Genomic DNA, 56,034 nt, shown 5'->3' on the forward strand with positions numbered 1-56,034 from the left:
ATGGTACTGCATGGGAGACCGTGTGGGAGAGTAGGACGCCGCCGGACACATATTGCAGGAAGGCCCCGCCGTTTTCGGCGGGGCCTTTCTCATTTCTGTCCCAGCAGATCGAGGACTCTCGTCGCCTGGGAGGCCAGGACGGGCGATCCGTCCGGCGAGCGGCCTTGGCCGCTGCCCAGGATCCGGAGCAGCCAGAAGAGCGCGTGCAGCCGCCGGCAGTCGGTGAACCTCGAAGACCCCGGCTCCTCCGATGCCACCTCCTTCAATACTCGAACGAGGGCGGCTCCGCCGCGCTGCCGTACCGAGATGTGCTCGGTCATCTCCGCCAACTCGTACGCGCGGTCGCTGAGGCCGGAGTACTCGAAATCGACCAGGCGCGCCTCCGAGCCGTCCCACAGGTAATTGGCGAGATTCCCGTCCCCGGTCCCGAACACCGGCGTTCCCGGCTGAACGAGCCGGTCGGCCAGATCCGGGCGTTGGAGCCATTGCGAGCCCTCAGCCAGTGCCTTGACGGCCAGTGGGGAAGCATCGACGCTCGATACTTCCGCACACCATCCCCTCACCTGCTGCAGCAGTTCGGCGGGCCGGCCCGCGCGAGGTGGAAGTGAGGCCAGGGCCGTCCGCGGAATCGCCTCCTGGACCTGGACGACGGTGCGCGCGACCGCAGCGGCCTGCTCCGTCCCGACGGGGTCGGAGAGAGGTAACCCAGGCAGACGGGACATCACGACCGTTGGTGGGGCGGCGGTGAGGTCGGCGGAGACTGGCGTTGGTGCTGTTCCGGGGACAAGCTCGTCGAGCAGCGTCAGAGCGGTCCACTCCCGCTCCGGTTGCCCGTACTCCCATGACCGGTAGCGCTTGACCACCACCTCGGCTCCGATTTCGAGCAGATGCGTGCTCGACCGGTCGCTCATGCCATCCCCTTCTAGGCCGGGCCGACGCTCCTCGCCCACGATCATCGTGACCAAGCGGTCATACCATTGATCGACTTCAGGACGTCCTAAACCCCCACTTCTGAATGGTTTGTTTAATGAGGGTAGGGGTCCGGCAACCAGGGAGGGTCAATGGATCGGGTTCGTGCGGCGCGCGATGGCGCCACGTGGCGCAAGAGCTCCCGGAGCAACGGTTCGAGCAACTGTGTCGAGGTCGCCCGCCTGCGGCCCGGCATCGGGATCCGGGACAGCAAGGCACCGTCCGGAGCCGTGCTCGTCCTCGATGCGGAGCACTGGGCGACGTTCCTTGAGGCGGTCAAGGCGCGGGTGAACGAGATCTGAGCCGACTGGAAAGGCGGTAAGCCGAGCCGTTGGACGGACGGGCCTGGGCATCGGCCGGGATGAACGAATCCGGCCCTCCTTGCGGTGGTCATCGGTCGATGCCCCTTGGCCCGGTGCTGATGCGCCGCAGCGGAGACGGCTAGGCCCCGCCGAGCATCGCATCGGCACGACGGAGCTGAGGCCGCCGGCCCACAGCAGCCCCCCGGTTCCGCGCTCCAACATTCCGGGGAGGACGGCACCCGCCGCGTCGATGGCCGTGGCCGGATAGATCCACTTCATCGAATCCTTCACTGCCGCCGTGTGCGTGTGCGTGATGGGAGTCGGCTGGCTTGACCGAACTCGCCGCCGGGCCGAGGGCATGCGGCTGATGGGTGACGGGATGCGGGAGGGCGGGGTGGAGGGGGTCAGGCTTCCAGAGCTGTCAGGTGGGCCTGGACGGCTTCCAGGTCGTCCTCGCTGAAGACCTCGATGCCGGCGCGCTGGAGCAGGGCGGTCGTGACGCCCGTGCCGGCGTGGTGCGCGCCCGTGAAGGTGCCGTCGTAGATCCGGTGGCTGCCGCAGGAGGGGCTGCCCTCCTTGAGCAGGGCGATGCGGGCGCCGGAGCGGCGGGCGGTCTCCAGGGCGAGGCGGGCGCCGCGGAGGAACTCCTCGGTCACGTCCTTACCGCCGCCGGTGAGGATGCGGGCCGTGCCGTCGAGGACGTCGGCTCCGTCGCCGCCGACGATCTCGGCGGGCGGGCGGGGCACGGGCAATCCGCCCGATACTTCGGGGCAGAATGGGATGAGGCGGCCTTCCGTCCGCCACTGGTGGAAGAGGTCGTCCCCGACCGGCTTGGCCGCGCCGTCGTAGCGGACGCGCCGCCCCGCCAGACACGAGCTGACCAGGATGCGTTCCATGGCGTCCAGCCTATGTCGGCCGTTTCGCGAAGGGCACCGCCGTGTTCTGCGTCACCTAGTGGATCGGTCCGCAGAGCTCGGGTAATAGTTGCAGAACATCAACTAACGAACATATGGGTGGAATGTTGGAGAACTCAGCGGGCACCGGGGACCGGGCCGCCCGCGAGCTGGAGCGGATCCGGGCGATCACCGATGAGGCGTTCGCCCATATGGACGTGGACGAGTTCCTCGACACGCTGCTCGACCGGCTGCGCCGGATCCTGAACGTCGACACCGCCGTCGTGCTGCTGCTCGACCGGCAGCGGCGCTTTCTCGTGGCGACGGCCGCGAAGGGCATAGAGGAGGAGGTCAGCCAGGCGGCGCACGTCCCGGTCGGGCAGGGGTTCGCCGGGCGCGTCGCCGCGGAGCGGCAGGCCGTCTACATCGCGGACGTGCCGACCGCGGGCGTGTTCAATCCGCTGCTCGTGCAGCGGGGGCTGCGGTCGCTGCTCGGCGTGCCGCTCATCGGCGGCGGCTCGCTCGTCGGCGTCCTGCACGTCGGAACGCTCGTCCCGCGCCGGTTCACCGAGGACGAGATCGAGCTCCTGCGGCTCGCGGCCTCGCGCGTCGCGATGGCCGTGCAGTCGCTCACGAGCCGCGCCGAGCGCGCCGGCGCGCGGGAGCTGCAGCGCAGCCTCGTGCCGGCCGCGCTCCCCGACATCCCCGGCGCCGAGCTGACCGCGCGCTACCGGCCCGGCAAGGCCAGCGTCGGCGGCGACTGGTACGACGTGTTCACGCTCCCGTCCGGCGAGATCGGCATCGTGATGGGGGACGTCGCGGGGCACGGGCTCGGCGCCGCCGTCGTGATGGGGCGGATGCGCAGCGCGCTGCGGGCGTACGCGCTGGAGAGCACCGACCCCTCCGAGGTGCTGCGCAGGCTCGACCGGAAGATGCAGCATTTCGAGCCCGACGCGACGGCGACCGTGCTGTACGCCGTGTTCGACCCCGGCCTGCGGCGGGTGCGGCTGTCGTCGGCCGGGCACTGCCCGCCCATCCTCGCGCTGCCCGGCGAGCCCGCGCAGCCCGTCGAGGCGAAGCCGGACGTCCTCATCGGCCTCGGGGACGACATGCCCCGCGAGACCATGACGCTCGCGCTCCCGCCGGGCGCGCTGCTGTGCTTCTACACCGACGGGCTGATCGAGCGGCGGGACGCGTCGCTGAACGCCGGCATCGAGCGGCTGCGCCGCGCGGTGTCGGCGGGCCCGCCCGAGGACGTCGGCGCCGCGGTGATGGCGGCGCTGATCGGCCGCGAGCAGGCCGAGGACGACGTCGCGCTGCTGATCATCCGCCGGCTGCCCGGCTGACCGTCACTTCCCGGCGCGGATCCGGCCGACGGCGAGCTGGGCGACGCGGACGGCGGCGCCCGGGTTGAGGCGGACGCCGCGCCAGGCGAGCCGGCCGTGCGCGGGCGCGACGATGAGCGCCTGGTTCTTCGCGACGCCGCGCATGATGTCGCGGGCCAGCTTCTCCGCCGTGTAGAGGCGCGGGGACGCCTTGGCGATGTCGCCGGTCGCGTCGCCGCTGAGCGCCGTCTCGGGCAGGTCCGGGTTGACGTTGTGCAGCAGCGGGGTGTCGACGAAGGACGGGCAGACGACGCTGACCTTGACGCCGCGTCCGGCGGCCTCGGCGCGCAGGCCGAGGGAGAGGCCGACGACGGCGTGCTTGGTGGCGGTGTAGGGGATGCCGATCGGCATCGGGACGAGGCCCGCCAGCGACGCGGTGTTCACGATGTGGCCGGAGCCCTGCTCCAGCATGATCGGGTAGGCGGCGTGGACGCCGTGGACGACGCCCTTGAGGTTGATGTCGATCGCGCGGTTCCAGTGGTCGAGGGTGAGCTCCTCGGCCAGCCCGCCGATCGCGATGCCGGCGTTGTTGAACACGAGGTCCAGCCGGCCGTGCTCGGCCTTGACGCCTTTGTAGAGGTCGGCGACGGCGTCGGCGTCGGTGACGTCGAGGGCGGCGGAGGACGCCTTGCCCCTGCCGAGGGTGTTCAGCTTCTCGGCGACCTTCGCCGCGCCGTCGGCGTTGACGTCGCTGACGACGACGGTGTCGCCGCGCGCCACCAGGGACGTGGCGATCGCACGGCCGATGCCGGATGCGCCTCCGGTCACGATCGCGATGCTCATTGCGCGCTCCGCTCGATGAACCGCGGGCCCGGGCCGCATGGGGGCGACCCGGTTCGCGGTGGCTAATTGGATGAGATGTTCAATTACGGGGGATTGTAGGGGGCGGGCGGTGCCCGCCGATACTCGCGCCGCTACAAGGCGGAGGCGGCCGGCTCGTCCCGGCGCCCGGTGTCCCGCTCGATCTGGAAGTCGCCGGGGTCCAGCCGGCGGGTCCGCAGCCAGAAGTTCAGCGTGGACGCCGGCCACGCGGCCCGGTTGACGCCGGCGCGGTCGAGGTACCAGCTGTCGCAGCCGCCGGCGACCCAGACGGCCCCCTCCGACTTGCGCTGCACCCACTGGTTGAACCGGTCCTGGACGGACGGCTTCACCGAGATCCGCGCGCCGCCCGCCGCGTCCAGCATCGCCAGGGCCTGCAGGACGTAGCGGACCTGCGCCTCGATGATGAAGATCATCGAGTTGTGGCCGAGCCCGGAGTTGGGCCCGAGCAGCAGGAACAGGTTCGGGAAGCCCGCGACCGCGACGCCGAGGTGCGCCTCGATGCCGTCCTTCCAGGCGTCCTGGATCTTCAGCCCGCCGCGGCCGACGATGTGCGCGCCCTCCATCGCGTCGGTGACGTGGAAGCCGGTGCCGAAGATGATCGCGTCGACCTCGTGCTCGCGGCCGTCCCGCGTGACGATCGAGTGCTCGCGGACCTCGGCGATGCCCTCGGTGGTCAGCTCCACGTTGGGCCGCATCAGCGCCGGGTAGTAGTCGCTCGACACCAGCGTCCGCTTGCAGCCCATCGTGTAGTCGGGGGTGAGCTTGCGGCGCAGGTCCCGGTCGGGGACCTGCCGGGCGAGGTGCCACCGGGCGAGGGAACTGGCCGCCTTGAGCAGCCGCGGGTTCTTGAACCCGAGGACGAAGCTCTCCTGCATCAGGTAGATGCCGTTGCGGTAGCCGCGCTGGACGAGCGGGACGCGCCGGAACAGCGCCCGCTCCACCGCGGTGACCGGCCGGTCGGGCTTCGGGAGGATCCACGGCGGCGTCCGCTGGAACACCGTCAGGTGCCGGACCCGCTTCGCGATCTGCGGGACGAACTGGATCGCGGACGCGCCCGTCCCGATCACCGCGACCCGCTTGCCGGTCAGGTCGTAGGAGTGGTCCCACTGCGCGGAGTGGAACGTCGCCCCCTCGAAGGAGGCGAGCCCCGGCAGGTCGGGGATGCTCGGATGGTGCAGCGGGCCCATGCCCGCGACCAGCGCCCGCCCCCGGACGACCTCGTCGCCGTTGACGGTCACCTGCCAGGTGTCGGTGGCGTCGTCGTACTCCGCCCCGGTCGCCTCGGCGTTGAACCGGATGTGCTGCGCCAGCTCGTACTTGTCGACGATGTCCTTGATGTACTGCAGCAGCTCCGCCTGCTTCGGGAACATCCGCGACCAGTCGGCCTTGGGCTCGAAGGAGTAGGAGTACAGCAGCGACATGATGTCGCACGCGCAGCCGGGGTAGGTGTTCTCCCGCCACGTCCCGCCGACCTCGTCCGCCTTCTCCAGGATGACGAAGTCGTGCACGCCGGCCTTCTTCAGCCCGATCGCCATGCCGAGGCCGGAGAAGCCCGTCCCGACGATGACGACCTTGTACGGGCCGCCCGGCCCCGCCGCCGGCGTCACCACGGCGGGGTGCTGAACCGCCGCCATGCTCAGGCGGCCTTGGCGGATTCGACGGTGCGGCGCTGCTTGGGCTCGTCCCAGATGCCGAACGCCTTCCACACCCGCTTGTTCACCGGGTCGATCACGTTCAGCTCGGCCATCAGGTCGCGGATCTTGCCGACCGAGTTCGAGATCTCCGCCTGCGACGCGTCGTTGCGGTAGGCGGCGCGGACGACGTCCTTCGGGATGTTGAAGTGCCGCACCATCGGCCCGGGCGGGGACAGCATGATCCGCGCCATCACGCCGAGCACGACGGGGGTGGCCAGGCCGAGGATCCGGCGGCGCATCGGGTGCATGTTCGGCACCCGGTGCTTGAGGTAGTGCCGGGCGAACGAGATGTGCCGGGCCTCCTCCGCGATGTGGATCTTCATGATGGTCTCTTCGAGCGGGTGCTTGATGTGCCCGCCCTTGAGGGACTTGCGCTGGACGTAGTCGATCGGGTCCTCGCCGCCGAGCACGAACACGAAGAACATCTCGGTGCTGACCAGCGGGATCCACGGCGCGGCCTGCGCGATGAGGCTGAGCGAGCGCGGCATGCCGCGGATCGGCATCTTCGTCCGGTTCACGAACTCCTGGAACATCATCCCGTGGTGACATTCCTCGGTCGTCTCGTGGTAGACGTACCGGAACTCGGGCCGGCCGTTCGGCAGCCGGTAGGCGTAGTTGAGCAGCCCGCGCTTCAGCAGGTTCTCGAACTGCAGCCCGATCTTCATCGCGGTGGCGACGCGCCACAGCCCGATCTGCGCCTGGATCTCCGGCGGCTGCGCCTGGTACCAGGCCGTCTCGCCGAGCCGGTCGAACGGCGGCAGGACCCAGCGCGGGTCGTTCTTGTCGACCGTGAACTCGGGGTCGTCCCAGGGGATGTCGGCGTAGGCCTCCCAGTGCTTGTCCACCGACGCCTTGTTCAGGCGGTCGATGACGCCGAGGTACGACTTCTTGTCCTTGACCTGCTCGCGGACCTCGTCGGCGAGTTCGGTGGGGGCTTTCGGCATGTGAGGCGCTCCCTCGGGGTGATGCGGCCGGCGCGTACCGATCGCGGGCCGGCGGTGGTGCGGGGGGTGGAGTCGTCGGAGTGGGTCACACGGATTGCCGCGCGGGCGCGTCCGGCGCGGCCGGCTCGGGTGCGTCCGGTGCGGACGCCTGTGCGGGGGTGTCGGGCATGGGCGCGCCCGACGGCGCCCCCGGCTGCGGGACGATCAGCTGCGCGACGTCCTTGACCTGGCGCAGCACCGCGGCCTGGTGGCCTTCGGCATCGTCGTCCAGTGCGTTCTGTATGGAGAGCCCGACGAACATCGCGAACAGGGCGCGCAGCATCGTCGGGGCGAAGTCGGGGGGCAGCGTGTTCTGGGGGAACAGCCGCTCGAAGGTCTCCAGGATCACCTGGAGGATCCGCTCGTTCAGGTCGATGCACAGCGGCCGCAGCTCGTCGTCGGTGCGGGCCGCCACGGCCAGCTCCATGAGGGCCTTGGCGGGACGGCCGCGGAACACCTCCCACAGCAGGTCGAGGGCGCCCGAGACGTTGCGGCGCTCCGCCGGGAGTACGGCGAACGCCGTCTCGTACGCCAGGCGCTGCGCCTCCAGGAGGTGCTCCAGCGCCGCCGCGACGAGGACCATCTTCGTCGGGTAGTGGTGCTGCTGCGCGCCGCGCGACACGCCCGCGCGGCGGGCCACTTCCGTGGTGGACGTCCCGGACCAGCCGAGGTCGACCAGGCATTCCATGGTCGCCTCCAGGAGCCGGGCCTGGGTGCGCGACCGGCGTTCCTCCTGCGTGCGGCGGCTGGAGGAGCCGTGCCGGTGTCGTCGGCGGCTGCTTACTGCCATGGCTCGAAGGTACGAGCGCGGATACAAGCAAGCAAGCCTGCATGTATGTTGCCCGCATCACAATTGGACATCGCGTCTTATTGATCTTCGCGGCGGGACCGGGCGGACGCCGCGGGCGGATACCGCGGCGGAGGTAGCCGGGGCGGGGCCGGGTGCGTCCGGGGGAGCAGCGCGGGTGCCTCTCCTCGCCCGACGACGGGCGGCATGGCGCGCGGCCACGATCCCGGCATGGGAAACGCAGCAGAGGCAAGACGAACGGTCGGCGAAGTCGACGGCGGCGCCCGGACCGAGCACCTCGGCAAGGTGTACGGGTCCGGTGACATGGCGGTGCGCGCGCTCGACGACGTCACCATCGAGTTCCCGGACGGGCGGTTCACCGCCATCATGGGCCCGTCCGGCGCCGGCAAGTCCACGCTCATGCATTGCGTGGCGGGGCTGGAGGACGCGACGTCCGGCAAGGTCTACGTGGGCGGCCAGGAGCTCGGGGCGCTGTCGGACCGGCGGCTCACCAAGCTCCGCCGCGAGCGCATCGGGTTCGTGTTCCAGGCGTTCAACCTGATCCCGACCCTCACGGCGCGCGACAACATCCTGCTCCCGCTCACGCTGGCGGGGACGAGCCCGGACGGGGAGTGGCTGGACACCGTCGTCCGCGTCCTGAAGCTGGGGGACAGGCTGTCGCACCGGCCTTCGGAGATGTCGGGCGGGCAGCAGCAGCGCGTCGCGCTGGCGCGCGCGCTCGTCACCCGTCCGCAGATCGTGTTCGCGGACGAGCCGACCGGCAACCTCGACTCCCGCACCGGCGCCGAGGTCCTGGCGCTGCTCCGCAACGCCGTGGACGACCTCGGCCAGACCGTCGCGATGGTCACGCACGATCCGGTCGCCGCAGGGCACGCCGACGCGGTCGTGTTCCTCGCCGACGGCCGCATCGTCGACGTCATGGACGCCCCCACGCCCGACCGGGTGCTGGACCGCATGCGAGGGCTGGGAGACCACTCATGACCGGGCTCGTCTTCAAAGAACTGTGGGGACGCAAACGCCGACTGGTCGGCTCCCTGGTGGCGGTCTTCCTCGGCGTGACGTTCCTTACCGGGACGCTCGTCCTCGGCGACACGCTCGCGGCGAGCATCGACGGCTACTTCTCCAAGGCGTACGGCAGCACAGACGTGACCGTGCGGAACGCGACCAAGGTGAGCGACGCGCCGTGGGGCGCGCGCGGGGAGATCGACGCGTCCCTTGTGGACACGGTGCGCCAGGTGGACGGCGTCGCCAACGCCGAGCCCACCATCCAGGGGTCGGGTCAGCTGCTCGCCAAGGACGGCACCACGATCCAGTCGCGCGGCCCGCGGACGGCCGGCAACTGGGTGACCGACCCCGAACTCAACCCGTACCACCTCGTTTCCGGACGTGCCCCACGCGCGCCCAACGAGGTTGTCGTCAACAAGATGTTCGCCGACCAGGGAGACCTCAAGGTCGGCGACCGCACGGCGGTGCTCACGCCGCAGAAGGTCCCGGTGACCGTCGTCGGCATCAGCAAGTTCGGTGACGAGGACGCGTTCGGCGAGACGTCGTTCACGGCGTTCTCACTGGAGGGCGCCCGCCAGTACGTAGCGAAGGGGACCGACCGCGTCGGCGGCGTCGCCGTCCGCGCCGAGGACGGCGTCAGCCAGGCGGAACTGGCGTCCCGCATCAAGCCGGTCCTGCCCGCCGGGGTGGAGGCCGTCACCAACAAGGCGCAGGTCGAGGAGGGCATGAGCCTCGTCGAGAGCGGCTTCCTGCGGGTGTTCCGGATCGTGCTGGCCGCGTTCGGCGGGGTCGCGCTGCTTGTCGCCGCGTTCTCCATCCACAACACGTTCGCGATCACGATGGCGCAGCGGACCCGCGAGTCGGCGCTGCTGCGCGCCCTCGGCGCCGGGCGCCGGCAGGTCGTCGCGATCGTCGGGTTCGAGGCGCTCGTCGTCGGCGGCGCCGCCACCCTCGCCGGGCTCGTCGGCGGGCTCGGCTTCGCCGCCCTGCTCCGGTGGCTGTTCATGCAGTTCCGGATCGGGATCGCGATGGAGGGCCTCTCCGTCGCCGCCACCTCGATCCTCATCGCGGTGCCGGTCGGCCTGGTGGTGACCCTGGTCGCGGCGCTCGGGCCCGCGCTGAAGGCGTCCCGGACGCCGCCGCTGGCGGCGCTGCGCGAGGTCGCGGCCGAGGCGTCCCGGCCGACCGACACCCGGATCATCGTCGGCGGCGTCTTCGCCGCCGTCGCCGCCGGGACCGTCGTGTTCGGCGCGGTCACCGAGCAGATGGCGATGGCGGCCGCGGGCGCGGTGGTCACCGTCGCGGCGATGGTCGTGCTCGGGCCGGTCGCCGCCCGCCCGGTGGCGGCCCTCATCGGCGGCCCCGCGGCGCGGCTGCGCGGCGTCCCGGGCCGGCTCGCCCGCGACAACGCGTCCCGCAGCCCGGCCCGCACCGCCGGCGCCGCGACCGCGCTGATGATCGGCGTCGGCGTCGTCTCGCTGATGACGGTGTTCATCGGGTCGCTGGGCGCGTCCCTGGAGAACAGCGTCGCCGGGTCGTTCAAGGGATCGCTCGTCGTCAACGCCGGCAACAACGAGACCGGCGGGTTCAGCACCCGGCTCGTGCAGGACGCCGCGCGGCTGCCCGAGGTCCGGGAGATCGCCGGGGCCGGGACCGGCAGCATGCGAGTGGACGGCGACCCGTCGACCGTCAGCGTCGCCGACCCGTCCGCCCTCGGCCGCGTCCTCGACCTGGACGTCACCCAGGGCGCCATGAAGGACGCCGGTACGTTCGCGGTGTCGAAGAGCGTCGCCGACGACAAGGGCTGGCGCGCGGGGTCGCAGGTGGGCGTGACGTTCGCCGACGGCACGTCCCAGCGGCTCACCGTAGGCGCCGTCTACGAGAACACCGACCTGACCGGCGACTACCTCGTGCCGCGCACCGTATGGGACGCCCACACCAGGCAGCCCTTGGACACGAGGGCGTTCGTCGAGCTGCGCCCAGGAGCGTCGGCCGCCGCCGCTACCCGCGCCCTGACCCGGCTGAGCGCGGCGTACGGCGCCCCAGAGGTCCAGACGCGGGACGACTTCGTCGCCTCGCAGACGGAGGAGCAGCAGGGGTTCATCACCGTCGTCTACGGGATGCTGATCCTCGCCATCGTCGTCGCGCTGCTCGGCATCGCCAACACGCTGTCGCTCGCCGTCCACGAACGGACCCGCGAACTCGGGCTGCTGCGCGCGGTCGGCGCGACCCGGCCGCAGATCAGGTCGATGGTCCGCTGGGAGTCGCTGATCGTCGCACTGTTCGGCACCGCCGGCGGGATCGGGCTCGGGCTGTTCCTCGGCTGGGGGCTGGGCAGCGCCCTCGGCAACCCGTTCGCCCCGCCCGCCGTCCAGCTGGCGGTCATCGCGCTGGTCGGCGCGGTGGCGGGGGCGCTCGCCGCGATCCGCCCCGCGCGGCGCGCGGCGCGGCTGGCGATCCTGTCCGCGATCTCCGCGCCGTGACGCGCGCCGTCCCCGTTCCTCCCGCCACGCCGGGGGGAACGGGGATTGCGGGCGCGGGCCGCGGATAAGGTAAATCCATGCAGGTCAACCAGTCGGGGAAGCTCACCAACGTCTGCTACGACATCCGCGGGCCCGTGCTCAAGCGCGCCAAGCAGCTGGAGGCCCAGGGCAACAACATCCTCAAGCTGCACATCGGCAACCCGGCCCCGTTCGGATTCGAGGCCCCGCCCGAGCTGCTCCAGGACATGGTCCGCAACCTGCCGGACGCGCACGGCTACAGCGACTCCAAGGGCATCCTCCCCGCGCGCCGCGCCATCGTGCAGCGCTTCGAGGACAACGGCGTCACCGACATCGACGTCGAGGACGTCTACCTCGGCAACGGCGTGTCCGAGCTGATCGTCATGACCCTGCAGGCGCTGCTCAACGACGGCGACGAGGTCCTCATCCCCACGCCCGACTACCCGCTGTGGACGGCCGCGGTCTCCCTCTGCGGAGGCACGCCCGTCCACTACCTGTGCGACGAGGACGACGGCTGGCAGCCGAGCCTGGACGACATCGAGGCCAAGATCGGCGACCGCACCCGCGCGATCGTCATCATCAACCCGAACAACCCGACCGGGGCCGTCTACTCGCGCGAGGTCCTCACCCGCGTCGTCGAGGTCGCCCGCCGCCGCAACCTGCTGGTCTTCGCCGACGAGATCTACGACCGGATCCTCTACGACGAGGCCGAGCACGTCCCGATCGCCTCGCTCGCCCCCGACCTGCTGTGCCTCACCTTCGGCGGGCTGTCGAAGAACTACCGGGTCGCCGGGTTCCGGTCCGGCTGGGTCGTGCTGTCCGGGCCGAAGGAGCACGCCGAGTCCTACATCGAGGGCCTGGACATCCTCGCCAACATGCGGCTGTGCCCGAACGTCCCCGGCCAGCACGCCATCCAGGCCGCGCTCGGCGGCTACCAGAGCATCGACGACCTCGTCCTGCCGACCGGCCGCCTCGGCGAGCAGCGCGACCGCGCCTGGAAGCTGCTGAACGACCTGCCCGGCGTGTCCTGCGTCAAGCCGCAGGGCGCCCTCTACGTCTTCCCCCGCCTGGACCCCGAGATGTACCCGATCGAGGACGACATGCGCTTCGCCCTCGACCTGCTCGAACAGCAGAAGCTGCTCATCGTCCAGGGCACGGGCTTCAACTGGCCGGCCACCGACCACTTCCGCGTCGTCACGCTCCAGTACGCCGACGACCTGGAGGACGCCGTCGGCCGCATCGGCGACTTCCTCGCCGGCTACCGCCGCTGAGTCACTCTGCGGCGGCCGCGTCGAGGCGGCGCAGCGCACCGCGGACCACGTCCGGGTCGGTCGTCGCCCAGAACGGCGGCAGCGAGTTCTTCAGGAAGCCGCCGTACCTGGCCGTGGCCAGCCGCGGGTCGAGGACGGCGACGACGCCGCGGTCGTCCATCGACCGCAGCAGCCGGCCCGCGCCCTGCGCCAGCAGCAGCGCGGCGTGCGTCGCGGCGACCGCCATGAACCCGTTGCCGCCGCGCGCCGCGACCGCCCGCGACCGCGCCGACGACACCGGGTCGTCCGGGCGCGGGAACGGGATGCGGTCCATGATGACGAGCTGCAGCGACGGGCCCGGGACGTCCACGCCCTGCCAGAGCGACAGGGTGCCGAACAGGCACGTCCGCTCGTCCTCGGCGAACTGCTTCACCAGCAGGGAGGTCGAGTCCTCGCCCTGGCACAGCAGGGGGTGGGACAGGTGGTCCTTCAGCTCGTCGGCGGCCTGCCGCGCCGCCCGCATCGAGGAGAACAGGCCCAGCGTGCGCCCGCCCGCCGCCTCGATCAGCTCGGTGATCTCCGTCAGGTAGGCGTCGGCGAGGCCGTCCCGCCCCGGCTGCGGCAGGTGCCGCGCGACGTACAGGATGCCGGCCTTCCGGTGGTCGAACGGCGAACCCGCGTCTAGCCCGGACCACACGACCTCGGTCTGCTCGCCCTTCTCCGTCGCGGTCTGGGCGAGCCCTTCCGCGGCCGTCTTGGCGTCTTTCGGCGCCTTCTCGTCCAGCGGCGGCAGGCCCCACTGCCTGGCGAGCGGCTCGAACGACCCGCCGAGCGTCAGCGTCGCCGACGTCAGGATCGCGGTGCGCTGCTCGAACAGCGTCGCCCGCAGCAGGCCGCCGACCCCGATCGGCGCGACGTGCAGCGCCGGCGGGCGCTTCGGGCGCCCGTCCGGGACGAACGGCTTGTCCACCCACACCACGTCGAAGCGCTCGGCCATCTCGGGCTGGAACGCCTCCAGCATCCGCACGGCCGTGTCGTGCAGGTCTTCCAGCGACGACCGGGCGGCCTTGCGCGCGGCCATGTCACCCGGATCCGACTCCTTCTTGTCGGGGCCGAGCGCCGTGATGCAGGCGTGCGCTGCGTCCCGCACGACCACGAGGGTGTTGCCCAGGGCGCTCGGTAGGACGTCCATACGCCCTTGAGGCAGATCCTCCAGAAGGATGCCGAGCCCCTCCGCGGCTTCTTTCAACCGGTCGGCGACGGCCTCCTCGATGAGACGCCCGCACCGCCGCGCGGCCGTCTCGACGCCGACCCCGCTCAGGTCGCCCGTGGCGACCGACGTCACCCGGTCGACGAGCTCGTGCGCCTCGTCCACCACCACCACGTCGTGCTCGGGCAGGACCTGGAACTCCTCCAGGGCGTCGATGGCCAGCAGCGCGTGGTTGGTCACCACGATGTGCGCCTCACCGGCCTCAGCCTTCGCCAACTCGGCGAAGCACTCCGTCCCCTGCGGGCAGCGCTGGGCGCCCAGGCACTCCTTCGCCGTGACGGCCACCTGCCGCCACGCCTGCTCGCTCACCCCCGGGACCAGCTCGTCCCGGTCGCCGGTGCGGGTCTCGTCCGCCCACTCGTTCAGCCGCTTGACCTGGCGGCCCAGCGTCGACAGCTGCTGCGGGTCGAACAGGCTCGGCCCGTCGTCCTCCTCGGGCACGCCCGTCTGCACCCGGTGCAGGCACAGGTAGTTGCGGCGCCCCTTCAGGATCGCGAACTTCAGCTCCGTGCCCAGCATGGGGCCGAGAGCCTCTGCCAGCCGGGGCAGGTCGCGGTCGACGAGCTGCCGCTGCAGCGCGATCGTCGCGGTCGACACCACGACCGTCGTCTGCTTCTCCACCGCGTACCGGATCGCGGGCACGAGGTACGCGAGCGACTTGCCGGTGCCGGTGCCCGCCTGCGCGGCGAGATGCTCCCCGGACTCGATCGCCCTCTCCACCGCCCGCGCCATCTCCACCTGGCCGGGGCGCTCGGCACCCCCGATGGACGCGACCGCCGCGGCGAGCAGGGTCGGCATGTCCGGAATCTGGGTATCGCTGGCGTTCAGCAGATCAGGGGCGGGCACGCCGCCCAACGCTACCGCCCCCGGCGGACACCCACGTCCGCCCCGAGGTTATCCACAGTGCACGGAATTCTCACCGGGCACTTCCGTGCCCTGCGACCGTCGATGGCATGGCACCTCTCGTGATCCGCACCGCCCATGACGCCATCGCCGCCGTCCCCTACCTGCTCGGCTTCCACCCGTCCCGCAGCCTCGTCGTGATCGGCTTCGACGGCGGTAGCGGCATATGCGCGGTACGGCTCGACTTACCGGCCGCCGACGGCGGCAGGGCGGCCGCCGTCCTCGCCGCCAACGGCTACGCCCGCTCCCTCCTCCTCGGCTACGGCCCCGCCGCCGAGGTCGAGGCGGCCGCCACCCCGATGCGGGAAGCCCTCGCCGCGTCCGGCGTCCCCGTCGCCGAGGCGATCCGCGTCGCCGCCGGCCGCTGGTGGTCGCTCACCTGCCACGACGCCTGCTGCCCGCCCGAGGGCACCCCGTACGACATCTCCGCCAGCGCCGTCGCCGCCCAGGCGACCTACGCCGGCCACGTCGCGCTGGCCGACCGCGACGAACTCGTCCGCTCCGTCCAGCCCTTCGACGGCCCCGCCCGCGCCGCCATGCGCGCCGCCACCGCCCGGGCCGAGCGGCACCGTGCCCGCACCCCCTCGGTGGAGGAGGACCTCGCCCGCCTGCGCGCCCTGCTCGACCACGCCCGCGCCAGCCCCACCGACGACGAGGCCGCCTGGCTCGGCCTCCTGCTCACCGACCTGCGCTTCCGGGACGAGGCATGGATCCGCATCGACGAGGACGCCCCCGCCGCCGACATCGCCTTCTGGCGCGACATCCTCCGCCGCGTCGAGGAGCGGTACGCCCCCGCCCCCGCGTCCCTCCTGGCGTTCGCCGCCTACACCGCCGGCGACGGCGGCCTCGCCAACGTCGCCCTCCAACGCGCCCTGGACGCCGACCCCACCTACTCGATGGCCGTCATCCTCCGCGAAGTCATCAACGCCGGCATCCCGCCCTCCCAACTCCCCCTACGCATGACGCCGGCCGAACTAGCCGCCGCCTACAACAACAGAAAGGCCGGCTAACACCATGCCCCCAGCTCCAACCCAACGGACGCCTCGACTGCCCGCGTCACCGCACACGTGCAGCGAGCGCCATGCGCCTGTGCGACGTACGGGCTGGCGCCGTGGTCTGGCTCCTGCCCACTAGCGATAGCGCGGGCGGGCGCCGGGTGTTTGTGCTGTGAGTGGGGGAGAGGTGGCTTTGTTGTGCGGTGGGGGGTTAGGGGGCTACGGCTTGGCCGGGGGTGCCGGGGTCTATGCGGCGGTCGGGGTTGCGGGCGTTCCAGGCGCGCATGCGGGGCGGGTAGCCGACGATCTGGACGTCGTAGATGGGCAGGCCCAGGTCGCGGGCCACCTTGCCGATGACCTTCGGGGAGCCGACGCGGCGGCGGGTCCACTCGCCGTCGTGGGCGACGGCGACGGCGGTGGTGTCGGTGGCGAAGGTCTCCGGCTCGACGAAGAACTCGACGCCGCGGCGCGAGCGCGCGAAGGCGATCAGCGCCTCGATGTCGGTGTCGGTCGCCTCGCGGTCCAGCCGCGTCACCGTGGACCCGCGGTGCCTGCGGATCCCGAACCGGTCCCGGAACCTCATCGCCCACCCCGTCCTCTGCTCGCGGATGCGGTGTACGACGATAACGACATACCGGGTGTGCGGGTTCCCGACACAGCGGCGGAATGCCCGGCGGGCAAGGGCCTGAGCCCTAGACTGGCTGATCTTGGGGGAACGTCAGCGGGGGTGTTGATGGGCGGGCTGCAGCTTGTCCGGCGTGGGGCGGCGGCCGTGCTCGCGGCGGCGGTGTGCGGGTGGCTCAGCTCGCTCGGCGGGGCCCCGGCGGAGGTCCGGCTCACCGCCGCGCACAGCGAAACCCCGGCCGCGAAGCCGAAACCGAAGCCCAAGCCGAAACCACCGCCGCCGCCTCCGGACTGCTCGCGGGTCAAGTGCGTGGCGCTGACGTTCGACGACGGGCCGGCCGCCAGTACGGCGGAGCTGCTCGACATCCTCGCCGCCCGCAAGGTGCGGGTGACGTTCTTCGTGGTGGGGGAGAACGTCGTCCAGCATCCGGAGCTGGTGCGGCGCGAGCACGAGGCCGGGCACGAGATCGGCGACCACAGCTACACGCACGCCGACCTCGGGACGGCGTCCGGCAAGAAGGTCGTGTCGGAGCTGACGCGGACGCAGGAGGCCGTCCGGCGGGCGTCGGGGGTCACGCCGGTGCTGCTCCGGCCGCCGTACGGGTCGATGTCGAAGCGGCTCGCGAAGGCCGCGCGGGAGCAGGGGCTCGCGCAGGTGCTGTGGACGGTCGACCCGCTCGACTGGCAGCACCGCGACAGCGCGTACGTCGAGAAGCGGGTGCTGAAGGCGGTCAAGCCCGGCTACGTGGTGCTGATGCACGACATCCACCCGACGACGGTGAAGGCCGTCCCGCGCATCATCGACCGGCTGGCCGCGCAGGGGTACGTGTTCGTGACCGTGTCGGAGCTGTACGGCGGGCGGCTCGTCCCGGGGAAGGAGTACGGCCAGACCGGTCGGCCGATGGCCGATTCAGGGGCGGCTCAGGGTCATCCCTGATGGTCCGCTGGCGCCGCTGCGCCCAGCATGGAGGGTATGGACAGCAGCTACGCGGTGGGGGACCTGCGGGTCTCGGACGCCGAGCGCGAGTCGGCCATCCAGCGGCTCCAGGACGCCTACGCCGAGGGACGGCTCGACGAGGACGAGTTCGACATGCGCGTCCAGCTGGCGATCACGTCGAAGACGCGCAGCCAGCTGGGCGGCGTCACCCGCGACCTGGAGCCGGTCCGGGCGGCGCCGGTCGCCGAGGCCGTCACGGGGGAGGACCGGATGCTCGCGGCGGCGGCCCACGCCGTGGCGGTGCCGACGCTGTTCGTCGGGCCGCTCGTGCTGATGCTGCTGAGCGGCAAGCGGTCGGAGTACGTCCGGCGGCAGGCGGCGGAGGCGGTCAACTTCCAGGTGACGCTGCTGCTGCTCACGATCGTCACGTTCGGCGTCGGCGGGATCGTGTACGCGGTCGCGTGGGTACTGTCGGCGATCGCGGCGGTGTACGCGCTGACCGGCGGCACGTTCCGCTATCCGTGGATCCTGCGCCTGGTCAAGTGACCGGGGTTTGTCGGCATGCGCCTCAGGGGAAAGGTTGACGTGGCCGCCCTGTAGCGGTTTCTGTCGCCTCCAGGAGACGAAACGACCGATGTGTACGCCGACGGGGTTATTCCCCTCTCGACCTGTGACACCTGCAACGTCCGAATTATGTGGACGATGCATGGGATGATCGATTTACTAGGTCAGGGAGGGGCTAGATGACGGAGCTTGCGGTCAAGGGCGACCACCAGCGGGCGGTGGACGCGCTCAAGAGGTCCTACGAGGCGATCCCGAAGGGCACGCCGGTACGGCTGGCGAAGCGGACCTCGAACCTGTTCCGGTGGCGCGACCCCTCGGCGGCGCCCGGCCTGGACGTGTCCGGGTTCGACAAGGTGCTGAGCGTCGACGCGCGGGAGCGCACGGCGCAGGTCCAGGGGATGACGACCTACGAGGACCTCGTCGACGCGACGCTGCCGCACGGGCTGATGCCGACGGTCGTCCCGCAGCTGAAGACCATCACGCTGGGCGGGGCGGTGACGGGGCTCGGCATCGAGTCGACGTCGTTCCGCGACGGGCTGCCGCACGAGGGCGTCCTGGAGATGGAGGTCCTCACCGGGGACGGCGAGATCGTCACGGCGACGCGCGACAACGAGCACTCCGACCTGTTCTTCGGGTTCCCGAACTCCTACGGGACGCTCGGCTACACGCTGCGGCTGAAGATCGAGCTGCGGCCGGTCAGCCCGTACGTCCGGCTCCGGCACCTGCGGTTCACCGACGCGGGCGAGCTGGCCAAGGCGATGGGCGAGATCACCGAGTCGGGGACGTTCGAGGGCGAATCCGTCGACTTCATGGACGGGACGTACTTCAGCCCCGGCGAGCAGTACATCACGCTCGGCTTCTTCGCCGACTCGGCGCCGTACACCTCCGACTACACCGGCCAGCAGATCTACTACCGGTCCATCCAGGAGCGGTCGGTCGACTTCCTGACGGTCCGCGACTACATCTGGCGCTGGGACACCGACTGGTTCTGGTGCTCGGGCGCGTTCGGCGTGCAGAACCCGACGGTCCGGCGGCTGTGGCCCGACAAGTACAAGCGCTCCGACGTGTACCGCAAGCTGGTCGCCTACGACCGCCGGTACCACATCATCGCGCGCGCGGAGCGCTGGCGGGGGCTGCGTCCGCGCGAGGACGTCATCCAGGACATCGAGGTGCCGGTGGAGCGGCTGCCCGAGTTCCTGGAGTTCTTCCACGACAAGGTCGGCATGAGCCCCGTCTGGCTGTGCCCGCTGCGTGCGAAGGAGCGGTGGCCGCTGTACCCGCTGGAGACCGGCCGCCCGTACGTGAACGTCGGCTTCTGGGGGACGGTCCGCATCCCGCCCGGCCAGATCCCCGAGTACCACAACCGGCTCATCGAGCGGAAGGTCGCTGCCCTCGACGGGCACAAGTCCCTCTACTCGACGGCCTTCTACGGCCGGGACGAGTTCTGGCGGTACTACGACGGGGAGACCTACCGGCGGCTCAAGGGGCGCTACGACCCCGCCGAGCGGCTGCTGGACCTCTACGACAAGTGCGTGCGCGGACGCTGACATGCGCCCGCCGTATCGGGGGAGCCCACGGGGCCGAGGGCCGGCAGGCCGGGTCCGGGCGGAGAGACAGGAGGGATCACCATGACGCTGGCCAGGGTCTTCGAGCGGCTCGCCGGGGCTGAGGCGCCAGTGGAGTTCACGGCGTACGACGGATCGCGGGCGGGGGTGCCCGGCGCCGACATCAGGTTCGACGTCCGTTCGCCGTACGCGGTGTCGTACCTGCTGCGCTCACCGGGCGCGCTGGGCCTCGCCCGCGCCTACGTCACCGGGATGATCGACGTCGACGGGGACATGATCGAGGCGCTGACGACGATGCAGCAGGTGCTGAGCGAGGTGACGCCGCGCGACAAGGCGCGGATCGCCGGCTCGGTCTTCCGCGACCCGCTGCTGCGCGGCGCGGTCTCGCGCCGGCTGGACCCGCCGCCGCAGGAGGCGCCGTTCAGCCGGATCCCGTCGTGGCTGCGGCACTCCAAGCGGCGGGATGCGAAGGCCATCTCGCACCACTACGACGTCTCCAACACCTTCTACGAGTGGGTGCTCGGCCCCTCCATGGCGTACACGTGCGCGTGCTATCCGCACGAGAACGCGACGCTGGAGGAGGCCCAGTTCAACAAGCACGACCTGGTCGCGAAGAAGATCGCGCTGAAGCCGGGGATGCGGCTGCTGGACGTGGGCTGCGGCTGGGGCGGCATGGTGATGCACGCCGCGAAGGAGTACGGGGTCAAGGCGCTCGGCGTCACGCTGTCCAAGCAGCAGGCCGAGTGGGCGCAGAAGGCGATCGCCGACCGGGGGCTGTCCGACCTCGCCGAGGTCCGGCACATGGACTACCGGGACGTGACGGAGACCGGCTTCGACGCGATCAGCTCCATCGGCCTCACCGAGCACATCGGCAAGGCGAACCTGCCGTCCTACTTCTCGTTCCTTTACGGGAAGCTGCGCAAGGGCGGCCGGATGCTGAACCACACCATCACGCGTCCGGACAACACGGCCCCGTCCCGCAAGGAGAACGGGTTCATCAACCGGTACGTGTTCCCGGACGGTGAGCTGGAGGGGCCCGGCTACGTCCAGATGCAGATGAACGACGCGGGTTTCGAGATCCGGCACCAGGAGAATCTGCGCGAGCACTATGCCCGCACGCTGACCGGCTGGTGCCGGAACCTGGACGAGCACTGGGACGAGGCCGTCGCCGAGGTGGGCGAGGGGACCGCCCGGGTGTGGCGCGTCTACATGGCGGGCTGCGTGCTCGGCTTCAACCAGAACTGGATCCAGCTGCACCAGACGCTCGGCGTCAAGGTGCACGACGACGGCGCGAGCAACATGCCGCTGCGTCCCGACTGGGGATCGTGACGGGCGACCCGCTCCCGCCAGTGTGACGAGCCGACCGGGCGTTCTCGGTCGGCTCGTCGGCGTCCGGGCCGGGTCACGCGCGGGCGGCGTCCCAGGCGGCGCTGCCGAGGAAGTAGGTGTCGTAGAGCTCCTGGACGTCCAGGAGGCTCTCGGGCGGCACCTTGCCGTAGGCGATGCGCTCCAGGTGCCGGAAGTACTCGAACCGCTCGACGCCGGGCGTGATGACGATGAGGATGTCGGCGTCCTCGCCGGGCGCGGCGGCGAAGGCGTGCGCGAGGCCGGGCGGGACGACGACGAGGTCGCCGCGTTCGGCGGTGACGACCTGCTCGCCGGACAGCAGCTGCGCGGTGCCGTCCAGCATGTAGAACAGTTCGGCGGAGCCGTCGTGGCGGTGCGGCTTGGCGCCGTCGGCGCCGCCGGTGAGCGTGACCCGCTGGGTGGACAGGGCGCCGCCGGTCGAGCTGCTGTCGGCGAGCAGCCGGATGGTGGTGGGGGCCCGGCCGACGACCTCGGCCTCGGCGGAGCGGACGATCACGGACGAGTCGAAGTCCGGCGAGATCAGCGACATGGTGCCTCCTGGGTTCGGAATGGTTCGTAACGGTCGGTCGGGCCTGCGGTGGTCTTGCCCGCCGCCGCCGCCGCGGCGGCGCCGACGGCGCGCCGCGGCCGGGACGGGTTGCCCGCGCGGACGGGCGATGCGGTTGTCATATCAGCCGGCGAGGACAGCGCCGGCTCTCTCCGGATCCGGGACGGCTCCCGTTCGGAGACCGGAGGTCGGTCAAAGCGGAGCAGACCTGGCAGGCGAGCGCTCACCTGCAACGCCCGTGTCAGAGGGCGAAGAGCAGGGCGGCGCTGACGAGCACGATCACGGCGGTCGCGAAGTGGATGCCGAACGCGGTGGCCTTGGTGCCGCCGTGGCGCAGCACGATCAGGGTGTCGCCGAGGGGTGCGAGGGCGACGACCAGCATGTACCAGCCGGCGGCGTGGGCGCTCGCGAAGGCGATGAGGGCGAGGCCGAGGACGCCGAAGGTGAGGTCGCGCACCCCCTTGATCGCCAGGTAGGCGTCGGCGCCGCTGCCGGGCTCGGCGGGGACGCCGTACCCGGCGGCGGCCGCGTGCGGTGCGTAGAGGAAGCGCGCGCCGATGAAGACGACGAACAGGGCGAGGACGATCGCGAGGCCGTAGGCGAAGGGGGCGAGCATCAGGCATCTCCGAGTGCTAGCAGTGCTAGGAACGGGATCGACGCTAACACAAGCGTTGGCAGAATGGCTAGCGCTGCTAGAATCGCTGCCATGTCAATCCAGACGCGCCGGGAGCGCGAGCGGGCGGAGCGGGAGCGGCTGATCGTCACGGCCGCGCGGGAGCTGGCCGAGGCCGAGGGCTGGGACGCGGTGACCACGCGGCGGCTCGCCGCCGAGATCGAGTACAGCCAGCCCGTCCTCTACAGCCACTTCAAGGGCAAGGACGCCATCATGGCGGCCGTCGCGGTCGAGGGGTGCGCCGAACTGGCCGCCGACCTGCGCGAGGTCCGCGAGGCGGCCGCGGACCCCGCCGCCGCCCTCGCGGGCGTCGCCCGCGCCTACGCGGGGTTCGCCGACCGCAGGCCCGCCCTCTACGACGCGATGTTCGTCCTCGCCGTCGACCTGCCGTTCGCGACCCCCGAGGCGCCGGCGCCGCTGAAGGAGGCGTTCGGCGAGCTGCGCGAGACCGTCCGGCCGTTCGCCGGCGAGGACGAGCTGGAGACGCTCACCGAGACGTTCTGGAGCGCGCTGCACGGCCTCGTCTCCCTGATGCGCAACGGCCGCATGCGCCGCGCGCACCACGACCAGCGCCTCGCCGTCCTGATCCGGCGCTTCTCGAACTGACCTGCCGCCGGTCAACATTCGTCCTGCTTCGATATCGGCGCAGTTCGGTGCGGGTAGGGCGTGGTCAAAGGACCAGCGAACTCGGGGGACGGGAGGCCATGCACATCCGGTCCCCGGTGAAGCCGATGCTGACCGTGACGGTCGACCGCGTCCCGCCGCCGCAGGCGTGCCCGGGCGGCTGCCGCTACGAGCCGAAGTTCGACGGGTTCCGCGCGGTCGCGATGGTGGACGAGGACGGCGACGTCCAGCTGTGGTCGCGCCGCCGGGTGCGGTTCAACGAGGCGTTCCCCGAGATCGTGGTGGCGGTCGGCACGGCGTTCCCGCCCGGCACCGTGGTGGACGGCGAGATCGTCCGCTGGGGGCCGGACGGCCGCCTCGACTTCGGCGCGCTGCAGCGCCGGCACGTCGCCGGCCGCCGCCGGGCCGAACTCGCCCGCGACGAGCCCTGCCACTACGTCGTGTTCGACGTCCTCGAATCGGGCGGCGCCGACCTGCGCCCGCGGCCGCTGCGCGAGCGGCGGGACGTCCTGGAGGCGCTGCTCGGCGACACTCCGCCCGGCGCGCGCGTGATCGGCACGCCGCAGACCGCCGACGTCGAGGAGGCCCTGCTGTGGTTCGACGCGCTGGCCGAGCAGGGCATCGAGGGCCTGGTCGTGAAGGACGCCGACGCCCCCTACGAGGAGGGGCGGCGCCGCTGGTGGAAGGTGAAGCGGCGGATCACCGCCGAGGCGGTCGTCGGCGGGGTGACCGGCACCCGGCAGGCGCCCGAGTCGCTGATCCTCGGCCGCTACGACGCCGAGGGCCGGCTCCGCGTCGTGGCGCGGACGACGCCGCTGGCGCCCGCCGCCCGGACCGTCCTCGGCGGCGTGCTGCGGCACGCCGGGCCGGACCATCCGTGGCCTCCCGAGCTGCCCGCCGGGTTCGCCGGCGGGCTGTACGGCGCCCATCCGCCGATCCGCTACGTGCGGACCGAGCCGGAGGTCGTGGTGGAGTTCAGCGGGGACGCCGCGGTGGAGGGCGGCCGGTGGCGGCACGCCGTCCGCTACCACCGGATCCGGACCGACCTGCCGCCCTCCGAGGTGCCGGAGTTCGGCGCCCCCGCCTGACCGGGGCGGCGACGCCGACGCGCTTACCAGCGGTATCCGGAACATGGTTCCGGCATGATCCGGAACCGCAGGTCCGTGCGGCGCCTCAGCGGCGGCGCAGGGAGGCGTCGAGCAGGGCGGGCGGGGTGTCGAACTTCTCGTGCGCCGCGAGGTCGGTGCCGGGGGCGACGATCGCGTCGATCGCGTCCAGGACGTCGGCGGGCAGTACGGTGTCGGCGGCGGCGAGCTGCGCGTGCAGGTGGTCCAGCGTGCGGGGGCCGATGAGCGCGCTGGTCACGGCCGGATGCGCGGTCACGAAGCCGAGCGCGAGCTGGATCATCGTCAGCCCGGCCTCGTCGGCGACCGCCGCGAGCCGCTCGACCGCGTCCAGCCTGGCCTGGTTGGCGGGGAGGGACAGGTCGAACCGCTCGGGCATCAGCGCCGAGCGGCGGGTGCCGGCCTCCCGCCCCGCGCGGACCGCGCCGGTCAGCCACCCCGAGGCCAGCGGGCTCCACGCCAGCACACCGAGGCCGTACTGCTCGGTCACGGGCAGCACGTCCGCCTCGATCCCGCGCTGCAGGATCGAGTAGCTGGGCTGCTCGGTCGCGTAGCGGCTCAGGCCGCCGGCGCGGGCCGCCCACTCCGCCTGGACGATCCGGTACGCGGGGTACGTCGAGGAGCCGAAGTAGCGGATCTTCCCCGCGCGCTGCAGGTCGGTCAGGGCCGACAGCGTCTCCTCGTCGCTGGTCGACGGGTCCCACCGGTGGATCTGGTAGAGGTCCACATGGTCGACGCCGAGGCGGCGCAGGCTGTTGTCCAGCGCGGTCACCAGCCAGCGGCGCGAGGCGCCGCGGTGGTTGCGCTCCTCGCTCATCGGCATCCCCGCCTTCGTGGCGAGCACGATGTCGTCGCGGCGCCCGGCGATGGCCTTGCCGACCATCTCCTCCGACTCGCCGCGGCCGTACATGTCGGCGGTGTCGATGAGGTTGACGCCCGCCTCCAGCGCGGCGTCGACGATGGCGGTGGCCTCGTCCTGCGGGGTGTCGCCGATCGCCCCGAAGTTCATCGCGCCGAGCGCCAGCGAACTGACCTGCACGCCGGTGCGGCCCAAGGTGCGGTACTGCATGGACGGTCTCCTTCATAGGCGAATGCGTTCATGGGCGTATGCGCATGACCGGTGCTCCGCTCTGGCATCATGGAGCCAAAGCGGAACCGTGTTCCTGAACGATACGGAACACGGTTCCGCATTGCAAGCGCGCGCAGTGGAGCAGTGGAGGGACGCACGGTGAACGACGGCGGCGAGGGCGGCGAGGGCGCGCGGGGCGCGGCCCCGTCCAAGCGCAAGGACGCGCGGCGCAACCGGGAGGCCCTGCTCAACGCGGCCGCGGCGGTCTTCGTCGCGTCCGGGGTGGACGCGCCGGTGCGCGACATCGCGGCCAGGGCGGGCGTCGGCGTGGGGACCATCTACCGCCACTTCCCGACGCGGGCGGACCTCATCATCGCCGTCTACCGGCACCAGGTCGAGGCCTGCGCCGAAGCGGGGCCCGAACTGCTCGGAAGCTGCCCGACCCCGTACGCCGCGCTGGGCCGCTGGATCAACCTGTTCGTCGACTTCCTGGTCACCAAGCACGGGCTCGCCGCCGTGCTGCGGGCCGACGACCCCGGCTTCGGCGCCCTGCACGACTACTTCCTCGACCGGCTCGTCCCCGTGTGCGGCCAACTGCTGCGAGCCGCGGCCGACGCGGGCGAGATCCGCTCCGACGTGGACGCCCTCGAACTCATGCGCGGCGTCGGGAACCTGTGCATCGGCGCCGACTCCGATCCCCGCTACGACGCGCGCCGGCTGGTCGGGTTCCTCGTCGCGGGCCTGCGCCGGACGGAGTGACCGCGCCGGCCGCGGAGTGACCGCCCGCAGCCGCGCGGGCCATGGACGCGACCCGTCCCCGGTGGTAAGCAAGCACTGACGGGCCGGTGTCGCGGCCCAGCGGAGTGCGGAGGCCCTCATGGACTACGACTACGTCATCGTCGGCGCCGGATCCGCGGGCTGCGCCCTGGCCGCGCGGCTGTCGGAGGACCCGTCCGTCACCGTCGCGCTGCTGGAGGCCGGCGGCCCGGACGACAAGAGCGAGATCCACGTCCCGGCCGCGTTCGCCAAGCTGTTCAAGACCGAGTACGACTGGGACTTCAGCACCGCCGAGCAGGCCGAGATGGACGGGCGGGAGCTGTACTGGCCGCGCGGCCGGATGCTCGGCGGGTCGTCCTCGCTCAACGCGATGATGTGGGTGCGCGGCCACGCCGCCGACTTCGACGGCTGGGGCGTGCCCGGCTGGTCGTACGCCGACGTCGAGCCGTACTTCAAGCGCGCCGAGGGACGCGTCGGCAGCAACGAGGGCGGCGTGTACGGGACGACCGGCCCCGTCACGATCTCCGAGCAGCGCAGCCCGAACGCCTCGACCCGCGCGTTCCTCGACGCGTGCGCCGCCGCCGGGCTGACCCGGCTGCCCGAACTGAACGGGCCGTCCAACGAGGGGTACGCGCAGACGCCGGTCAGCCAGCGGCGCGGCCGCCGGTGCAGCGCCGCCGACGCCTACCTGCGCCCCGCCCGCAAGCGCCCGAACCTGTCGGTCGTCACCGGCGCGCCGGTGTCGAGGATCCTTATCGAGGACGGCCGCGCGACCGGCGTCCAGTACGGCGGCGAGCGCGTCACCGCCCGCCGCGAGGTCGTGCTGTCGGCGGGCGCGATCGGCTCGCCGCACCTGCTGATGCTCTCCGGGATCGGCGACCCCGACCAGCTGCGCGCCGCGGGCGTCGAGCCGGTCCTGGAGCGGCCGGAGGTCGGCCGCCACCTGCAGGACCACCTGTCGGTCGGCGTCGTCCGGCACTGCCCCAAGAAGGTCACGCTCGCGGGCGCCGAGTCGCTGCCCAACATCGTCCGGTACCTGGTCGCCCGGCGCGGGCCGTTCACCTCCAACGTCGGCGAGGCGGTCGTGTTCCTCCGCAGCGACCCGGCACAGCCCGCGCCCGACCTGGAGCTGGTGTTCGCGCCGGCCCCGTACGTGGCGCACGGCCTCACACCGCCGACCGAGCACGGCGTGACGCTCGGCGTCGTCCTGCTGCGGCCCGAGTCGGCGGGGCGGATCACGCTCGCGTCCGCCGACCCGGCCGCGCCGCCGTCGATCGACCCGGCCTACCTGACCGGCGAGAGCGACCTGCGCCGCCTGGTCCACGGGCTCAAGTACGCCGACGAGCTGATGTCGGGCGACGCGCTCAAGCCCTACGTCGGCGAGCCCATGGACCCCTACGTCGGGCCGGACGACGAGGAGGCCCTCGCCCGCTACGTCCGGGGGCACGCCGAGACGCTGTACCACCCGACCGGCACGTGCCGCATGGGCACCGACGACGACGCCGTGGTCGACCCTGAGCTGCGCGTCCGCGGCGTCGAGGGCCTGCGCGTCGCGGACGTCTCGATCCTCCCGGAGATCACCCGCGGCCACACCAACGCGCCCGCCATCATGATCGGCGAACGCGCCGCCGACCTGGTCAGGACAGCCAGCCGAGGATCCGCGCGTTGACCTCGTCCGGCCGGTCGAGCTGGAGGAAGTGGCCGGCCTCCGGAACCGACTCGGCGCGCGAGCCGGGCGGGAGGGCCGCGCGGACGGCGTCGAGGTCGACGACGTCGGCGCCGAGGCAGCCGTCGGCGGCGCCGTGCAGGTAGAGGACGGGCACCTCGCCGATGTCGGAGGCCGCCTCCTGCTCGGCGGCGTACCGCTCGATGAGCTTGGACGGGTCGAGCATGGCGCGGTAGTAGCCGATCGCCGCCTCGGCGTTGGCCGGGGTGGCGAGGCACTCCATGACGTGGTCGACGTCCGCCGTGCGGTCGCGGCCGTCCGCGGGTGACCAGTCGCGCCACAGGCCCTCGATGAACGCGCGGTTCAGCGCCAGCTCCGCGAGGGGCGTCTGGAAGACGAAGATGTAGAACGAGCGCTTGAGCTGCTCGTAGTCGAAGAACGCGGTGGTCATCACCGACATCGGCGGGACGGACATGGCGACGGCCTTCCGCCACCGGCCGGGCGCGACGTTCGCGGCGCCGTAGGCGGTGAAGGCGCCCCAGTCGTGGCCGATGACGACGGCGTCGGAGCCGCCGCCGAGGGCCTCGTGCAGGGCGACGGCGTCGGCGGCGAGCGCGCCGGTCTGGAAGGCTCCGTCCTCCGGGACGGACGTGGGCGCGTACCCGCGCATGAACGGCGCCACGGCACGGTACCCGGCGGCGGCCAGCTCGGGCATGAGGTGCCGCCAGGTGTGCGCCGAGTCGGGGAAGCCGTGCAGCAGCAGGGCCAGCGGGCCGTCCTCCGGGCCGGCCGCCAGGTAGCCGAAGTCGAGCCCGTTCGCCGTGACCGATCCGGTCGTGATGTCGCTCATGTCCCGCCTCCTCGGTTCGCGGCGCACGCTACCGGGCGGCCGGGAGGTCCCGGCGATCAGGGCCGTCATCCTTCGGATATCGGTGTATCACTATCTATTTACAGCGGAATCCGTGCTCACTTAGCATCATGACAACGGGATCAATCGCATCTGAGGGAACGTGATGACGGAGCCGGACGTGACCAGCGAGCAGCACGACGCGATGCAGAGGGCGGCGCGCGACCATCTGTGGATGCACTTCGCGCGCCACTCGGGGTCCCAGGGCGGCGCCGAGATCCCGGTGATCGTCCGGGGGGACGGCCCCTACGTGTACGACTCGGCGGGCCGCCGCTACCTGGACGGCCTGTCCGGGCTGTTCACCGTCCAGGCCGGGCACGGGCGCGAGGAGCTGGCGCAGGCCGCCGCCAAGCAGGCCGCCGAGCTGGCCTACTTCCCGATCTGGTCGTACGCGCACCCGAAGGCGGTCGAGCTGGCCGAGCGGCTCGCGGGCCTCGCGCCCGCCGGGCTGGACCGCGTCTTCTTCACCACCGGTGGCGGCGACGCCGTGGAGAGCGCGTGGAAGCTCGCCAAGCAGTACTTCAAGATGACCGGAAGGCCCACCAAGCACAAGGTCATCAGCCGCGCGGTCGCCTACCACGGCACCCCGCACGGCGCCCTGTCGCTGACCGGGCTGCCCGGCCTGAAGGCCCCGTTCGAGCCGCTCGTGCCGAGCGCGTTCCGGGTGCCGAACACCAACATCTACCGGGCCGCCGAGCACCGCGACGACCCCGAGGCGTTCGGCCGGTGGGCCGCCGACCGGATCGAGGAGGCCATCGAGTTCGAGGGCCCCGAGACCGTCGCCGCGGTGTTCCTGGAACCGGTGCAGAACTCGGGCGGCTGCTTCCCGCCGCCGCCCGGCTACTTCGAACGCGTCCGGGAGATCTGCGACCGGCACGACGTCCTGCTGGTGTCGGACGAGGTCATCTGCGCGTTCGGCCGGCTCGGCACGATGTTCGGCGCGCAGCGCTTCGGCTTCACGCCCGACATCATCACCTTCGCCAAGGGGGTGACCTCGGGGTACGCGCCGCTCGGCGGCATGCTCGTCGCCGACCGGCTGTTCGAGCCGTTCAAGCACGGGACGGAGATGTTCGCGCACGGCTACACCTTCGGCGGGCACCCGGTGGCGGCGGCGGTGGCGCTGGCCAACCTCGACCTGTTCGAGCGCGAGGACCTGAACGGCCACGTCATGCGCAACCGGGACGCGTTCCGCGCCACGCTGGAGCGCCTGCGCGACCTGCCGATCGTCGGGGACGTCCGCGGCGACGGCTACTTCTACGGCATCGAGCTGGTCAAGGACGGCGACACGCGGGAGACGTTCGACGACGACGAGTGCGAGCGGCTGCTGCGCGGCTTCCTCGACAAGGCGCTGTACGAGGCGGGCCTGTACTGCCGCGCCGACGACCGCGGCGACCCCGTCGTGCAGCTGGCGCCGCCGCTGGTCTGCGACCAGTCCCACTTCGACGAGATCGAGCAGATCCTGCGGTCGGTGCTCACGGAGGCGTGGGCGCGGATGTGAGCGCGATGCCGGGTCCGGCGGACGGGCCGGGCCCGGCGCGGCTAATGTGAGGCGGGTCACCTCGCCGATCAGTGTGCGCTTGCCGCTTTACTTTGAGAGGCTGCCTGTAAACCGAATCAGGTTCGGAATGCGATGAGGTGGTGGGCAGCGTGCTCAAGGTCGAGGAAATCAACCTGACGGACTGGGAGTTCTGGCGGCGGCCGCACGAGGACCGGCACGAGGCGTTCAAGACGCTGCGCTGGCACCCGGAGCTGGTCCGCTTCGAGGAACCCGACATCATCATCGCGCCGCGGGGCCCCGGCTACTACGCGCTCACCCGGCACGCCGACATCGTCGAGGCGTCCCGCCGCCCGCAGGACTTCTGCTCCGGCAAGGGCGCCATCAGCATCCCGGACATGCCGGGCGACATGCACGAGTACTTCGGCTCGATGATCAGCATGGACGACCCGCGGCACGCCAAGATCCGGCGCATCGTCTCCCGGGCGTTCTCCCCGCGCATGATCCAGCGGTTCGAGGACCAGGTCGAGCACGTCGCCGGGGAGATCGTGGCGAACGTCGCCGCGGGCGGCGGCACCGGCGACTTCGTCGCCGACGTCGCGGCCCGGCTCCCGCTGAAGATCATCTGCGACATGATGGGCATCGGCGAGGAGCACTACACGACCGTCCTGGACGCCACGAACGTCATCCTCGCCGGCAACGACTCGGAGTTCCTGCCCTCGGAGAACGCCGAGGAGATGGCGATGGCGCTGCTCGGCGCCGGCGAGACGCTCAAGGGCATCGTCGAGGACCTCGGCCGGCGGCGCCGCGAGCACCCCACCGACGACCTGACGTCCGCGCTGGTGAACGCCAACGTCGACGGCGAGTCGCTCAGCGACCAGGAGCTCGGCTCGTTCTTCATCCTGCTGGTGGTCGCCGGCAACGAGACCACCCGCAACGCCATCGCGCACGGCCTCGACCTGTTCACCCGCCACCCCGACCAGCGGGCCCTGCTCACCGCGGACTTCGACGGCCGCGTCGCGGGCGCGATCGAGGAGATCGTCCGGTACGTGTCGCCGGTCATCTGGATGCGCCGCACCGCCACCCGCGACACCGTGCTCAACGAGCACGAGATCAAGGAGGGCGACAAGCTCGTCCTCTACTACTGGTCCGGCAACCGCGACGAGTCCGTGTTCGCCGAGCCGGAGAAGTTCGACATCCTGCGCGACCCGAACCCGCACGTCGGGTTCGGCGGGCCCGGGCCGCACTTCTGCCTCGGCGCGCACCTGGCCCGGCGCGAGATCACCGTGATGTTCCGGGAGCTGCTGCGCCGGACGCCGGAGATCCGCGCGACCGCGGAGCCCGCCCGGCTGGAGTCCAACTTCATCAACGGGATCAAGCGCCTGCCCTACGCGTTCTGAGCCCTCGACCGGGCCTACCCGGGGCCTCGGCGTGCGGTGGAACGCCGCGCCGAGGCCCCGGGGCCCGCCGCCGGGTCAGCGCAGCTCGCGCTTGAGGATCTTGCCGGTGGCGGTCATCGGCAGCTCGTCCCGGAACTCCACGATCCGCGGGTACTTGTAGTTGGCGAACTGCTCCTTGCCCCACGCGACCAGCTCGTCCTCGGTCACGGCGGCGCCGGGCTTGCGGATCACGTACGCCTTGATCTCCTCGCCGTGCGAGGGGTGCTCGACGCCCACGACCGCCGCCAGCGACACGTCCGGGTGCGTCATGAGCACCTCTTCCAGCTCCCGCGGGTACACGTTGTACCCGCCGCGGATGATCATGTCCTTGGAGCGGTCGATGATGTAGTAGTAGCCCTCCTCGTCGCGGCGGGCCACATCACCGGTGCGGAACCAGCCGTCCTTGATCGAGGCCTCGGTCGCCTCGGGCCGGCCGTAGTAGCCCTTCATGATGTTGTGCCCGCGGATGGCGATCTCGCCGGGCCCCTCGCCCTCGATCTCCTTCCAGTCGTCGTCGATCAGCTTCATCTCGACGCCCCACACGGGCAGGCCGATCGAGCCGGGCTTGGTCGGGCGGTCCGGACGGTTGAACGAGGCCACCGGCGACGTCTCGGAGAGGCCGTAGCCCTCCAGGACGTCCACGTCGAACTTCTCCTTGACGCCCTTGAGGACCTCCATCGGCAGCGCCGACCCGCCCGACACCGCGACCCGCAGGTTCTCCTTGATCGTCGCGATGTCCTCGGCGGAGGTCTCGTCGGTCAGCAGGCCCCAGTACATCGTCGGGACGCCCGCGAAGATGTTCACCTTCTCCTTGACCATCAGCTCGACGGCCTGCTTCGCGTCGAACCGGGCCTGCATGACGAGGGTCGCGCGGCGGTAGAAGCCGACGTTCATCACGCACGTCTGGCCGAAGATGTGGAACAGCGGCAGCGTCACCAGCGAGGTGTCGTGCAGCGTCCGGTAGAAGAGCGTGTCGTCCACCATCGCGTTCGACAGCAGGTTGCTGTGCGTGAGCTCGGCGCCCTTCGGCTGGCCCGTCGTCCCGCTGGTGTAGATGATGACGGCGGTGTCGTCCGGGCCCGTCTGCGCGGTGTCGAACGTGCCCGGCTGCCCGGCGAGCGCGGCCCAGAACAGCTCCGCGCCCTCGATCGGGGACTCCGTCGCCGCCGGGTTCGCGGGCAGCAGGAAGAAGTGCTCGCACCCCTCGGCCTGCGCGAAGCCCGCGTGCCCCATCTCGCCGAGCGGCAGTTCCGGCGTGCCCTCGAAGCAGAAGAACGCCTTCGCGTCCGAGTCGCCGAGGTGGTAGGCGATCTCGCGCGGCTTGAGCAGCACGTTCAGCGGGACGACCACCGCGCCCGCCTTGAGCGCCCCGAAGTACACCATCGGGAAGTACGGGAGGTTCGGGCTGGACAGCGCCACCTTGTCGCCCGGGCCGATGCCGCGCGACCGCAGCAGGTTCGCGACCTGGTTCGCGACCGAGTCGATGAACGCGTAGGAGAGCCGAAGGTCGCCGAAGACGACGGCCTCCCGTTCGGGCGTCTCCCTGGCGGCGTCCTCCAGCAGCACGGACAGGTTGAGCATGGCACTCCTCGCGCGAAAGGTGACCGGCCGGTTAGTTACCGACGAGTCTACGAACGGTTCCGCACATCCTGCTGCACCGGACCGGGAGAAGGCCACCTCTTCCGGTGCTTTGACGTGGCATTTCGTTCTTGGCCCGCTTCTGCCGCCCGCGCCGGTGCCCTAACCACAGGCGGGAGGGCTTGCGGCTGCGCTACTCTTGATGTATGTCAGCCAGGCTGCTCCTCGAAGGACCACGTTGACGAACTGACGTCAGCGTGGTGGCCCCTCCTGTGCGAGGGGCCGTTTCATGTCGGCGGACGGCCCAGGACCCTGAAGGACGAAGCGGAGTCTGTAAGCGTGAGCAGCGACGAGCAATACGACCCACGGGCGGTTCAGGACAAGTGGCAGGCCCGCTGGGCGGAGCTCGACCCGTTCGCGGCCGATGAGAAGGACACCGCCACCGAGCGCCGCTACGCGCTGGACATGTTCCCCTACCCCAGCGGCGACCTGCACATGGGGCACGCCGAGGCGTTCGCCATCGGCGACGTCCCCGCGCGCTACTGGTTCCAGCGCGGCTACAACGTGCTGCACCCCATCGGCTGGGACTCCTTCGGCCTGCCCGCCGAGAACGCCGCCATCAAGCGCGACTCGCACCCCGCCGAGTGGACGTACGCCAACATCGAGACGCAGGCCGCCTCCTTCCAGCGGTACGCGCCGTCCTTCGACTGGACGCGCCGCCTGCACACCTCCGACCCCGAGTACTACAAGTGGACGCAGTGGCTGTTCCTGCGCTTCTACGAGCGGGGCCTGGCCTACCGCAAGGGCGGCCACGTCAACTGGTGCCCGAAGGACCAGACCGTCCTGGCCAACGAGCAGGTCGTCGGCGGGCACTGCGAGCGCTGCGGCGCGCTGGTCGAGAAGCGCGTGCTGACCCAGTGGTACTTCAAGATCACCGACTACGCCGACCGGCTGCTGGACGACATGGCGCAGCTGGAGGGCAAGTGGCCCGAGCGCGTCCTGCTGATGCAGCGCAACTGGATCGGCCGCTCCACCGGCGCCGACGTCGACTTCGCCATCGAGGGCCGGGACGAGCCCGTCACCGTCTACACCACCCGCCCCGACACCCTGTTCGGCGCGACGTTCATGGTCGTCGCCGCCGACGCCGCGCTGGCCGAGGAGATCTGCCACCCCGACCACCGCGCCGCGTTCGAGGCCTACCGCGAGGAGGTCTCGCGGGAGAGCGAGATCGAGCGGCTGTCCACCGAGCGCGAGAAGACCGGCGTGTTCCTGGGCCGCTACGCGGTCAACCCGGTCAACGGCGAGCGGCTGCCCGTCTGGGCGTCCGACTACGTGCTGGCCGAGTACGGCCACGGCGCGATCATGGCCGTCCCCGCGCACGACCAGCGCGACCTGGACTTCGCGCTGAAGTTCGGCCTGCCGGTCCGCGTCGTCGTCGAGACCGGGCTGGACGACCCCGCCGAGACCGGCGTCGCCACCCCCGGCGACGGCGCGATCGTCAACTCCGGGCCGATCGACGGGCTGGGCAAGACCGACGGCATCGCCCGCATCATCCAGATCCTGGAGGAGCGCGGCACCGGCCGCGGGTCCGTCAACTTCCGGCTGCGCGACTGGCTGGTGTCCCGGCAGCGGTTCTGGGGCTGCCCGATCCCGATCGTGCACTGCCCGTCCTGCGGCGAGGTCCCCGTCCCGGACGAGCAGCTGCCGGTGACCCTGCCCGAGGGCCTGCGCGGCGCCGACCTGGCGCCCAAGGGCACCTCGCCGCTGGCCGCCGCGGCCGACTGGGTCACCACCGACTGCCCCAAGTGCGGCGGCGCCGCGACCCGCGACACCGACACCATGGACACGTTCGTCGACTCGTCCTGGTACTACTTCCGCTACTGCTCGCCCGGCCACGAGGGCGGCCCGTTCGACGTCGAGCAGGTCCGCCGGTGGATGCCGGTCGACCAGTACACCGGCGGCGTCGAGCACGCGATCCTGCACCTGCTGTACAGCCGCTTCTTCACGAAGGTCCTGTACGACATGGGCATGATCGACTTCACCGAGCCGTTCCGCCGGCTGCTGAACCAGGGCCAGGTGATCAACCAGGGCAAGGCGATGTCGAAGTCGCTGGGCAACGGCGTCGACCTGGGCGAGCAGATCGGCGAGTTCGGGGTGGACGTCGTCCGGCTGGCGATCCTGTTCTCCGGCCCGCCCGAGGACGACATCGACTGGGCCGACGTGTCCCCGCACGGGATGTCGAAGTTCCTGTCCCGCGTGCACCGCATCGCCACCGAGGTCTCGTCCGCGCCGGGCGCCGACCCCGCGACCGGCGACACGGCGCTGCGCCGCGTCACGGCCCGCACCGTCGACGAGGCCACCACACTGGTCGAGACCGAGCGGTTCAACGTCGCGATCGCGCGGATCATGGAGCTGGTCACCGCGACCCGCAAGGCCATCGACTCCGGCCCCGGCGCCGCCGACCCGGCCGTCCGCGAGGCCGCCGAGACGATCGCGATCCTGCTGTCGCTGTTCGCGCCCTACACCGCCGACGAGGCGTGGGAGCTGCTGGGCCGCACCGCCCCGGTGATCCGGGCCGGCTGGCCGACCGCCGACCCGGCGCTGCTGGTGGAGGAGTCGGTCACCTGCGTCGTGCAGATCGCCGGCAAGGTCCGCGACCGGCTGGAGGTGCCGCCCGGCATCGCCGAGGAGGAGCTGGAGCGCCGCGCGCTGGCCTCGGCCAAGGTCCAGGACGCGCTGGGCGGCGCCGAGATCATGAAGATCATCGTCCGCGCACCCAAGATCGTCAACATCGTCCCCAAGCGCTGACCGCCGCCCCCGCGCCCCCACCCCGGGGCGCGGGGGCCGCCGTCGGGCTCGTGGGGACCGGGCCGGTGGGCATGCCGACGGGCCGCCGGAGAGCCTCCGGCGGCCGTTTCGACGTGCGCGCTACATCTTGCGGAGGACGGCGACGACGCGGCCCAGCACGGACGCCTCGTCGCCGGGGATCGGCTCGTAGGCGGGGTTCTGCGGCATCAGCCAGATGTGGCCGTCGTCGCGCCGCTTGAAGGTCTTGACCGTGGCCTCGCCGTCGATCATGGCGGCCACGATGTCGCCCTGCTCGGCCACCGGCTGCTGCCGGACCACGACCCAGTCACCGTCCGCGATCGCGGCGTCGATCATCGAGTCGCCGGTGACCTTCAGCAGGAAGTGCGTGCCCTCGCCGACGAGCTGCTTCGGCAGGGTGAACACGTCCTCGACGGACTCCTCGGCGAGGATCGGGCCACCGGCCGCGATCCGGCCGACGAGCGGCACGTAGGCGGGCGCGGGCTGCGCCGTGGCCGGCTGCCCTCCCGCGGCCTCGTAGGCCTCCTCGTCGGTGCGCACCGGCGTCGCGCCGGGCACCCGGACCTCGACGGCGCGCGGGCGGTTCGGGTCGCGCCGCAGGAAGCCCTTGCGCTGCAGCGAGCGGAGCTGGTGCGACACGCTGGAGGTGCTGGTCAGCCCCACGGCCTCGCCGATCTCGCGCATCGACGGCGGGTAGCCGCGGCGCTGGACCGAGTCGCGGATCACCTCCAGCACCATGCGCTGCCGCTGCGTCAGGCCCGTCTCGTCCATCGGCCCGTCGGGCAGGTCCCGGACCTTGCTCATCGCTCGTCGCCTCCCGGGCGCCTCGATCGGTCACTCCTTGTCATGAACGCTATCGCGTCCCGGCCTAATGATCAAACAATTGTTCGAAGATGTACTCGCTTTTTCCGGGCGCCGCCTGATACAACATCGTACAGGCGTTCGATCGAAAATTCATTCGACGACGAGGAGTGGAGAGATGTCCGGTTCACTCCGCGGTGACCGCCCCCCGATCCGCCTGACCCGCCGCGGCCGCGCCGTTCTGGTGGGCTTCGCCGCGACCGTCATCCTCGTCGCCCTCTGGCTCACGGTCGGCCCCGGCGCCTTCGCCGGCGCCGGCGAAGGCGACCGCGGCGGCCCGTCCGGCCCGCCGCGCACCGTGGTCGTCGGGCCCGGCGACACGCTGTGGGGCATCGCGTCCGCCGCCGACCCCGGCGCCGACCCGCGGCGGACCGTGGACCGCATCATGGACCTCAACGGCCTGCGCGGCGACCCCGTCGTCCGCCCCGGCCAGGAAATCCGCCTCCCCGCCGGCTGACGCCCCCTCCGCACCCGCGCCCAGGGGCGTGCGGGTGCGTGTGGTCCGATGGGGCGGCTCGTGGTCGCCGGGGCGTGTTACGGGTGGGGCTCGGGGGAGCGGGGCGGCTACCTGCCCGGACGTTCGGCGGGGTGGGGGTTTCCGGGGCCGCGGGGCCTCCGACCAGGCGTTCTGTGATCGCCGTGGACGCTGGGTGACGACACGCCCGGGACGAAATCGGGGAGGCGGGAGGTGACCTGCGCGGACGCGCCGGATGTGACGTGCGAGGCTCCCGATCAGGTTGCGAAGGCCTGCGTCGAGCCGTACGGTTGACCACAACATCTAGTAGTCACATCGATGTAGTTCCCTATATATGGCGATCACATCGGTGTAACTCGTTTACGTCAGGGAGGTATCGAGCGTGCACTGCCCGTTCTGCCGCAACCCTGACACCAAAGTGATCGACAGCCGTTCCACCGATGACGGGGCCGCCATTCGGCGGCGCCGGTCGTGCGCGGAATGCGGCAAGCGATTCACCACCCAGGAGAATGTGCTCGTCATGGTGGCCAAGCGCAGCGGGGTCACCGAGCCGTTCTCCCGAGAAAAGATCATCGCCGGGGTGCGCAGGGCCTGCCAGGGCCGTCCGGTCGACGAGGATGCGCTCGCGAAGCTGGGGCAGCGGGTCGAAGAGGCGATCAGATCGTCCGGATCCGCGGAAATCCCCTCGCACGAGGTCGGCCTCGCGATTCTGGGGCCACTGCGCGAACTCGACGAGGTCGCGTATCTGCGATTCGCCTCGGTCTACCGGAGCTTCGAGTCGCTGGACGACTTCGCCAAGGAGATCGAAGCACTGCGGAAGGCCGGTTCCTCGGGGGAGCACGGCCCGCCCCGGTAGGGGGCGGTTCCGGCATCCACAAAGCACAGTGAAAGCGCCTCCGCGCGGGCATGGTCCGTGCGGTGGCGGGGTTGTTCCTGAACAGGGTCCGGCGGGAGGGCCCGAGAAGGGGGAAGGTCATGACGGAGACGGTGAGCGGCTCGGCGGCACGGCGCGGCAAGGGGGGCCGCAAAGGGCTGAAGGTCGAGCGCATCTTCACCACGCCCGGCGTGCACCCGTACGACGAGATGCGCTGGGAGCGTCGTGACGTCGTCATGACCAACTGGCGCGACGGCTCGGTGAACTTCGAGCAGCGCGGCGTCGAGTTCCCCGACTTCTGGTCGCTGAACGCGGTCAACATCGTCACGTCCAAGTACTTCCGCGGCGCGGTCGGCACCCCGCAGCGGGAATGGAGCCTGAAGCAGCTCGTCGACCGGGTCGTCCGCGGCTATGTGGAGACCGGCCTGCGGGAGGGCTACTTCGCCTCCGAGGAGGACGCCGAGATCTTCGACCACGAGCTGAAGTACGCGCTGGTCCACCAGCTCTTCAGCTTCAACTCGCCGGTCTGGTTCAACGTGGGCACCAAGTCGCCGCAGCAGGTGAGCGCCTGCTTCATCCTGTCGGTGGACGACACGATGGAGTCCATCCTCGACTGGTACAAGGAAGAGGGCGTCATCTTCAAGGGAGGCTCCGGCGCCGGCCTGAACCTGTCCCGCATCCGCTCCAGCAAGGAGCTGCTGTCCTCCGGCGGCACCGCCAGCGGCCCCGTCTCCTTCATGCGCGGCGCCGACGCCTCCGCCGGGACGATCAAGTCCGGGGGCGCGACCCGCCGCGCCGCGAAGATGGTCGTGCTGGACGTCGACCACCCCGACATCGAGGAGTTCATCGAGACCAAGGCGCGCGAGGAGGACAAGATCCGCGCGCTGCGGGACGCCGGGTTCGACATGGACCTCGGCGGCAAGGACATCGGCTCCGTCCAGTACCAGAACGCCAACAACTCCGTCCGGGTCTCCGACGAGTTCATGCAGGCCGTCGAGTCCGGCGGCGAGTTCGGGCTGCGCGCCCGGATGACCGGCGAGGTCGTCTCGACCGTCAAGGCCAAGGAGCTGTTCCGGCTGATGGCCAAGGCGGCGTGGGAGTGCGCCGACCCCGGCATCCAGTACGACGACACGATCAACGACTGGCACACCAACCCCGAGACGGGCCGCATCACCGCGTCCAACCCGTGCTCGGAGTACATGAGCCTGGACAACTCGTCCTGCAACCTCGCCAGCATCAACCTGCTGAAGTTCCTCACCGACGCGGGCACGTTCGACGTCGCGAAGTTCGTGAAGCTCACCGAGCTGATCATCACGGCGATGGACATCTCCATCACGTTCGCCGACTTCCCGACCGAGAAGATCGCCGAGACGACCCGCGACTACCGGCAGCTCGGCATCGGCTACGCCAACCTCGGCGCGCTGCTGATGGCGACCGGGCACGCCTACGACTCCGAGGGCGGCCGGTCCCTCGCCGCGGCGATCACGTCGCTGATGACGGGCGTCGCCTACCGCCGGTCCGCCGAGATCGCCGGCGTCGTCGGCCCGTACGCCGGCTACGCGCGCAACGCCGAGGCGCACAAGCGCGTCATGCGCAAGCACGCCGCCGCCAACGACGGCATCCGCACGCTGGACGAGATGGACAAGACCATCCACGCCGCCGCCGCCAAGCAGTGGGCGGACTGCCTCAAGGCCGGCGAGAAGCACGGCTACCGCAACGCCCAGGCCAGCCTCCTCGCGCCGACCGGCACGATCGGCCTGATGATGGACTGCGACACCACCGGCATCGAGCCCGACCTCGCGCTGATGAAGTTCAAGAAGCTCGTCGGCGGCGGGTCCATGCAGATCGTCAACCACACGGTGCCGCGCGCCCTGGAGCAGCTCGGCTACCAGCAGGAGCAGATCGAGGCGATCGTCGAGTACATCGCCGAGCACGGCCACGTGGTGGACGCGCCCGGCCTGCGCCCCGAGCACTACGAGGTGTTCGACTGCGCGATGGGCGAGCGGGCGATCAGCCCGATGGGGCACGTCCGGATGATGGCGGCCGTCCAGCCGTTCCTGTCCGGCGCGATCTCCAAGACGGTCAACATGCCGGAGCAGGCCACCATCGAGGACATCGAAAAGGTGTACTTCGAGGGCTGGCGGCTCGGCCTGAAGGCCCTCGCGATCTACCGCGACAACTGCAAGGTCGGCCAGCCGCTGTCGGCCGCCGGCAAGAAGGACAAGGACAAGGCGGAGCCGGCCGAGGCGCTGGCGCCGCGCCCGGTCCGGCGGCGGCTGCCGAAGCAGCGCCCCGCGACCGTCACCCGGTTCTCCGTCGCGGGCGCCGAGGGCTACATGACCGCCTCGTCCTACCCGGACGACGGCGTCGGCGAGGTCTTCCTCAAGCTCGGCAAGCAGGGCTCCACGCTCGCCGGCGTGATGGACGCCTTCTCCATGGCGATCTCCATCAGCCTGCAGTACGGCGTCCCGCTGGAGACGTGGGTGGAGAAGTTCACCAACATGCGGTTCGAGCCCGCCGGGATGACCGACGACCCCGACATCCGCATGGCGACCTCGGTGATGGACTACATCTTCCGCCGCCTGGCGCTGGACCACCTCCCCTACGAGGAGCGCGCGGGCCTCGGCATCTTCACCGCCGAGGAACGCGCGATGCAGGCCAACGGCGAGGACCCGGCGGCCCTGCACGCCGAGGACGAGGTCGACCACGAGTCGCTCGCCCAGTCCGCCGCGATCACCCGTCCGGCGGCGCCGGCCCCGGCCGCCGAGGCGCACTCGTCGGTGGAGGCGATCGAGAGCCGCCAGGGCCGCACGGCCGACGCGCCGCTCTGCCTCACCTGCGGCACGAAGATGCGCCCGGCCGGCAGCTGCTACGTCTGCGAAGGCTGCGGCTCCACCAGCGGCTGCAGCTGATCAGGGCCGATATCGGCTGAATGACGCGTAGACGGAGCGGGGTACCGGGGACGACCGGTACCCCGCTCTGGTCTGTGCGTGGTCGGGCCCTACGCGCTTCATAGGGCGTTTCGCTCGTCGCGGCGGTCGCCTGGGCCACGGGACGCGCGCCCGAGGACCGCGAGCGGATCTCGGCTGTTCTGTTCGGCGGGCTCCGGCCCGCCTGGCGACGTTGATCGCGTCGGTGTCAGGGGGAGGTCTTGTCGTCGCCCGCCGGGGGCTTGATCGGCTGGGTCGTCGAGGAACGGCGGTGGCGGGACGCCTTGCGGCGGCCCGCCACCAGGACGTCGTCGCCGCCCGGGTCTTCGGCCGGCTTGTTCTGGGTCGCCGGGGGCTCCGTCGCGGACGGCTCGGTCGCGGACGGCTCTGTCACGGCGGGCGGGTCGGAGGCGCGGGGCTTCGGGGTGCGGCGGGGCTTCTTCGGGGGCTTCAGTTCGGCCTGGCGGAGCGATTCCACGAAGCTCGCGGCGTCGTCCTCGTCGTCGTCGGCCGCGGCGCCCCGCAGGCGCTTGCCGATCACCCACTGGTCGAGGGTGAGGCGGCCGCCGCCGCCCGCGGCGAACACCAGGCTCGCCATGCCGAGGGCGAGGACGAGTTCGTAGCCGTTCCTGGCGGCTCCCTCGTCCACCATGAACAGGCCCTGGTCGGCGTGGACGAAGACGAACGCGCCCGCCATGTCGAGGAACAGCAGGGCGCCGGTGACCGGGAGGCCGAGCCCGACGATCAGCGCGGCCCCGCCGAGGAGCTCGACGAACGCGGAGTAGACGGCGGCGGCGGTGGGCAGCGGCACGCCGAGGCCGTCGAACGTGCGGCCGGTCGCGGTGATGCCCGCTTCGATCTTCTGCCAGCCGTGCGCCATGAACACGATGCCGACGCCGAGCCGCGCGAGGGCTGCCACGACGTCGTAGAACGGCCGAGAGCGCATGCCGTCGACTCCTTAGACACGGGGATGGGCCCGGTTTGCCGGAGAGTATGACGGCATGCCGGGAGATATCGCGAACGCCGCAGGTGAGACGATCACGTGGCAGGGCGCGGGATGCGATCGAGCGGGAGGCCGGGATGAAGAGCCACGAGTACGAAGTGTCGGTGACGTGGACGGGCGACACCGGGTCGGGGACGAGTTCGTACCGCGCCTACGAGCGGGCGCACGAGGTCGCGGCGGCGGGCAAGCCGCCGATCGCGGGCAGCGCCGACCCCGCCTTCCGCGGGGACCCGTCGCGGTGGAACCCGGAGGAGATGCTCGTCGCCTCCCTCTCGCAGTGCCACATGCTGTGGTTCCTCCACCTGTGCGCCGTGGAGAAGATCGTGGTGACCGGCTACGAGGACCGGGCGCGCGGCACCATGACCGAGACGCCGGACGGCGGCGGACGGTTCGCCGAGGTCGTCCTGCGCCCCCGGACGACCCTGGCCGACCCCGCGCAGGCCGGACGGGCCGCCGAGCTGCACGAGCGCGCCAACGAGCTGTGCTTCATCGCGAACTCGGTCAACTTCCCCGTCCGGCACGAGCCCGAGTTCGGGTAGAGCCCGGGCCGCAGCCGCAGCCGCAGCCGCAGCCGCAGCCGCAGCCTCAGTCGCAGAGCCGCGGGGCCGCTCAGCGGGTGCGGCCGCGCGGCTTCAGGCGGGTCGGGGGCGTCTCGGGGGCGGGCAGCCGGTCGCCGTGGTAGCCCTCGACCGTGCCGAACCGGTCGCCGGTCATCCAGTCCTCCCGCGCCTGGGCGATCTCCTCGCCGGCCCGCGCGACGAAGTTCCACCACATCACGAGCTTCTCCTCGAACGGCTCGCCGCCGAGCAGGAGGAAGGAGCCCGGTTCGTCGGCGCGGACCCGCAGCTCGCGGCGCCCGCAGCCGAGGTAGAGCATGGAGCCGGGCTCCAGCCGCTCGCTGTCGACCTCCAGGCGGCCGGACATGGTGAGCGCCGCGTACTCGAAGTCCGGATCGACCGGGATGCGCACGTCGGCGCCGTCGTCCAGGGTGATGTCCGCGCCCATGATGGGGGTGAACGTCGTGCCGGGGGAGGCGGCTCCGTCGAGTTCGCCCAGCAGGACCTTGGCGGTGAAGCCGGGCGCGGTCACCACCGGGAGGTCGGCGTGGAACTCCCACTTGGGGTCGGTGTGCCGGTGCCCGTCCGGTAGCGCGACCCACAGTTGAGCGCCGTGCAGGATCGGCGAGTGCGCGCGCGGGGACTCCTCCGAGTGCGCGATGGCCCGGCCGGCGGTCATCAGCCCGAGCTGCTTCGGACGGATCGTCTGCAGGCTGCCGAGGCTGTCGCGGTGCAGGACCTCACCGCCGTGGAGCCAGCTCACCGTCTGCAGCCCGATGTGCGGGTGCGGCGGCACCTGCATACCGGGCTCGTCGGTGATGTCGTCCGGCCCGTAGTGGTCGACGAAGCACCACGCGCCCACCATGCGCCGTCCCAGGCTGGGCAGCAGCCTGCGGACGACCGTGCTCTCGCCCAGCGGAACCCGCCTCGGCGGCAGCAACTCGTGCACGGGCCGCGCCGTCACCTCGTCACGCCCGCCCGTCTGCACCGGCTTAGGCCGGACATCGAGATTGCTCACCGGAACCGTCCCCTCCCCGCAAAACCGTCCCTTAACGATGCCCTACGCGCCGCGCGGTTGAACCTGTGGAATTGGGCACCAGTGCACTGGGTTCTCCTGTATGTGATGCACGGTGAGTACAAGGTTCCCGGCGGCAAGCTCGTGGTCGCCGATGTCGACGTCGTTGACGGGCTCCTGCGCGCCCCAAGGATCAGTGGCGATTTCTTCCTCGAACCCGACGAGGCCCTGGACGCGATCAACGCCGTCCTGGACGGGCTGCCCGCCGGGCTGGACGCCAGGGCGATCGGTGTCCGCGTCCAGGCGGGGCTTCCGCGCGACACGGTGATGCTCGGCCTTTCCGCCGAGGCCGTGGGCATCGCGGTGCGGCGCGCGGTGGCGCGGGCGTCCGACTGGCGCGACCACGACTGGCGGCTGATCCACGAACCGCCGCAGGAGCCCGCCCTGCACATGGCGATCGACCAGGTGCTCGCCGAGGAGGTCGGCGCGGGCCGCCGCCCGCCGACGCTGCGGGTGTGGGAGTGGGCGTCGCCCGCCGTGGTCATCGGGAGCTTCCAGTCGCTGCGCAACGAGGTCGACGCGGAGGCGGCGCGGGAGCACGGCGTGGACGTGGTGCGCCGCATCAGCGGCGGCGGCGCGATGTTCATCGAGCCCGGCAACACCATCACGTACTCGCTGTACGCGCCGGAGACGCTGGTCGCGGGCATGTCGTTCGCCGAGAGCTACGCGTTCCTGGACGACTGGGTGCTGGGCGCGCTCGGCGAAGTCGGCATCAAGGCCTGGTACCAGCCGCTGAACGACATCACGTCCGACAACGGCAAGATCGCCGGCGCGGCGCAGAAGCGGCTCGTGTCCGGCGCGGTGCTGCACCACGTGACGATGGCCTACGACATCGACGCCGAGAAGATGCTGAAGGTGCTGCGGATCGGCCGGGAGAAGGTGTCCGACAAGGGCATCGCCAGCGCGGTGAAGCGGGTGGACCCGCTGCGGCGGCAGACCGGACTGCCCCGCGAGGAGATCATCGACCGCATGATCGCGCACTTCCGGGGGCGGTACGGGCTGACCCCCGACCGGGTGGGCGAGGACGAGATGCGGCTCGCCCGCAAGTACGTCACCGACAAGTTCAGCACCTCCGAGTGGACCGCGCGCGTCCCGTGACGCGCGGCGCGGCGGGCGGAACCCTGGGCGCCCGCCGTGCGTCCTCCTCTCAGGGCAGGTCGCGGGGCTGATGCGGCACGCCATAGGTTGGTCACCGTCGGCCGATGATGAGGAGCGTTCATGTCGATGCAGAAGGGTGCCAACACCGCGGTGCCCGTCCCCTCGGTGCGGGTCGAGCTGGGCTGGCAGGCCGGTCCCGGCGTGCCGGACGCGGACGCGTCGGCGCTCCTGGTGACCGAGAGCGGCCGCGTGCGCTCGGACGACGACTTCGTGTTCTACAACCAGCCGGCGCACGGCTCCGGCGCCGTCCGGCACGACGGCAAGCAGCAGGGGCCGACGGTGCTGGACGTCCTGTCGGTCGACCTGAACCGGGTCGAGCCCGCCATCGACAAGATCGTCATCGCGGCGTCCTCCGACGGCGGGACGTTCGGCCAGTTCCAGGGCCTGTACGTGCGCATCGTGGACGCGGCGGGCGGCGCGGAGGTCGCGCGGTTCGACAGCCAGGGCGCGACGTCGGAGACGGCGTTCGTCCTCGGCGAGCTGTACCGGCGTCAGGGCGCGTGGAAGTTCCGCGCGGTCGGCCAGGGCTACGACTCGGGCCTCGCCGGCCTGGCCACCGACTATGGCATCTCGGTCGACGACCCCGGCCAGGCGGCGCCCCCGCCGCCGGCCCCGCCCCAGCCCGCGCAGCCGCAGGCACCGGCGCAGCCGCAGTACGCGCCCCCGCCGCCTCCGCCCGGCGGCCAGTACGTCCCGCCGCCGCCGGGAGGCCAGTACACGCCGCCGCCACCTCCCGGCCAGTACGCGCCGCCCCCGCCTCCCGGGCAGTACGCGCCCCCGCCTCCTCCGGGAGGCCAGTACGCGCCGCCTCCGCCCGGCCAGTACGCGCCTCCGCCCCCGCCCGCCGGGGCGGCGCCGCAGCAGCAGGGCGGCAAGATCTCCCTGACCAAGAACGCGCCGTCGGTGTCGCTCACCAAGCACGGTGCGACCGGCGGCCACATGCGCGTCAACCTCAACTGGACCGCCCGTGAGGGCGTCGCCAAGGGGCGCCTCGGCAAGCGCCGCCGCGGCGTCGACCTCGACCTCGACCTGTGCTGCCTCTGGGAGCTGCAGGACGGCCGCAAGGGCATCATCCACGCGATCGGCGACATGGGCGCCCTGGAGCGCGCGCCGTTCATCAAGCTCGACAAGGACGACCGCACCGGCGCCATCGAGTCGGGCGAGAACCTCCACATCAACCTCGACCACACCAAGGACTTCAAGCGCATCCTGGTGTTCGCCGAGATCTACGACGGCGCCGACGACTTCCGCGGCCTGGACGCGATCGCCACGCTGTTCCCGGTGGGCGCGCCGCCGATCGACATGCGGATGGACGACTGCGTGGACGCCTCCCGCGACGCCGTCCTGGCGCTCATCGAGAACGTGAACGGCGAGCTGGTCGTCCGCCGCGAGGGACGCTTCATCCTGCCGCCGCCCGGCCGCCCGCGCTGGGGGAAGATGGCCGTCGACCAGGCCTACGCCTGGAACCTGGAGTGGGTCGCCTCCCGCGGCAAGGACTGAGTCCACCCGCCGCGGGCGCGCATGTGGTCGGAACGGGTCCGGAACGTTGGCTGATGCTGCCGATTGTGCCGGGCCCGCCGGCGGCGGTAGGAACGATCACATGAGCACTCAGCCCCATCCGGTCGTTCCCGCGCCCCGTTTCGACGTCCCGGCGGCGGAGGCGGCGCGGCGCGCCGAGGCGTTCGCCGACACGATGGCGCTGCGCCGCACGGTGCGGGACTTCTCCTCGCGCCCGGTGCCGCCGGACGTCGTCGAGCACGCGATCCGTGCCGCGGCGACGGCGCCGAGCGGCGCGAACCTGCAGCCGTGGCGGTTCGTCGTCATCACCGACGCCGAGCGCAAGAAGCGGCTCCGGGAGGCGGCGGAGCGGGAGGAGCGCGAGTTCTACGAGCGGCGCGCGTCCCAGGAGTGGCTGGACGCGCTGGCACCGCTGGGCACCGACTGGCGCAAGCCGTTCCTGGAGGACGCGCCGGCGGTCATCGTCGTCTTCGAAGTGCACAAGGGCCCGGATACGCCTCGCCCTTACTACGTCAAGGAGTCCGTTGGCATCGCGGTGGGGTTCCTTTTGGCGGGGCTGCACCAGGCGGGGCTGGCGACCCTCACGCATACGCCGAGCCCCATGCGCTTCTTGAACGAGGTGTGCGAGCGTCCGCAGGAGGAGCGCGCGTACGTCGTGATCCCCGTCGGCTACCCGGCGGACGACGCGATGGTGCCCGACATCGCCCGCAAGCCGGTGGACGAGGTCATCGTGCGTCTGTGACCGGCGCTCACGCGGCCTTGAGGTGGTCCGCGAGCTTCTTGTCGTGGGCCACCCGCACCAGGGCGGCGGTGAAGCGGGCCAGGTCCTTGTCGGTGACCTTCTCGGCGAGCTCGCCGGGGTCGGTGGGCAGCCCGATCCGTTCGGCGCCCTTCTTCACCTGGTCGTCGATGTGGGGGCGCAGCCACGGCCAGATGGCCTGGGCCTCGCGGCAGAAGATGTCCACGCCGGTGGGGCCGACGCCGGGGAACTCCTGGAGCAGGTCGGCGGCCTTCTTCGGGTCGCGCTCGGCCGCGATGGCGAGGCGCCTCAGGTCGCCCTTGTACTTGTCCTGGACGAGGTCGGCGGTGTCGCCGAGGCGGGACGCGGTGCTCTCGTCGTAGCGGACGTAGTGGCCGCGTCCGAGCGCGTCCACCCGCTCCTGCCACGACATCCGGGCCATCCCGCGGGCGGTTCCGCCGCCGGCCTCGAACAGTTCGCGGGCGGCGGACACCGCGATCTCGGACGAGATGCGCGCGCTCAGCAGGTTGGCCAGGACGAGCAGCTTGAACAGCGCGGCCGGCTGGTCCTTCAGCGTGATGCCCGCCTCTTCGGCGAACGTCCGGCCGGACTCGCGCAACAGGTTCTTCACAACGGCATCCATGGCATGTACCTCCCGTGGATGGCGCTTACCCGGCCGGACGGGGATGACTCCTGGACGGTGCCCGTGCAGGGGTCTGTACGGGCGTCACAGAAGGCTGAGTTGGCCTTCCCCTGCGAGCGGGTCACGGTGCTTCTTCAGGTGCCGCCAGCGGGGGAGGTCGTCCAGGTACGACCATGACATCCGGTGGTGCGGTGTGGGGCCGTGCTCCTCCAGCGCCTTCTGGTGGACGGGCGACGGGTAGCCCGCACTGTCCGCGAACCCGTAACCGGGGAACTCGCCGTCCAGCTCCGCCATCAGCCGGTCACGGTGGACCTTCGCCAGGACGGACGCTGCCGCGACCGTGACCGACCTTTGGTCGGCCTTGACCTCGCACCGGACGCGCCAGGGGCGGCCCAGGAAGTCGTGCTTGCCGTCGAGGAGGACGATGTCGGGCCGTTCGGGCAGCGCCTCCAGCGCGCGGACGGCGGCGCGCCGCAGCGCCTCCGTCATGCCGACCTCGTCGATCTCCTCGGGAGGCGACGCGCCGATCGCGTGCCCCGCGAGCCAGCCCGGCAGCAGGTCGGCGAACGACTCGCGGTGCGCCTCGGTGAGCAGTTTCGAGTCGGTCAGCGCGATGGTCTTCTTGCCCCGGCCGGGCACGGCCGGCGGCGGGCTGAGGTCGGTGACGGCGGCGCACACCACGACGGGGCCCGCCCATGCGCCGCGCCCGACCTCGTCCACCCCGGCGATCCGGAGCGGCCCGTCCTTGCCGGACGGTGCGGCGCGGAGCTCGTCCTCGATCTCGTAGCCCGCGACGCGCGGGATCCCGCGCGGACCGTGCGGGCCGTCGCCGGGGGCGGGGTCGAATCCGGGCAGGGCGCCGGTGGGGTCGGTCAAGGAGGCTCCTCAGGAATGCATGAACGCCGCGATCGCGTGGCCGAGCCGTTCCCCGTCGTCCTCCTGGAGGAAGTGGCCCGCGCCGTCGATCGTAGGGTGCTCGACGCCCTGCGCGCCCGGAACCAGCTGCTTGAACAGCGGTGCCATCGCCCCGGTGATGGGGTCCTTGTCGCTGAAGGCCACCAGGAACGGCTTGTCCCACGCGCGCAGGACGTCCCACGCGTCGCGGTTGGGCTGCGCCTCGGGGTCGTCGGGTTCGGCCGGGACGAGGGCGGGCATGGCGCGCGGCCCCGCCTTGTACGACTCGTCCGGGAAGGGCGCGTCGTAGGCGGCGCGCACGTCGTCGGCCAGCGCCGTGCGGCATCCGGCGGCGATGTTGCGGGCGATGTCGAACTCGGGTGCGGTCCGGACGGACTGGCGGAATTTCAGCCAAGTCTCCGGCATCGGGAAATCGCCCGTGGGAAGCCCGGTGTTGGCGACGACGACACGGGAGAAGCGGTCCGGGTGGGCGGTCACCAGGCGCAGGCCGATGAGGCCGCCCCAGTCCTGCCCGACGAGCGTCACGTCCTGGAGGCCGAGGGCGTCGAACACCAGCGCGCGCGTCCACTCGATGTGACGGGCGTAGGTGTGGTCGGTCATCTCGGCGGGCTTGTCGGAGCGGCCGAAACCGACCAGGTCGGGCACGACCACGCGCAGCCCTGCGTCCGCCAAGACCCGCATGACGCGGCGGTAGAGGAACGACCAGCTCGGCTCACCGTGCAGGCACAGCACTACGGGACCGTCGGACGGGCCCGCCTCGACATAGGCCATCCGCAGGGTTCCGTCACCGTCCTGGGCCGGGACGTCCGCGTAGCGGGGCTCGTAAGGGAAGTCGGGGAGTTGCGTGAAGCGTTCTTCTGGCGTGCGCAGGATCCGCATGGGCCTCATCATGGCAGCGCCGCCGCGGCTGGTCTCAGCGGTACGCACGCGCTGCGGCGTTACGAATTCGGCCGGTGTCGGCTGAAGAATCAGACCCGCACTTTTGGACAGTACAAATGTCCTGGTCTCGGTACCGAGGTGCGTTCGGCCGCGCCCAGGCAGGCCGTACGAGAGGCAACGTTCCCCGCACGGGGAGTCCCGTTCCGGGCGGTCCTGCGCTTTACTCGCTCTTGATGGCTTTGTTCGGCAGGTCTCGCTCCCGCCCGGCGAAGGACGCCGCGGCGCGGGATCTTTTCGAGCGCCTGCGGGTGCGCTACTTCCAGATCACCCCCGGGCTGCGGTTCCTGGGCGGCCTGCTGCTGATGGCTCTGGTCCTGGCCGGCACCGTCCTGCTGGAGGGGCCGGTCCTTGGCGTGGCGGTGGGCGCGATCGTGCTGCTGGTCGTCGTCCACCTGACGCTGCGTTCGCCCACGGGCATGGCGGTCATCGCGGTCATCGCGTCCTGGCTCGCGCTGTTGGTTCCCTTGGGCAGGCTTTACCCGGACGGCGAGCACCCTGCGTACCTGAGCCCCACGCTGCTTCTGGCGGTGCTCGCCGTGCCCGTCGCGGTGGTCGCCTTCCGCCTGCGCGGGTACACGCCCTGGCGCACGACCCTGCTCACGCTGGCCACCGCAGGGGTGGCCACGGCGGCGGTAGCCCAGCCGCTGCCGGAGGCGAGCGCGGCGCCCGGCTGGGCCGCCGCCCTGGCCGTCCTCGCCTACCGCTGGGACCGGGCCCGCCGCACGGTGCCCGCCGAGGCCTACGAGACCGGCTGGGTCCAGGAACAGGCGAGCTCGGAGGGGGACGCCATGCCGCCCGCCCCGCGCAAGAACCCGTCCACTCCGGACAAGCCCGACAAGAAGGACCGGCCGAGCAGGCCCGACCGCCGTGCACCGGCGGACGACCCCGCCGCGGCCGCGCAACCGGCCGCACAGGCCGCCGCGCAGGCCGCCGAGGCCGCACCGGCCCCGGAGCGGCAGGCGCCGCCGGAGCGCCGCACGGACGCCGCGCCGGACATCTCCGTCGCCGACGCGCTCGCCGAGCTGGAGAACATGATCGGGCTGGAGCCGGTCAAGCGGCAGGTCCGCTCCATCGCCGCGTCCATCGAGGCGGCGCACCTGCGGGCCGCCGCCGGCGTCCCCACCGAGAAGCCGATGCGGCACTTCGTCTTCGTCGGCCCGCCGGGCACCGGCAAGACGACCGTCGCGCGCGTCCTCGCCAAGATCTTCTACGCGTTCGGGCTGCTGCCGGAGCCTGCCCTGGTCGAGGCCCAGCGCGCCGACCTCGTCGGCGAGTTCCTCGGCGCCACGGCGCTCAAGACCAACCGGCTCGTCGACTCCGCCCTCGGCGGCGTCCTGTTCATCGACGAGGCGTACGGCCTGGTCAACTCCGCCGAGGGGCAGCCCGACCGCTTCGGCGACGAGGCCGTCCAGACGCTGCTCAAGCGGGCCGAGGACGACCGCGACAACCTGGTCGTCATCCTCGCCGGCTACGACGCGCAGATGGCCGAGTTCCTCGACTCCAACCCCGGCCTGGCCTCGCGCTTCGGCACGCGCGTGCACTTCCCGTCCTACCGGCCGTCCGAGCTGCTGCGGATCGCCGACTACCACACCGGGCTCCGCGAGGACCGGCTCGACCCGGAGGCCCGGCGGCGGCTCGCCGCGCGCTTCGAGGAGGTCGAGCGGCGCGGCATCATCGACGAACTGGGCAACGGGCGGTTCGTTCGGTCGCTGACTGAGGCGGCGGCGCGCGCGCGGGACGTCCGTGTCGTGGACGCGGCCTCCGCGTCCGCCGCGCCCGCCCGACCCAGCGCCGACGACCTGGTCACCCTCCGCGCGGAGGACGTGGAGACCGCGTTCGCCGAGGTCACCGAGCGGTACCGCGGCTACGCCGAGACGCCCACGCTGGACGAGGCGCTCGGCTCGCTCGACGCGATGATCGGGCTCGAACCGGTGAAGCGGCAGGTCCGGGAGATCGCCGCCCAGCTCCAGGTGGCGCGGATGCGGCAGGAGCAGGGCCTCGTCACCCGCCCGCCGACCCGCCACTTCGTCTTCACCGGCCCGCCCGGGACCGGCAAGACCACCGTGGCGCGCGTGCTCGGCCGCATCTTCGCCGCGGCCGGGCTCCTCGCGCGTCCCGAGGTGGTCGAGGCCCAGCGCGCCGACCTCGTCGGCGAGCACCTCGGCGCGACGGCCCTCAAGACGAACAAGGTCGTCGATTCGGCGCTCGGCGGGGTCCTGTTCGTCGACGAGGCGTACGCGCTGAGCAACCCGGGGTACGGCGGCGGCGACGCGTTCGGCGCCGAGGCGGTGCAGACCCTGCTCAAGCGCGCCGAGGACGACCGCGACCGGCTCGTCGTCGTCCTCGCCGGCTACGACGCCGACATGGACCGGTTCCTGGCGTCCAACCCGGGGCTCGCCTCGCGGTTCGACGTGCGCGTGGAGTTCCCCTCCTACGGGCCGGACGAGCTGCTCCGCATCGCCCAGCTCATCGCCGAGCAGGGCGGCGACCGCTGGGACGACGGCGCCCTGGACGACCTCGCCCTCGTCTTCCAGCGCGTCTGCGGCACGGGCCGGATCGACGAGTTCGGCAACGGCCGCTTCGCCCGCTCCATCTACGAGAAGGCGTGCGCGTGCCGGGCGCTGCGCGCGGCGGAGCTCGGCGACCGCGCCACCGCCGACGACCTCACGCTCCTCACCCCCGCCGACGTGCGCAACGCGTTCGCCGACCTCGCCCACCGCCTGGCATGAGGTAGACGGACGGTTCTGTCCGCGGCCTGCGATGTAATCGGGGCATGACAGCGGTGACGTGGGCCCAGGTTCTCGCCTGGCGGATGCGGCGGCAGTACATCGAGCCCCAGGGCGAGGCGTCGGCGGTGGACGTCGCACGCCGGCTGGCGGGCGTCCAGGCGCAGGTGGCGTCGGCCGCGGAACTCGCCGTCGCGCTGCGGCAGCGGAACCCTGAACGAGACGCAGTGGCCAAGGCGCTCCTGGACGAGCGGACCCTCGTCAAGACGTGGGCCATGCGCGGCACCCTGCATCTCCTGCCCGCCGATGTGGCCGCCGCCTACCTCGCGCTGTGCTCCACTACCCGCCATTGGGAGAAGCCCAGTTGGCAGAAGACTTTCGGTGCCACGCCCGCCGACCTGGAGGCTCTCGCAGAGGCGGCCACTGCCGCGCTGGCCGGCGGTGAGGTGCTGACACGGGAGGAACTCACCGAAGCCGTCATCGACAAGACCGGCTCACGGCATCTCGCCGAAGTGCTGGGGTCGGGCTGGGGCGTCCTGCTCAAGCCCCTGGCGTGGTGGGGCGTGCTGTGCCACGGCCCGGCGCAGGGTACGCGCGTCACGTTCGCCGCACCGGAACGATGGCTGCCGGGCTGGACGGGCCTCCCGCCGCTGGACGAAGCCGCCCGGACCGTCGTCCACGCCTACCTCGCCGCGCACGGGCCGGCGACACCCGAGATGTTCGACAACTGGCTCATGCGCAAGGCGAGCCGCAAGAAGGACGTCAAGAGCTGGTTCGCCGCAGCGGAGGACGGCCTGTCCACGGTGGAGGTGGACGGCGTCCAGATGTTCGTACTGGCCGAGCACCGCGACGAACTGCTCGCCACCGAGCCCAGCACGTCGGTCCGGCTGCTGGGTGCGTTCGACCAGTACGTCCTAGGGGCGGGCACAGGGGCGACCTACCTCGTCCCGACGGAGCATCGCGGCAAGGTGAGCCGCACGGCCGGCTGGATCTCCCCGGTGGTCCTGCATGAGGGCCGCGTGGTGGGCGTCTGGGAAGTGCAGGACGGCGATGTGGCCGTGACCACCTTCGAAGACGTCCCGCCTGGGCCGCTCAAGGACGAGATCGGCCGCGTGGGTCCGTTGGTCTCCTGAACAGGGCCGGACGCAGGGCACGCTGCGGCGATCGTCTAGGGTGCCGTTCGTGGACGAGCGGGAGGTGCCGGTCGAGTACCGGCAGACGCGGTACAAGGCGCCCGACGGCGCGACCGAGATTCTTCTGGTCAGGCACGGCGCGTCGGCACCGGCGCGCGCCGACCGGTCGTTCCCCCTCGTGGACGGCCACGCCGACCCGGAACTGGCCCCCGAAGGGCGCGAGCAGGCCGAGCGCGTCGGCGAGCGCCTCGCGGAGGAGAAGCTCGACGCCCTCTACGTGACGTCCCTGCGCCGCACGGCGGAGACGGCGGCGCCCCTGGCGCGCCGCCTCGGCCTGGAGCCGCGCGTCGAGGCGGGCCTGCGCGAGGTCCACCTCGGGGAGTGGGAGGGCGGCCTGTTCCGCCAGAAGGTCGCCGAGAACGACCCGGTGGCGCAGCGGATGTTCGCCGAGGAGCGGTGGGACGTCATCCCCGGCGCGGAATCCGGCGCCGCCTTCGCCGCGCGCGTCGAGGAGAGCCTCACCCGGCTCGCGGCGGCGCACGCCGGCGGCCGGATCGCCGTGTTCACCCACGGCGGCGTCATCGCGCAGGCGCTCGCCGCCGCGACCGGCGCCCGGCCGTTCGCGTTCCTCGCCCCCGACAACGCCTCGATCTCCCTGCTGGTGCGCCTCGGGGACCTGACGTCCGTCCGCGGCTTCAACGACGTCTCCCACCTGGACTGGTCCGCCCCGGCCCCGCTGACCTAGCCTCTGGCTCGCTGACCTAGCCCTGAGCAGGGCGGTCTAGAGGCGGAAGCGGACCTGCTGGCCCGGACGGAGTTGAGCCGCGTCCGGGACGGCGTCCGAGACGAGCACCGCGATCACCGGGTAGCCGCCGGTGGGCGGATGGTCGGCCAGGAAGATGATGGGCAGCCCGCTGGGCGGCACCTGGACCGACCCCGTGACCATCCCCTCGCTGCCCAGTTCGCCGTCGCGCGCGCGGACGAGGGGAGGCCCGTCCAACCGGACCCCTACGCGGTTGCTGTCCGGCGACACCGTGTAAGGCGTGGACGTCAGCGCGGCCAGCGCGTCGTCGGTGAACCAGTCGTCGCGCGGACCGGGCAGTGCCCGGAGCACGGGTGTGTCCGGCATGGCCGGTGCTGGAGCGACGTCCACGCCGATGTCGGCGAGGCCCTCGGTGGGGCCGACCAGTAGTTGGTCTCCCGGCGAAAGCGGGGCCGGGCCCAGGCCGGACAGAAGGTCGGTCGACCGGCTTCCAAGAACCCGATCGACGGCGACACCACCGCGCACGGCGACATAGCTGCGGAGCCCCGACGAAGGCGGGCCGACCTCCACCGTTCCGCCGTCCGGCACGAAGCACGGTGCGTTCGTGCCATGGGCGCGGTCGCCGATGAGGACGGGCGCAGGGGCGCCCGTGACCGCGATCCAGGCGCGCCTGTGGAAGCGCAGTGCGGCGCTGCCGAAGGTGAGTTCGACGCCCGCCGCCCCCTCGGGGTTGCCGACGAGCCGGTTGGCGAGCCGCAGCGCGCGCTCGTCGGCCGCCCCGGACCGCGGGACGCCGAGATGGGCGCGGCCGGGCCGGCCGAGATCCTGCACGGTCGCCAGCGGACCGGGCCGCACGACCTCGATCAAGAACACTCCTCGGGGACGAAGCGGACGCGCGTGCCCGGCCGGAGCAGCGACGGCGGGTCGCGCGTGACGTCCCACAGCCGCAGCCCGCTGTGCCCGAGCAGCCGCCACCCGCCCGGCGACCGGGACGGGTAGACCGCCGCGTACGGTCCCGCGATCGCCACCGACCCGGCCGGGACCGCCGTCCGCGGTGACTCGCGGCGCGCCACGTGCAGCGCCGGGTCGAGGCCCGTCAGGTAGCCGAAGCCGGGGGAGAAGCCGAGGTAGGCGACCGTGTAGGCGCTTCCGGCGTGCCGCCGGACGACCTCCTCCCGCGACAGCCCGGTGAGGCGGGCGACCTCGTCGAGGTCCTCGCCGTCGTAGACCACGGGGATCTCCACCGGGGCGGCGTCGCCCTCCACGTCGTCGGGCAGCGGCAGGTGCGGGAGGCGCGCCGCGAGGCGGTCCAGGTCGGCCGACGGGTCGGCCATCACGAGGACGGTCTGCTCGCCGGGCACCACATCGACGACGCCCGGCGGCGGGTCGTCCCGGAGGGCGGCGTTGAGGCGGTGGGCGGTGGCCAGGTCGCCGGTCTCCACGAGCAGGGCCGCGTCACCCGCCCGCAGCACCTTCACGCGAACGACTCCAGCGCGACGCCCGCGCCGGACAGCGCCGACCGGACGGACTGGGCGAGGGACACCGCCCCCGGTGTGTCGCCGTGTACGCAGATGGAACGGGCCTTGAGGGAGACCTCACTGCCGTCGACCGCGACGACGGTTCCGTCCACGGCCATCCTGACCGCGCGCTGCACGACGGCGTCTTCGTCATGGACGACGGCACCCGGCTCACGGCGGGACACCAGCCCGCCGGACGGCGTGTAGGCGCGGTCGGCGAAGCACTCCGCGACCACGGTCAGCCCTTCGGCGACCCCGTGCACCGCAGAGCCGGGGAGGGTCAGCAGCGGCAGCGACGGATCGTACGCCCTCACCGCCTCCGCCACCGCGCCCGCCTGCACGGGGTCGCGGCTGACGCGGTTGTAGAGCGCGCCGTGCGGCTTCACGTAGGCCACACGCCCGCCTTCCGCGCGCGCGATGCCGTCCAAGGCGGCGATCTGGTACAGCACCTCGGCGGTCAGCTCGGGCGCGGCCACGTCCATCTCGCGGCGCCCGAAACCGGCCAGGTCCCGGTACGACACCTGCGCGCCGATCGTCACCCCGCGCGCCACGGCGGCGGCGCACACCCGCCGCATGATCAGCGGGTCGCCCGCATGGAACCCGCACGCCACGTTCGCGCTCGTGATCACGTCGAGCAGCGCCAGG

49 protein-coding genes (1 of these 49 only partly in view) are annotated in these 56,034 nt (G+C 71.8%); 27 read left to right on the forward strand and 22 right to left on the reverse strand.

The features are described 5' to 3' along the window. Positions 1 to 89: 89 nt before the first annotated feature. Positions 90 to 911 carry a phosphotransferase gene (locus ACGFI1_RS41685; protein WP_392793199.1) on the reverse strand — a complete coding sequence of 274 codons (822 nt, stop codon included), beginning with the start codon at positions 909 to 911 and terminating at the stop codon, positions 90 to 92. 150 nt (positions 912 to 1,061) lie between these two features. Between ACGFI1_RS41685 and ACGFI1_RS41690 the strand changes: the two genes are divergently transcribed. After that, positions 1,062 to 1,271: a DUF397 domain-containing protein gene (locus ACGFI1_RS41690; protein ID WP_392793200.1), complete on the forward strand. Its 210-nt coding sequence runs from the start codon at positions 1,062 to 1,064 to the stop codon at positions 1,269 to 1,271. Positions 1,272 to 1,675: 404 nt separating this feature from the next. Here ACGFI1_RS41690 and ACGFI1_RS41695 read toward each other — a convergent pair whose 3' ends face one another. After that, complete coding sequence (locus tag ACGFI1_RS41695) at positions 1,676 to 2,167, reverse strand: DUF523 domain-containing protein (protein WP_392793201.1); 492 nt, start codon at positions 2,165 to 2,167, stop codon at positions 1,676 to 1,678. Between the two features lie 122 nt (positions 2,168 to 2,289). Between ACGFI1_RS41695 and ACGFI1_RS41700 the strand changes: the two genes are divergently transcribed. Next, positions 2,290 to 3,510: a PP2C family protein-serine/threonine phosphatase gene (locus tag ACGFI1_RS41700; RefSeq protein ID WP_138639625.1), complete on the forward strand. Its 1,221-nt coding sequence runs from the start codon at positions 2,290 to 2,292 to the stop codon at positions 3,508 to 3,510. A gap of 3 nt (positions 3,511 to 3,513) precedes the next feature. Here the strand turns inward: ACGFI1_RS41700 and ACGFI1_RS41705 are convergent, their stop codons facing one another. The 4 genes from ACGFI1_RS41705 to ACGFI1_RS41720 all read right to left on the reverse strand — a co-directional run bounded on the left by ACGFI1_RS41705 (position 3,514) and on the right by ACGFI1_RS41720 (position 7,838). Next, positions 3,514 to 4,332: an SDR family NAD(P)-dependent oxidoreductase gene (locus ACGFI1_RS41705; RefSeq protein WP_138639626.1), complete on the reverse strand. Its 819-nt coding sequence runs from the start codon at positions 4,330 to 4,332 to the stop codon at positions 3,514 to 3,516. A 131-nt stretch (positions 4,333 to 4,463) separates the two neighbouring features. Continuing rightward, positions 4,464 to 6,005 carry a flavin-containing monooxygenase gene (locus ACGFI1_RS41710; RefSeq protein ID WP_138639627.1) on the reverse strand — a complete coding sequence of 514 codons (1,542 nt, stop codon included), beginning with the start codon at positions 6,003 to 6,005 and terminating at the stop codon, positions 4,464 to 4,466. A 2-nt stretch (positions 6,006 to 6,007) separates the two neighbouring features. Further along, a complete protein-coding gene (locus tag ACGFI1_RS41715; protein WP_138639628.1) occupies positions 6,008 to 7,009 on the reverse strand; it encodes an AurF N-oxygenase family protein in 1,002 nt (333 codons plus the stop codon). Positions 7,010 to 7,094: 85 nt separating this feature from the next. Then, positions 7,095 to 7,838, reverse strand: a complete 744-nt coding sequence (locus ACGFI1_RS41720) for a TetR/AcrR family transcriptional regulator (protein WP_240808300.1) — start codon at positions 7,836 to 7,838, stop codon at positions 7,095 to 7,097. Between the two features lie 228 nt (positions 7,839 to 8,066). Here ACGFI1_RS41720 and ACGFI1_RS41725 point away from each other — a divergent pair, with 228 nt between their 5' ends. The 3 genes from ACGFI1_RS41725 to ACGFI1_RS41735 all read left to right on the forward strand — a co-directional run bounded on the left by ACGFI1_RS41725 (position 8,067) and on the right by ACGFI1_RS41735 (position 12,633). Next, positions 8,067 to 8,837 (forward strand): ABC transporter ATP-binding protein, encoded by a 771-nt coding sequence (locus ACGFI1_RS41725; RefSeq protein ID WP_364552776.1) that lies wholly within the window; start codon positions 8,067 to 8,069, stop codon positions 8,835 to 8,837. After that, positions 8,834 to 11,344: an ABC transporter permease gene (locus ACGFI1_RS41730; RefSeq protein ID WP_392793203.1), complete on the forward strand. Its 2,511-nt coding sequence runs from the start codon at positions 8,834 to 8,836 to the stop codon at positions 11,342 to 11,344. The genes ACGFI1_RS41725 and ACGFI1_RS41730 overlap by 4 nt, the downstream gene beginning before the upstream one ends. 77 nt (positions 11,345 to 11,421) lie before the next feature. Beyond that, on the forward strand, positions 11,422 to 12,633 hold the full coding sequence (locus ACGFI1_RS41735) for a pyridoxal phosphate-dependent aminotransferase (protein WP_138639631.1): 1,212 nt from the start codon (positions 11,422 to 11,424) through the stop codon (positions 12,631 to 12,633). 1 nt (position 12,634) lies between these two features. Here ACGFI1_RS41735 and ACGFI1_RS41740 read toward each other — a convergent pair whose 3' ends face one another. Further along, a complete protein-coding gene (locus ACGFI1_RS41740; protein ID WP_392793315.1) occupies positions 12,635 to 14,680 on the reverse strand; it encodes an ATP-dependent DNA helicase in 2,046 nt (681 codons plus the stop codon). Between the two features lie 155 nt (positions 14,681 to 14,835). On the opposite strand from ACGFI1_RS41740, the gene ACGFI1_RS41745 reads away from it, so the two are divergent. Then, positions 14,836 to 15,795: a DUF4192 domain-containing protein gene (locus ACGFI1_RS41745; RefSeq protein WP_392793205.1), complete on the forward strand. Its 960-nt coding sequence runs from the start codon at positions 14,836 to 14,838 to the stop codon at positions 15,793 to 15,795. 196 nt (positions 15,796 to 15,991) lie between these two features. Here ACGFI1_RS41745 and ACGFI1_RS41750 read toward each other — a convergent pair whose 3' ends face one another. Continuing rightward, positions 15,992 to 16,363 carry a hypothetical protein gene (locus ACGFI1_RS41750; protein ID WP_364552779.1) on the reverse strand — a complete coding sequence of 124 codons (372 nt, stop codon included), beginning with the start codon at positions 16,361 to 16,363 and terminating at the stop codon, positions 15,992 to 15,994. A gap of 150 nt (positions 16,364 to 16,513) precedes the next feature. On the opposite strand from ACGFI1_RS41750, the gene ACGFI1_RS41755 reads away from it, so the two are divergent. From ACGFI1_RS41755 to ACGFI1_RS41770, 4 genes are all read left to right on the forward strand, one after another. Continuing rightward, positions 16,514 to 17,341, forward strand: a complete 828-nt coding sequence (locus ACGFI1_RS41755; protein ID WP_392793206.1) for a polysaccharide deacetylase family protein — start codon at positions 16,514 to 16,516, stop codon at positions 17,339 to 17,341. A gap of 36 nt (positions 17,342 to 17,377) precedes the next feature. After that, complete coding sequence (locus ACGFI1_RS41760; protein ID WP_392793207.1) at positions 17,378 to 17,887, forward strand: DUF1707 and DUF4870 domain-containing protein; 510 nt, start codon at positions 17,378 to 17,380, stop codon at positions 17,885 to 17,887. A 197-nt stretch (positions 17,888 to 18,084) separates the two neighbouring features. Next, a complete protein-coding gene (locus tag ACGFI1_RS41765) occupies positions 18,085 to 19,452 on the forward strand; it encodes an FAD-binding oxidoreductase (protein ID WP_392793208.1) in 1,368 nt (455 codons plus the stop codon). 81 nt (positions 19,453 to 19,533) lie between these two features. Continuing rightward, positions 19,534 to 20,799, forward strand: coding sequence for a class I SAM-dependent methyltransferase (locus ACGFI1_RS41770; RefSeq protein ID WP_386870924.1), 1,266 nt, complete (start codon positions 19,534 to 19,536; stop codon positions 20,797 to 20,799). Positions 20,800 to 20,872: 73 nt separating this feature from the next. On the opposite strand, the gene ACGFI1_RS41775 is transcribed toward ACGFI1_RS41770, so the two are convergent. Continuing rightward, positions 20,873 to 21,367, reverse strand: coding sequence for a cupin domain-containing protein (locus ACGFI1_RS41775; protein ID WP_138637721.1), 495 nt, complete (start codon positions 21,365 to 21,367; stop codon positions 20,873 to 20,875). A gap of 259 nt (positions 21,368 to 21,626) precedes the next feature. After that, the gene (locus ACGFI1_RS41780) at positions 21,627 to 22,001 is read right to left on the reverse strand and encodes a DUF4267 domain-containing protein (protein WP_387074381.1); all 375 of its coding nucleotides are present in this window, start codon (positions 21,999 to 22,001) and stop codon (positions 21,627 to 21,629) included. Positions 22,002 to 22,091: 90 nt separating this feature from the next. Between ACGFI1_RS41780 and ACGFI1_RS41785 the strand changes: the two genes are divergently transcribed. Further along, positions 22,092 to 22,664, forward strand: coding sequence for a TetR/AcrR family transcriptional regulator (locus ACGFI1_RS41785; protein ID WP_392793209.1), 573 nt, complete (start codon positions 22,092 to 22,094; stop codon positions 22,662 to 22,664). 98 nt (positions 22,665 to 22,762) lie between these two features. Next, complete coding sequence (locus tag ACGFI1_RS41790; protein ID WP_364552786.1) at positions 22,763 to 23,770, forward strand: ATP-dependent DNA ligase; 1,008 nt, start codon at positions 22,763 to 22,765, stop codon at positions 23,768 to 23,770. Between the two features lie 85 nt (positions 23,771 to 23,855). On the opposite strand, the gene ACGFI1_RS41795 is transcribed toward ACGFI1_RS41790, so the two are convergent. Further along, positions 23,856 to 24,875 carry an aldo/keto reductase gene (locus tag ACGFI1_RS41795; protein WP_392793210.1) on the reverse strand — a complete coding sequence of 340 codons (1,020 nt, stop codon included), beginning with the start codon at positions 24,873 to 24,875 and terminating at the stop codon, positions 23,856 to 23,858. A 144-nt stretch (positions 24,876 to 25,019) separates the two neighbouring features. Here ACGFI1_RS41795 and ACGFI1_RS41800 point away from each other — a divergent pair, with 144 nt between their 5' ends. Further along, complete coding sequence (locus ACGFI1_RS41800) at positions 25,020 to 25,634, forward strand: TetR/AcrR family transcriptional regulator (protein ID WP_392793211.1); 615 nt, start codon at positions 25,020 to 25,022, stop codon at positions 25,632 to 25,634. A 118-nt stretch (positions 25,635 to 25,752) separates the two neighbouring features. After that, complete coding sequence (locus ACGFI1_RS41805; protein ID WP_392793213.1) at positions 25,753 to 27,321, forward strand: GMC family oxidoreductase; 1,569 nt, start codon at positions 25,753 to 25,755, stop codon at positions 27,319 to 27,321. On the opposite strand, the gene ACGFI1_RS41810 is transcribed toward ACGFI1_RS41805, so the two are convergent. After that, positions 27,290 to 28,168, reverse strand: coding sequence for an alpha/beta fold hydrolase (locus ACGFI1_RS41810; protein WP_392793214.1), 879 nt, complete (start codon positions 28,166 to 28,168; stop codon positions 27,290 to 27,292). The two genes, ACGFI1_RS41805 and ACGFI1_RS41810, sit on opposite strands and share 32 nt — an antisense overlap. A gap of 163 nt (positions 28,169 to 28,331) precedes the next feature. Between ACGFI1_RS41810 and ACGFI1_RS41815 the strand changes: the two genes are divergently transcribed. Together ACGFI1_RS41815 and ACGFI1_RS41820 are read left to right on the forward strand one after the other, a co-directional pair. After that, positions 28,332 to 29,723: an aspartate aminotransferase family protein gene (locus ACGFI1_RS41815; protein ID WP_386870937.1), complete on the forward strand. Its 1,392-nt coding sequence runs from the start codon at positions 28,332 to 28,334 to the stop codon at positions 29,721 to 29,723. Between the two features lie 140 nt (positions 29,724 to 29,863). After that, positions 29,864 to 31,120 carry a cytochrome P450 gene (locus tag ACGFI1_RS41820; RefSeq protein WP_392793215.1) on the forward strand — a complete coding sequence of 419 codons (1,257 nt, stop codon included), beginning with the start codon at positions 29,864 to 29,866 and terminating at the stop codon, positions 31,118 to 31,120. A 75-nt stretch (positions 31,121 to 31,195) separates the two neighbouring features. Here the strand turns inward: ACGFI1_RS41820 and ACGFI1_RS41825 are convergent, their stop codons facing one another. Further along, a complete protein-coding gene (locus ACGFI1_RS41825) occupies positions 31,196 to 32,740 on the reverse strand; it encodes a long-chain-fatty-acid--CoA ligase (protein ID WP_364552794.1) in 1,545 nt (514 codons plus the stop codon). Between the two features lie 336 nt (positions 32,741 to 33,076). On the opposite strand from ACGFI1_RS41825, the gene leuS reads away from it, so the two are divergent. Beyond that, positions 33,077 to 35,545, forward strand: coding sequence for a leucine--tRNA ligase (gene leuS / locus ACGFI1_RS41830; protein WP_392793216.1), 2,469 nt, complete (start codon positions 33,077 to 33,079; stop codon positions 35,543 to 35,545). A gap of 120 nt (positions 35,546 to 35,665) precedes the next feature. On the opposite strand, the gene lexA is transcribed toward leuS, so the two are convergent. Further along, positions 35,666 to 36,367, reverse strand: a complete 702-nt coding sequence (gene lexA, locus ACGFI1_RS41835; RefSeq protein ID WP_176198978.1) for a transcriptional repressor LexA — start codon at positions 36,365 to 36,367, stop codon at positions 35,666 to 35,668. A gap of 175 nt (positions 36,368 to 36,542) precedes the next feature. Between lexA and ACGFI1_RS41840 the strand changes: the two genes are divergently transcribed. The 3 genes from ACGFI1_RS41840 (at position 36,543) to ACGFI1_RS41850 (ending at position 40,685) form a co-directional block, all read left to right on the forward strand. Then, entirely contained in the window at positions 36,543 to 36,881 is a 339-nt protein-coding gene (locus ACGFI1_RS41840; RefSeq protein ID WP_392793218.1) for a LysM peptidoglycan-binding domain-containing protein, read from the forward strand. Positions 36,882 to 37,281: 400 nt separating this feature from the next. Next, positions 37,282 to 37,755, forward strand: a complete 474-nt coding sequence (gene nrdR, locus ACGFI1_RS41845) for a transcriptional regulator NrdR (protein ID WP_386870944.1) — start codon at positions 37,282 to 37,284, stop codon at positions 37,753 to 37,755. A gap of 119 nt (positions 37,756 to 37,874) precedes the next feature. Further along, a complete protein-coding gene (locus ACGFI1_RS41850) occupies positions 37,875 to 40,685 on the forward strand; it encodes a vitamin B12-dependent ribonucleotide reductase (protein ID WP_392793219.1) in 2,811 nt (936 codons plus the stop codon). Positions 40,686 to 40,911: 226 nt separating this feature from the next. Here ACGFI1_RS41850 and ACGFI1_RS41855 read toward each other — a convergent pair whose 3' ends face one another. Continuing rightward, complete coding sequence (locus ACGFI1_RS41855) at positions 40,912 to 41,649, reverse strand: DoxX family protein (RefSeq protein ID WP_392793221.1); 738 nt, start codon at positions 41,647 to 41,649, stop codon at positions 40,912 to 40,914. Positions 41,650 to 41,783: 134 nt separating this feature from the next. On the opposite strand from ACGFI1_RS41855, the gene ACGFI1_RS41860 reads away from it, so the two are divergent. Then, complete coding sequence (locus tag ACGFI1_RS41860; RefSeq protein WP_138642100.1) at positions 41,784 to 42,245, forward strand: OsmC family protein; 462 nt, start codon at positions 41,784 to 41,786, stop codon at positions 42,243 to 42,245. A gap of 70 nt (positions 42,246 to 42,315) precedes the next feature. Here ACGFI1_RS41860 and ACGFI1_RS41865 read toward each other — a convergent pair whose 3' ends face one another. Beyond that, positions 42,316 to 43,281 carry a pirin family protein gene (locus tag ACGFI1_RS41865; RefSeq protein ID WP_392793222.1) on the reverse strand — a complete coding sequence of 322 codons (966 nt, stop codon included), beginning with the start codon at positions 43,279 to 43,281 and terminating at the stop codon, positions 42,316 to 42,318. 105 nt (positions 43,282 to 43,386) lie between these two features. On the opposite strand from ACGFI1_RS41865, the gene ACGFI1_RS41870 reads away from it, so the two are divergent. The 3 genes from ACGFI1_RS41870 to ACGFI1_RS41880 all read left to right on the forward strand — a co-directional run bounded on the left by ACGFI1_RS41870 (position 43,387) and on the right by ACGFI1_RS41880 (position 46,756). Then, entirely contained in the window at positions 43,387 to 44,436 is a 1,050-nt protein-coding gene (locus ACGFI1_RS41870; protein ID WP_386870954.1) for a lipoate--protein ligase family protein, read from the forward strand. A gap of 120 nt (positions 44,437 to 44,556) precedes the next feature. After that, positions 44,557 to 45,996, forward strand: a complete 1,440-nt coding sequence (locus tag ACGFI1_RS41875) for a TerD family protein (protein WP_392793224.1) — start codon at positions 44,557 to 44,559, stop codon at positions 45,994 to 45,996. A gap of 100 nt (positions 45,997 to 46,096) precedes the next feature. Then, positions 46,097 to 46,756: a nitroreductase family protein gene (locus ACGFI1_RS41880; RefSeq protein WP_392793226.1), complete on the forward strand. Its 660-nt coding sequence runs from the start codon at positions 46,097 to 46,099 to the stop codon at positions 46,754 to 46,756. 7 nt (positions 46,757 to 46,763) lie between these two features. Here the strand turns inward: ACGFI1_RS41880 and ACGFI1_RS41885 are convergent, their stop codons facing one another. From ACGFI1_RS41885 to ACGFI1_RS41895, 3 genes are all read right to left on the reverse strand, one after another. Beyond that, positions 46,764 to 47,396, reverse strand: coding sequence for an endonuclease (locus ACGFI1_RS41885; protein WP_386870960.1), 633 nt, complete (start codon positions 47,394 to 47,396; stop codon positions 46,764 to 46,766). 84 nt (positions 47,397 to 47,480) lie between these two features. Beyond that, entirely contained in the window at positions 47,481 to 48,200 is a 720-nt protein-coding gene (locus ACGFI1_RS41890; protein WP_392793317.1) for a ribonuclease HII, read from the reverse strand. 81 nt (positions 48,201 to 48,281) lie between these two features. Continuing rightward, on the reverse strand, positions 48,282 to 49,190 hold the full coding sequence (locus tag ACGFI1_RS41895; protein ID WP_392793227.1) for a haloalkane dehalogenase: 909 nt from the start codon (positions 49,188 to 49,190) through the stop codon (positions 48,282 to 48,284). 233 nt (positions 49,191 to 49,423) lie between these two features. On the opposite strand from ACGFI1_RS41895, the gene ACGFI1_RS41900 reads away from it, so the two are divergent. From ACGFI1_RS41900 to ACGFI1_RS41910, 3 genes are read left to right on the forward strand one after another with little or no spacing between them, the layout of a single operon-like run. Further along, the gene (locus ACGFI1_RS41900; RefSeq protein ID WP_392793229.1) at positions 49,424 to 51,979 is read left to right on the forward strand and encodes an AAA family ATPase; all 2,556 of its coding nucleotides are present in this window, start codon (positions 49,424 to 49,426) and stop codon (positions 51,977 to 51,979) included. A 44-nt stretch (positions 51,980 to 52,023) separates the two neighbouring features. Beyond that, positions 52,024 to 53,109 carry a winged helix DNA-binding domain-containing protein gene (locus ACGFI1_RS41905; RefSeq protein ID WP_392793230.1) on the forward strand — a complete coding sequence of 362 codons (1,086 nt, stop codon included), beginning with the start codon at positions 52,024 to 52,026 and terminating at the stop codon, positions 53,107 to 53,109. 49 nt (positions 53,110 to 53,158) lie between these two features. Continuing rightward, entirely contained in the window at positions 53,159 to 53,854 is a 696-nt protein-coding gene (locus ACGFI1_RS41910; protein WP_392793231.1) for a histidine phosphatase family protein, read from the forward strand. Between the two features lie 36 nt (positions 53,855 to 53,890). Here the strand turns inward: ACGFI1_RS41910 and ACGFI1_RS41915 are convergent, their stop codons facing one another. The 3 genes in view from ACGFI1_RS41915 to ACGFI1_RS41925 are tightly spaced (each overlapping or abutting the next) and all read right to left on the reverse strand, a layout consistent with a single transcriptional unit that may run on beyond the window. Continuing rightward, a complete protein-coding gene (locus ACGFI1_RS41915) occupies positions 53,891 to 54,745 on the reverse strand; it encodes a 5-oxoprolinase subunit C family protein (protein WP_392793232.1) in 855 nt (284 codons plus the stop codon). After that, positions 54,736 to 55,350 (reverse strand): 5-oxoprolinase subunit PxpB, encoded by a 615-nt coding sequence (pxpB, locus tag ACGFI1_RS41920; protein ID WP_392793233.1) that lies wholly within the window; start codon positions 55,348 to 55,350, stop codon positions 54,736 to 54,738. Before pxpB ends, ACGFI1_RS41915 begins: the two co-directional genes overlap by 10 nt. After that, positions 55,347 to 56,034, reverse strand: partial view of a LamB/YcsF family protein gene (locus ACGFI1_RS41925; RefSeq protein ID WP_138640036.1) — the 3' portion only. Its footprint extends 65 nt past the window's final position; the window shows 688 of its 753 coding nt (coding positions 66-753); the start codon falls outside the window, past its right edge; the stop codon is at positions 55,347 to 55,349. Before ACGFI1_RS41925 ends, pxpB begins: the two co-directional genes overlap by 4 nt.

This window comes from Actinomadura geliboluensis, from assembly GCF_043197915.1.
Classification (GTDB): Bacteria; Actinomycetota; Actinomycetes; order Streptosporangiales; family Streptosporangiaceae; genus Spirillospora; species Spirillospora geliboluensis.

Coding starts and splice junctions, on each gene's coding strand:
- ACGFI1_RS41700 (WP_138639625.1), top strand. CDS start 2,290: ATGTTGGAGAACTCAGCGGGCACCGGGGACCGGGCCGCCCGCGAGCTG.
- ACGFI1_RS41885 (WP_386870960.1), bottom strand. CDS start 47,396: ATGGATGCCGTTGTGAAGAACCTGTTGCGCGAGTCCGGCCGGACGTTC.
- ACGFI1_RS41790 (WP_364552786.1), top strand. CDS start 22,763: ATGCACATCCGGTCCCCGGTGAAGCCGATGCTGACCGTGACGGTCGAC.
- ACGFI1_RS41755 (WP_392793206.1), top strand. CDS start 16,514: ATGGGCGGGCTGCAGCTTGTCCGGCGTGGGGCGGCGGCCGTGCTCGCG.
- ACGFI1_RS41780 (WP_387074381.1), bottom strand. CDS start 22,001: ATGCTCGCCCCCTTCGCCTACGGCCTCGCGATCGTCCTCGCCCTGTTC.
- ACGFI1_RS41695 (WP_392793201.1), bottom strand. CDS start 2,167: ATGGAACGCATCCTGGTCAGCTCGTGTCTGGCGGGGCGGCGCGTCCGC.
- ACGFI1_RS41720 (WP_240808300.1), bottom strand. CDS start 7,838: ATGGCAGTAAGCAGCCGCCGACGACACCGGCACGGCTCCTCCAGCCGC.
- ACGFI1_RS41760 (WP_392793207.1), top strand. CDS start 17,378: ATGGACAGCAGCTACGCGGTGGGGGACCTGCGGGTCTCGGACGCCGAG.
- ACGFI1_RS41880 (WP_392793226.1), top strand. CDS start 46,097: ATGAGCACTCAGCCCCATCCGGTCGTTCCCGCGCCCCGTTTCGACGTC.
- ACGFI1_RS41690 (WP_392793200.1), top strand. CDS start 1,062: ATGGATCGGGTTCGTGCGGCGCGCGATGGCGCCACGTGGCGCAAGAGC.
- ACGFI1_RS41735 (WP_138639631.1), top strand. CDS start 11,422: ATGCAGGTCAACCAGTCGGGGAAGCTCACCAACGTCTGCTACGACATC.
- ACGFI1_RS41900 (WP_392793229.1), top strand. CDS start 49,424: ATGGCTTTGTTCGGCAGGTCTCGCTCCCGCCCGGCGAAGGACGCCGCG.
- ACGFI1_RS41795 (WP_392793210.1), bottom strand. CDS start 24,875: ATGCAGTACCGCACCTTGGGCCGCACCGGCGTGCAGGTCAGTTCGCTG.
- ACGFI1_RS41750 (WP_364552779.1), bottom strand. CDS start 16,363: ATGAGGTTCCGGGACCGGTTCGGGATCCGCAGGCACCGCGGGTCCACG.
- ACGFI1_RS41725 (WP_364552776.1), top strand. CDS start 8,067: ATGGGAAACGCAGCAGAGGCAAGACGAACGGTCGGCGAAGTCGACGGC.
- ACGFI1_RS41895 (WP_392793227.1), bottom strand. CDS start 49,190: ATGCGGATCCTGCGCACGCCAGAAGAACGCTTCACGCAACTCCCCGAC.
- ACGFI1_RS41775 (WP_138637721.1), bottom strand. CDS start 21,367: ATGTCGCTGATCTCGCCGGACTTCGACTCGTCCGTGATCGTCCGCTCC.
- ACGFI1_RS41815 (WP_386870937.1), top strand. CDS start 28,332: ATGACGGAGCCGGACGTGACCAGCGAGCAGCACGACGCGATGCAGAGG.
- ACGFI1_RS41685 (WP_392793199.1), bottom strand. CDS start 911: ATGAGCGACCGGTCGAGCACGCATCTGCTCGAAATCGGAGCCGAGGTG.
- ACGFI1_RS41745 (WP_392793205.1), top strand. CDS start 14,836: ATGGCACCTCTCGTGATCCGCACCGCCCATGACGCCATCGCCGCCGTC.
- ACGFI1_RS41855 (WP_392793221.1), bottom strand. CDS start 41,649: ATGCGCTCTCGGCCGTTCTACGACGTCGTGGCAGCCCTCGCGCGGCTC.
- ACGFI1_RS41850 (WP_392793219.1), top strand. CDS start 37,875: ATGACGGAGACGGTGAGCGGCTCGGCGGCACGGCGCGGCAAGGGGGGC.
- ACGFI1_RS41870 (WP_386870954.1), top strand. CDS start 43,387: ATGCACGGTGAGTACAAGGTTCCCGGCGGCAAGCTCGTGGTCGCCGAT.
- ACGFI1_RS41740 (WP_392793315.1), bottom strand. CDS start 14,680: ATGCCGACCCTGCTCGCCGCGGCGGTCGCGTCCATCGGGGGTGCCGAG.
- ACGFI1_RS41905 (WP_392793230.1), top strand. CDS start 52,024: ATGACAGCGGTGACGTGGGCCCAGGTTCTCGCCTGGCGGATGCGGCGG.
- ACGFI1_RS41710 (WP_138639627.1), bottom strand. CDS start 6,005: ATGGCGGCGGTTCAGCACCCCGCCGTGGTGACGCCGGCGGCGGGGCCG.
- ACGFI1_RS41770 (WP_386870924.1), top strand. CDS start 19,534: ATGACGCTGGCCAGGGTCTTCGAGCGGCTCGCCGGGGCTGAGGCGCCA.
- ACGFI1_RS41715 (WP_138639628.1), bottom strand. CDS start 7,009: ATGCCGAAAGCCCCCACCGAACTCGCCGACGAGGTCCGCGAGCAGGTC.
- ACGFI1_RS41785 (WP_392793209.1), top strand. CDS start 22,092: ATGTCAATCCAGACGCGCCGGGAGCGCGAGCGGGCGGAGCGGGAGCGG.
- ACGFI1_RS41810 (WP_392793214.1), bottom strand. CDS start 28,168: ATGAGCGACATCACGACCGGATCGGTCACGGCGAACGGGCTCGACTTC.
- ACGFI1_RS41765 (WP_392793208.1), top strand. CDS start 18,085: ATGACGGAGCTTGCGGTCAAGGGCGACCACCAGCGGGCGGTGGACGCG.
- ACGFI1_RS41805 (WP_392793213.1), top strand. CDS start 25,753: ATGGACTACGACTACGTCATCGTCGGCGCCGGATCCGCGGGCTGCGCC.
- ACGFI1_RS41705 (WP_138639626.1), bottom strand. CDS start 4,332: ATGAGCATCGCGATCGTGACCGGAGGCGCATCCGGCATCGGCCGTGCG.
- ACGFI1_RS41860 (WP_138642100.1), top strand. CDS start 41,784: ATGAAGAGCCACGAGTACGAAGTGTCGGTGACGTGGACGGGCGACACC.
- ACGFI1_RS41730 (WP_392793203.1), top strand. CDS start 8,834: ATGACCGGGCTCGTCTTCAAAGAACTGTGGGGACGCAAACGCCGACTG.
- lexA (WP_176198978.1), bottom strand. CDS start 36,367: ATGAGCAAGGTCCGGGACCTGCCCGACGGGCCGATGGACGAGACGGGC.
- ACGFI1_RS41875 (WP_392793224.1), top strand. CDS start 44,557: ATGTCGATGCAGAAGGGTGCCAACACCGCGGTGCCCGTCCCCTCGGTG.
- ACGFI1_RS41825 (WP_364552794.1), bottom strand. CDS start 32,740: ATGCTCAACCTGTCCGTGCTGCTGGAGGACGCCGCCAGGGAGACGCCC.
- ACGFI1_RS41840 (WP_392793218.1), top strand. CDS start 36,543: ATGTCCGGTTCACTCCGCGGTGACCGCCCCCCGATCCGCCTGACCCGC.